Source organism: Acidobacteriota bacterium (genome assembly GCA_030697165.1).
In the GTDB taxonomy this organism is placed as follows: domain Bacteria; phylum Acidobacteriota; class Vicinamibacteria; order Vicinamibacterales; family UBA2999; genus 12-FULL-67-14b.
In genome coordinates this window covers 340,640-395,929 of the sequence record JAUYQQ010000004.1, presented here as the reverse complement: position 1 = coordinate 395,929, position 55,290 = coordinate 340,640, and the positions used below count along the sequence as shown (strand labels likewise).

The 55,290-nt window shown below is 65.7% G+C and carries 61 protein-coding genes and 1 pseudogene (2 of these 62 only partly in view); 51 read left to right on the top strand and 11 right to left on the bottom strand.

Features of this window, described 5'->3' with window-relative positions; translation table 11 throughout:
• The 4 genes from Q8T13_05835 to Q8T13_05820 all read left to right on the top strand — a co-directional run.
• Nucleotides 1-3,160, top strand: partial view of a PAS domain-containing protein gene (locus Q8T13_05835; GenBank protein ID MDP3717276.1) — the 3' portion only. Its footprint begins 401 nt before the window's first position; only the last 3,160 of its 3,561 coding nucleotides appear in the window; its start codon lies off the left edge, out of view; its stop codon occupies nt 3,158-3,160.
• Nucleotides 3,157-5,433, top strand: coding sequence for a PAS domain S-box protein (locus tag Q8T13_05830; GenBank protein MDP3717275.1), 2,277 nt, complete (start codon nt 3,157-3,159; stop codon nt 5,431-5,433). Before Q8T13_05835 ends, Q8T13_05830 begins: the two co-directional genes overlap by 4 nt.
• Nucleotides 5,430-6,905 (top strand): VCBS repeat-containing protein, encoded by a 1,476-nt coding sequence (locus Q8T13_05825; GenBank protein ID MDP3717274.1) that lies wholly within the window; start codon nt 5,430-5,432, stop codon nt 6,903-6,905. The genes Q8T13_05830 and Q8T13_05825 overlap by 4 nt, the downstream gene beginning before the upstream one ends.
• A gap of 177 nt (nt 6,906-7,082) precedes the next feature.
• Nucleotides 7,083-8,339 carry a Calx-beta domain-containing protein gene (locus Q8T13_05820; GenBank protein ID MDP3717273.1) on the top strand — a complete coding sequence of 419 codons (1,257 nt, stop codon included), beginning with the start codon at nt 7,083-7,085 and terminating at the stop codon, nt 8,337-8,339.
• Between the two features lie 123 nt (nt 8,340-8,462).
• On the opposite strand, the gene Q8T13_05815 is transcribed toward Q8T13_05820, so the two are convergent.
• The 5 genes from Q8T13_05815 to Q8T13_05795 all read right to left on the bottom strand — a co-directional run bounded on the left by Q8T13_05815 (nt 8,463) and on the right by Q8T13_05795 (nt 14,052).
• Complete coding sequence (locus Q8T13_05815) at nt 8,463-9,410, bottom strand: 3-hydroxyacyl-CoA dehydrogenase (protein ID MDP3717272.1); 948 nt, start codon at nt 9,408-9,410, stop codon at nt 8,463-8,465.
• Nucleotides 9,411-9,424: 14 nt separating this feature from the next.
• On the bottom strand, nt 9,425-10,318 hold the full coding sequence (locus Q8T13_05810; protein MDP3717271.1) for a sulfite exporter TauE/SafE family protein: 894 nt from the start codon (nt 10,316-10,318) through the stop codon (nt 9,425-9,427).
• Between the two features lie 82 nt (nt 10,319-10,400).
• Complete coding sequence (locus tag Q8T13_05805; protein MDP3717270.1) at nt 10,401-11,087, bottom strand: response regulator transcription factor; 687 nt, start codon at nt 11,085-11,087, stop codon at nt 10,401-10,403.
• Nucleotides 11,084-12,829 (bottom strand): HAMP domain-containing sensor histidine kinase, encoded by a 1,746-nt coding sequence (locus Q8T13_05800; GenBank protein ID MDP3717269.1) that lies wholly within the window; start codon nt 12,827-12,829, stop codon nt 11,084-11,086. Before Q8T13_05800 ends, Q8T13_05805 begins: the two co-directional genes overlap by 4 nt.
• A 56-nt stretch (nt 12,830-12,885) precedes the next feature.
• Entirely contained in the window at nt 12,886-14,052 is a 1,167-nt protein-coding gene (locus tag Q8T13_05795; GenBank protein MDP3717268.1) for a tetratricopeptide repeat protein, read from the bottom strand.
• Nucleotides 14,053-14,213: 161 nt separating this feature from the next.
• On the opposite strand from Q8T13_05795, the gene Q8T13_05790 reads away from it, so the two are divergent.
• Nucleotides 14,214-14,690, top strand: a complete 477-nt coding sequence (locus Q8T13_05790; protein ID MDP3717267.1) for a Rieske (2Fe-2S) protein — start codon at nt 14,214-14,216, stop codon at nt 14,688-14,690.
• A 2-nt stretch (nt 14,691-14,692) separates the two neighbouring features.
• On the top strand, nt 14,693-16,294 hold the full coding sequence (locus Q8T13_05785) for a cytochrome b N-terminal domain-containing protein (GenBank protein MDP3717266.1): 1,602 nt from the start codon (nt 14,693-14,695) through the stop codon (nt 16,292-16,294).
• Between the two features lie 39 nt (nt 16,295-16,333).
• Here the strand turns inward: Q8T13_05785 and Q8T13_05780 are convergent, their stop codons facing one another.
• On the bottom strand, nt 16,334-16,669 hold the full coding sequence (locus Q8T13_05780; protein MDP3717265.1) for a c-type cytochrome: 336 nt from the start codon (nt 16,667-16,669) through the stop codon (nt 16,334-16,336).
• A 411-nt stretch (nt 16,670-17,080) separates the two neighbouring features.
• On the opposite strand from Q8T13_05780, the gene rpsL reads away from it, so the two are divergent.
• The 36 genes and pseudogenes from rpsL to can all read left to right on the top strand — a co-directional run bounded on the left by rpsL (nt 17,081) and on the right by can (nt 37,520).
• The gene (gene rpsL, locus Q8T13_05775) at nt 17,081-17,455 is read left to right on the top strand and encodes a 30S ribosomal protein S12 (protein MDP3717264.1); all 375 of its coding nucleotides are present in this window, start codon (nt 17,081-17,083) and stop codon (nt 17,453-17,455) included.
• Between the two features lie 9 nt (nt 17,456-17,464).
• Complete coding sequence (gene rpsG / locus Q8T13_05770; protein MDP3717263.1) at nt 17,465-17,938, top strand: 30S ribosomal protein S7; 474 nt, start codon at nt 17,465-17,467, stop codon at nt 17,936-17,938.
• A 45-nt stretch (nt 17,939-17,983) separates the two neighbouring features.
• Complete coding sequence (gene fusA / locus Q8T13_05765; GenBank protein MDP3717262.1) at nt 17,984-20,092, top strand: elongation factor G; 2,109 nt, start codon at nt 17,984-17,986, stop codon at nt 20,090-20,092.
• 51 nt (nt 20,093-20,143) lie between these two features.
• Complete coding sequence (gene rpsJ / locus Q8T13_05760; GenBank protein MDP3717261.1) at nt 20,144-20,473, top strand: 30S ribosomal protein S10; 330 nt, start codon at nt 20,144-20,146, stop codon at nt 20,471-20,473.
• Between the two features lie 6 nt (nt 20,474-20,479).
• Nucleotides 20,480-21,166, top strand: a complete 687-nt coding sequence (gene rplC / locus Q8T13_05755; protein ID MDP3717260.1) for a 50S ribosomal protein L3 — start codon at nt 20,480-20,482, stop codon at nt 21,164-21,166.
• Nucleotides 21,167-21,215: 49 nt separating this feature from the next.
• A complete protein-coding gene (gene rplD, locus Q8T13_05750; GenBank protein ID MDP3717259.1) occupies nt 21,216-21,860 on the top strand; it encodes a 50S ribosomal protein L4 in 645 nt (214 codons plus the stop codon).
• Between the two features lie 18 nt (nt 21,861-21,878).
• A complete protein-coding gene (locus Q8T13_05745; GenBank protein MDP3717258.1) occupies nt 21,879-22,169 on the top strand; it encodes a 50S ribosomal protein L23 in 291 nt (96 codons plus the stop codon).
• A gap of 9 nt (nt 22,170-22,178) precedes the next feature.
• Nucleotides 22,179-23,003, top strand: a complete 825-nt coding sequence (rplB, locus tag Q8T13_05740) for a 50S ribosomal protein L2 (protein MDP3717257.1) — start codon at nt 22,179-22,181, stop codon at nt 23,001-23,003.
• A gap of 2 nt (nt 23,004-23,005) precedes the next feature.
• Entirely contained in the window at nt 23,006-23,326 is a 321-nt protein-coding gene (gene rpsS, locus Q8T13_05735; GenBank protein ID MDP3717256.1) for a 30S ribosomal protein S19, read from the top strand.
• Nucleotides 23,327-23,329: 3 nt separating this feature from the next.
• Nucleotides 23,330-23,785 carry a 50S ribosomal protein L22 gene (gene rplV / locus Q8T13_05730; protein MDP3717255.1) on the top strand — a complete coding sequence of 152 codons (456 nt, stop codon included), beginning with the start codon at nt 23,330-23,332 and terminating at the stop codon, nt 23,783-23,785.
• A gap of 12 nt (nt 23,786-23,797) precedes the next feature.
• Nucleotides 23,798-24,535: a 30S ribosomal protein S3 gene (gene rpsC, locus Q8T13_05725; protein ID MDP3717254.1), complete on the top strand. Its 738-nt coding sequence runs from the start codon at nt 23,798-23,800 to the stop codon at nt 24,533-24,535.
• 5 nt (nt 24,536-24,540) lie between these two features.
• On the top strand, nt 24,541-24,963 hold the full coding sequence (gene rplP, locus Q8T13_05720; protein ID MDP3717253.1) for a 50S ribosomal protein L16: 423 nt from the start codon (nt 24,541-24,543) through the stop codon (nt 24,961-24,963).
• Entirely contained in the window at nt 24,963-25,151 is a 189-nt protein-coding gene (gene rpmC / locus Q8T13_05715) for a 50S ribosomal protein L29 (GenBank protein MDP3717252.1), read from the top strand. Before rplP ends, rpmC begins: the two co-directional genes overlap by 1 nt.
• Before the next feature lie 2 nt (nt 25,152-25,153).
• Nucleotides 25,154-25,408: a 30S ribosomal protein S17 gene (rpsQ, locus tag Q8T13_05710; GenBank protein ID MDP3717251.1), complete on the top strand. Its 255-nt coding sequence runs from the start codon at nt 25,154-25,156 to the stop codon at nt 25,406-25,408.
• An 8-nt stretch (nt 25,409-25,416) separates the two neighbouring features.
• A complete protein-coding gene (gene rplN, locus Q8T13_05705) occupies nt 25,417-25,785 on the top strand; it encodes a 50S ribosomal protein L14 (protein MDP3717250.1) in 369 nt (122 codons plus the stop codon).
• Nucleotides 25,786-25,795: 10 nt separating this feature from the next.
• Nucleotides 25,796-26,113 carry a 50S ribosomal protein L24 gene (gene rplX, locus Q8T13_05700; GenBank protein MDP3717249.1) on the top strand — a complete coding sequence of 106 codons (318 nt, stop codon included), beginning with the start codon at nt 25,796-25,798 and terminating at the stop codon, nt 26,111-26,113.
• Entirely contained in the window at nt 26,110-26,694 is a 585-nt protein-coding gene (gene rplE / locus Q8T13_05695; GenBank protein ID MDP3717248.1) for a 50S ribosomal protein L5, read from the top strand. Before rplX ends, rplE begins: the two co-directional genes overlap by 4 nt.
• Nucleotides 26,694-26,879: a type Z 30S ribosomal protein S14 gene (locus Q8T13_05690; protein ID MDP3717247.1), complete on the top strand. Its 186-nt coding sequence runs from the start codon at nt 26,694-26,696 to the stop codon at nt 26,877-26,879. The genes rplE and Q8T13_05690 overlap by 1 nt, the downstream gene beginning before the upstream one ends.
• A 112-nt stretch (nt 26,880-26,991) precedes the next feature.
• Nucleotides 26,992-27,405 (top strand): 30S ribosomal protein S8, encoded by a 414-nt coding sequence (gene rpsH, locus Q8T13_05685; protein ID MDP3717246.1) that lies wholly within the window; start codon nt 26,992-26,994, stop codon nt 27,403-27,405.
• Nucleotides 27,406-27,422: 17 nt separating this feature from the next.
• Nucleotides 27,423-27,959, top strand: coding sequence for a 50S ribosomal protein L6 (gene rplF / locus Q8T13_05680; GenBank protein MDP3717245.1), 537 nt, complete (start codon nt 27,423-27,425; stop codon nt 27,957-27,959).
• Between the two features lie 2 nt (nt 27,960-27,961).
• Nucleotides 27,962-28,336, top strand: a complete 375-nt coding sequence (rplR, locus tag Q8T13_05675; protein MDP3717244.1) for a 50S ribosomal protein L18 — start codon at nt 27,962-27,964, stop codon at nt 28,334-28,336.
• Between the two features lie 13 nt (nt 28,337-28,349).
• Nucleotides 28,350-28,880 carry a 30S ribosomal protein S5 gene (gene rpsE / locus Q8T13_05670; GenBank protein ID MDP3717243.1) on the top strand — a complete coding sequence of 177 codons (531 nt, stop codon included), beginning with the start codon at nt 28,350-28,352 and terminating at the stop codon, nt 28,878-28,880.
• An 83-nt stretch (nt 28,881-28,963) separates the two neighbouring features.
• The gene (gene rpmD, locus Q8T13_05665; GenBank protein ID MDP3717242.1) at nt 28,964-29,170 is read left to right on the top strand and encodes a 50S ribosomal protein L30; all 207 of its coding nucleotides are present in this window, start codon (nt 28,964-28,966) and stop codon (nt 29,168-29,170) included.
• Between the two features lie 3 nt (nt 29,171-29,173).
• Entirely contained in the window at nt 29,174-29,650 is a 477-nt protein-coding gene (gene rplO / locus Q8T13_05660; protein MDP3717241.1) for a 50S ribosomal protein L15, read from the top strand.
• Nucleotides 29,651-29,676: 26 nt separating this feature from the next.
• Nucleotides 29,677-31,065: a preprotein translocase subunit SecY gene (gene secY, locus Q8T13_05655; GenBank protein ID MDP3717240.1), complete on the top strand. Its 1,389-nt coding sequence runs from the start codon at nt 29,677-29,679 to the stop codon at nt 31,063-31,065.
• Nucleotide 31,066: 1 nt separating this feature from the next.
• Nucleotides 31,067-31,837: an adenylate kinase gene (locus Q8T13_05650; protein MDP3717239.1), complete on the top strand. Its 771-nt coding sequence runs from the start codon at nt 31,067-31,069 to the stop codon at nt 31,835-31,837.
• On the top strand, nt 31,834-32,613 hold the full coding sequence (gene map, locus Q8T13_05645; GenBank protein MDP3717238.1) for a type I methionyl aminopeptidase: 780 nt from the start codon (nt 31,834-31,836) through the stop codon (nt 32,611-32,613). The genes Q8T13_05650 and map overlap by 4 nt, the downstream gene beginning before the upstream one ends.
• A 47-nt stretch (nt 32,614-32,660) precedes the next feature.
• Nucleotides 32,661-32,876: a translation initiation factor IF-1 gene (locus Q8T13_05640; protein MDP3717237.1), complete on the top strand. Its 216-nt coding sequence runs from the start codon at nt 32,661-32,663 to the stop codon at nt 32,874-32,876.
• Nucleotides 32,877-32,916: 40 nt separating this feature from the next.
• Nucleotides 32,917-33,030 (top strand): 50S ribosomal protein L36, encoded by a 114-nt coding sequence (gene rpmJ / locus Q8T13_05635; GenBank protein ID MDP3717236.1) that lies wholly within the window; start codon nt 32,917-32,919, stop codon nt 33,028-33,030.
• 3 nt (nt 33,031-33,033) lie between these two features.
• Nucleotides 33,034-33,408 (top strand): 30S ribosomal protein S13, encoded by a 375-nt coding sequence (gene rpsM, locus Q8T13_05630; GenBank protein MDP3717235.1) that lies wholly within the window; start codon nt 33,034-33,036, stop codon nt 33,406-33,408.
• A gap of 3 nt (nt 33,409-33,411) precedes the next feature.
• Nucleotides 33,412-33,840: a 30S ribosomal protein S11 gene (rpsK, locus tag Q8T13_05625; GenBank protein MDP3717234.1), complete on the top strand. Its 429-nt coding sequence runs from the start codon at nt 33,412-33,414 to the stop codon at nt 33,838-33,840.
• Between the two features lie 30 nt (nt 33,841-33,870).
• Nucleotides 33,871-34,500: a 30S ribosomal protein S4 gene (gene rpsD / locus Q8T13_05620; GenBank protein MDP3717233.1), complete on the top strand. Its 630-nt coding sequence runs from the start codon at nt 33,871-33,873 to the stop codon at nt 34,498-34,500.
• 145 nt (nt 34,501-34,645) lie between these two features.
• Nucleotides 34,646-35,623 (top strand): DNA-directed RNA polymerase subunit alpha, encoded by a 978-nt coding sequence (locus Q8T13_05615; GenBank protein ID MDP3717232.1) that lies wholly within the window; start codon nt 34,646-34,648, stop codon nt 35,621-35,623.
• 6 nt (nt 35,624-35,629) lie between these two features.
• Nucleotides 35,630-36,004: pseudogene (gene rplQ / locus Q8T13_05610) on the top strand (50S ribosomal protein L17).
• Nucleotides 36,005-36,273: 269 nt separating this feature from the next.
• On the top strand, nt 36,274-36,918 hold the full coding sequence (locus Q8T13_05605) for a class I SAM-dependent methyltransferase (protein ID MDP3717231.1): 645 nt from the start codon (nt 36,274-36,276) through the stop codon (nt 36,916-36,918).
• Nucleotides 36,919-36,929: 11 nt separating this feature from the next.
• Nucleotides 36,930-37,520, top strand: coding sequence for a carbonate dehydratase (gene can / locus Q8T13_05600; protein ID MDP3717230.1), 591 nt, complete (start codon nt 36,930-36,932; stop codon nt 37,518-37,520).
• A 3-nt stretch (nt 37,521-37,523) separates the two neighbouring features.
• Here the strand turns inward: can and fusA (Q8T13_05595) are convergent, their stop codons facing one another.
• The 5 genes from fusA (Q8T13_05595) to Q8T13_05575 form a co-directional block, all read right to left on the bottom strand.
• The gene (gene fusA / locus Q8T13_05595) at nt 37,524-39,617 is read right to left on the bottom strand and encodes an elongation factor G (protein MDP3717229.1); all 2,094 of its coding nucleotides are present in this window, start codon (nt 39,615-39,617) and stop codon (nt 37,524-37,526) included.
• 229 nt (nt 39,618-39,846) lie between these two features.
• A complete protein-coding gene (locus Q8T13_05590; GenBank protein ID MDP3717228.1) occupies nt 39,847-41,145 on the bottom strand; it encodes an ABC transporter permease in 1,299 nt (432 codons plus the stop codon).
• 3 nt (nt 41,146-41,148) lie between these two features.
• On the bottom strand, nt 41,149-42,372 hold the full coding sequence (locus tag Q8T13_05585; GenBank protein MDP3717227.1) for an ABC transporter permease: 1,224 nt from the start codon (nt 42,370-42,372) through the stop codon (nt 41,149-41,151).
• A gap of 32 nt (nt 42,373-42,404) precedes the next feature.
• Nucleotides 42,405-43,751, bottom strand: coding sequence for an efflux RND transporter periplasmic adaptor subunit (locus Q8T13_05580; protein ID MDP3717226.1), 1,347 nt, complete (start codon nt 43,749-43,751; stop codon nt 42,405-42,407).
• Nucleotides 43,752-43,760: 9 nt separating this feature from the next.
• Nucleotides 43,761-44,441, bottom strand: coding sequence for a YIP1 family protein (locus Q8T13_05575; GenBank protein MDP3717225.1), 681 nt, complete (start codon nt 44,439-44,441; stop codon nt 43,761-43,763).
• A 434-nt stretch (nt 44,442-44,875) separates the two neighbouring features.
• On the opposite strand from Q8T13_05575, the gene Q8T13_05570 reads away from it, so the two are divergent.
• The 9 genes from Q8T13_05570 to Q8T13_05530 form a co-directional block, all read left to right on the top strand.
• Nucleotides 44,876-45,547 carry a hypothetical protein gene (locus tag Q8T13_05570; GenBank protein ID MDP3717224.1) on the top strand — a complete coding sequence of 224 codons (672 nt, stop codon included), beginning with the start codon at nt 44,876-44,878 and terminating at the stop codon, nt 45,545-45,547.
• Nucleotides 45,548-45,663: 116 nt separating this feature from the next.
• The gene (pilB, locus tag Q8T13_05565) at nt 45,664-47,460 is read left to right on the top strand and encodes a type IV-A pilus assembly ATPase PilB (GenBank protein MDP3717223.1); all 1,797 of its coding nucleotides are present in this window, start codon (nt 45,664-45,666) and stop codon (nt 47,458-47,460) included.
• A gap of 3 nt (nt 47,461-47,463) precedes the next feature.
• On the top strand, nt 47,464-48,609 hold the full coding sequence (locus tag Q8T13_05560) for a type IV pilus twitching motility protein PilT (protein MDP3717222.1): 1,146 nt from the start codon (nt 47,464-47,466) through the stop codon (nt 48,607-48,609).
• A gap of 39 nt (nt 48,610-48,648) precedes the next feature.
• A complete protein-coding gene (locus Q8T13_05555; GenBank protein ID MDP3717221.1) occupies nt 48,649-49,863 on the top strand; it encodes a type II secretion system F family protein in 1,215 nt (404 codons plus the stop codon).
• A 4-nt stretch (nt 49,864-49,867) separates the two neighbouring features.
• The gene (locus Q8T13_05550) at nt 49,868-51,559 is read left to right on the top strand and encodes an ATP-binding protein (GenBank protein ID MDP3717220.1); all 1,692 of its coding nucleotides are present in this window, start codon (nt 49,868-49,870) and stop codon (nt 51,557-51,559) included.
• Entirely contained in the window at nt 51,556-53,022 is a 1,467-nt protein-coding gene (locus tag Q8T13_05545) for a sigma-54 dependent transcriptional regulator (GenBank protein MDP3717219.1), read from the top strand. Before Q8T13_05550 ends, Q8T13_05545 begins: the two co-directional genes overlap by 4 nt.
• 277 nt (nt 53,023-53,299) lie before the next feature.
• Nucleotides 53,300-53,839, top strand: a complete 540-nt coding sequence (locus Q8T13_05540; GenBank protein MDP3717218.1) for a prepilin-type N-terminal cleavage/methylation domain-containing protein — start codon at nt 53,300-53,302, stop codon at nt 53,837-53,839.
• A 75-nt stretch (nt 53,840-53,914) separates the two neighbouring features.
• Nucleotides 53,915-55,159, top strand: coding sequence for a vitamin K epoxide reductase family protein (locus tag Q8T13_05535; protein MDP3717217.1), 1,245 nt, complete (start codon nt 53,915-53,917; stop codon nt 55,157-55,159).
• A protein-coding gene (locus tag Q8T13_05530; protein MDP3717216.1) for an ABC transporter ATP-binding protein crosses the window boundary here: on the top strand, nt 55,156-55,290 show its 5' portion. The gene runs 831 nt beyond the window's last position; the window shows 135 of its 966 coding nt (coding positions 1-135); its start codon is at nt 55,156-55,158; its stop codon lies off the right edge, out of view. Before Q8T13_05535 ends, Q8T13_05530 begins: the two co-directional genes overlap by 4 nt.

Sequence of the window (55,290 nt, the reverse complement as noted above, 5' to 3'; positions counted from 1 at the left end):
CGTCGCTGGCCGCGCTGTCAGCGCGGTCCTCGCGCTGGTGGGTTTTGTTCTCGCAGTGTCCAACGTCCTCGGCGCGCCCCTTCTTACTGGGCTGGTGGTCGTCCCGGTGGCCCTGAACACCAGCATCGTCCTGCTGCTGGGGGGCTTGGCGCTGCTCCAACTTTCTGGACAGTCGCAGACGGCTGCGCCGACGCCGATTCGGCCGTTCGTCTGGATCTTCATCGGCATAGGTGTCATGAGCACGGCGGTTGGCTACGCCTACTACCGTGAGCTCGAGCGGGAACTCCGCGCCGAGGTCGAGCAGGAACTGACGGCGGTGGTCGAACTCATCAGGTCGGGCCTGAGCCAGTGGCGCAAGGAACGGCAGGGCGACGCGATGTCGTTGCGCCACAACGACCTCCTCATCAGCATGCTCCGCCAGGCAGAGGGGGGCCAGCTGCCAGACGGAACGCCGTCTGGCAGCTGGCTCCGTGAGTTCAATGCCTCGCTGCAGTACGACAGCATGTTGCTTTTCGATTCGGCCGGGACGCTGCGGCTGTCGTTGCCCAGACGTGACGGACGGCCATCGGCGGCGGTCGCCGAGCAGATTCAGCAGGTCCTGCGCAGCGGTGAGCCGCTATTGCAGGATTTTCACTTCGATGACGAAGGCCACGCGCACCTCGCCCTGCTTGTACCGCTCGCCGTCGGCGTCATGCCTGACCGGCCGGTTGGCCTATTGGCCCTCAGCATTAACCCGGAACCGTTTTTGTTCACGCTTATTCGCGACTGGCCGACCACGAGCTCGACGGCCGAGGCCGTGCTGGTGCGCCGGGATGGTGACGAGGTGGTGTTCCTGAGCGACCTCATCAGCCAGCGCAGGGCCCTCCGCGTCCGCATCCCGGTGACCGCGACCGACGTCATGGCGGTGAAGGCCTTGAGCGGCCAGACCGGCATGGTCGAGGGGGTGGACTATCGCGGCATGCCCAGCGTCGGCGTCGTTGGGGCGATTCCGGACACGCCGTGGCACCTGGCGGTGCGGATCAACCGGTCTGAATTGAGCGACCGGCTGTGGCGGCGGGTGCGGGTCGTCTCGGCGTTTGTGGCGTTGTTGATGTTCAGCGCAGGCTCAGGACTGGGCCTGATGTGGCGCAATCGGCGCGTGGCGTTTTATCGTGACCAGGCCGCCCTGGCCACGGCGCTAAAGACCACCTCGAGCCAGTTGCTCGGCATGCTGGGCAGCAGCCCGACCATCATCTACCGGCTCGCGCGGGTTGACGGGCGGCTGGTGCCCACCGAAGTCAGCGAGAATGTTCACCGCATCCTGGGCTTTTCGCCACAGGAGGTGCTGCACCCTCATTGGTGGGTCTCCAACCTGCATCCCGACGATCGGGTAGGCGCCCTGACCCGCATGGTGGCACTGGAGCGAGACGACGAGCTCACGCACGAGTACCGCTTCTTTCGCCAGGATGGCCGCGAGTTGTGGATCAGCGATGGCCTGAGAGTGGTGCGCCGCGACGCGCTCGGGATCGCCGAGGTCACCGGCGCCTGGAACGAGGTGACCGAGCGCCGCAAGGCCGAAGAGTTCCTGCGCGACAGCGAAGAGCGGTTGCGAATGGCGCTTACCGTGTCGAACCAGGGCACGTTCGACCTGAACGTCGAGAGCGGTGACGCGGTGGTCAGCCCCGAGTACGCCACCCAGATTGGCTATGCGCCAGGCGAGTTGGTGGAGACGAACGCGACGTGGCTGGCCCGCATTCATCCCGAGGACCGGCCGCGGGTTGAAAAGGCGCATCTCGACTACGTGAACGGGCGCACCGTCGACTACCGCGTGGAGTTCCGCCAGCGCACCAAACCAGGCGGCTGGCTGTGGACGCTCTCGGTCGGGCGGATTGTGGCATATACGCCCGAGGGCCGGCCCCTGCGCATGCTGGGCACCCACACCGACATCCATGCCCGCAAGATCGCCGAACTGCATTCGCGGCGCCTGGCCCAGATGTATGCGGCGCTCAGCCGCTGCAACGAGGCCATCGTCCGCAGCGTTGGTGAGGCGGAGTTGTTCCCGTTGATCTGCGAGGCCGCCGTGACCCACGGCGGCATGGCCATGGCCTGGGTCGGCATGGCCGACGAGGCCAGCGGCGTAGTCACGCCGGTGGCGTCATTCGGCACCGGGACCGAGTACCTCGATGACATCCCGGTCTTGACCTCGGCCGACATCCCGTTCGGCCGCGGGCCGACAGGGACGGCCATTCGCGAGAATCGGCCGATCTGGATCGAGAACTTCCAGGCCGATCCCTCGACCGGGCCCTGGCACGAGCGCGCGCAGCGATTCGGCTGGGCAGCGTCGGTGGGCCTGCCCCTGACCCGCGACGGCCGGGCGGTCGGCGCGCTGACGATCTATGCGCGGACGGCCGACGCCTTCGACCCCGAGGGGCGCGAGTTGCTGGTGCAGATGGCCACCGATATCAGCTTTGCGCTCGACACCTTCGGCCGCGACGCGCGGCGGATTGAGGCCGAAGCGGCGGTCAGGGCGTCATTGCACGAGAAAGAGGCGCTGCTGAAGGAAGTGCATCACCGCGTCAAGAACAACCTGCAGGTGATCACCAGCCTGCTGCGGCTCGAGGCCGGGCGGTCGTCGCAACCGAACGTCGTGGCGGTGCTGGCCGAAATGCAAAGCCGGGTGCTCTCGATGGCGCTTCTCCACGAAACGCTGTACCGCTCTGATAATCTGGCCCAGGTGGACCTGGCGGCTTACCTGCGGCAACTGGGCCAGCAGATCGTGCGGTCGTTGGCGCCGGCCGCGGGCATCACGTTGGAATTTGACGTCGAGCCGATTCGGATCGAGCTCGATCAAGCGGTACCGTGCGGGCTGATCGTCAACGAGTTGATGTCAAACGCGCTCAAGCATGCCTTTCCGGGCGGACGTCACGGCGACATCCGCCTCTCGGCGCGGCTGGTGGCCGGCGGACCGGCCATGCGGCTGTCGGTCGCCGACTCTGGTGCCGGGCTGCCCGCCGACTTCGACGAGGCGCGCAAGCGCTCTCTGGGCCTGCAACTGGTAACGGACCTGGCGCGACAGTTGAACGGAACACTGGACATGTCCTCCGGTAATGGAACAACATTCAGTCTCACGTTTATTCCGAAAAAACCTGCTGGCGTCCAGGACGGAGAGTCGACGTCATGACCAGTTCACGCATCCTCATCGTCGAGGACGAAAGCATCATCGCCCGCGACATCGAGAGCCAGTTGCTACGGCTGGGTCACGACGTGGTCGGCATTGCGATGTCGGTAGAAGGGGCGGTCGCCATGGCCGGTGCCACCCGGCCCCATCTCGTGTTGATGGACATCAACCTGCCCGGGCGCCTCGACGGCATCGACGCCGCCATCGCCATCCGCGAGCAGTTCTCGATTCCGAGCGTGTTCCTGACGGCCTATGCCACCGACGACATGGTCGAGCGGGCCACGCGTGCCGAGCCGCTCGGCTACCTGATCAAGCCGTTCGACGAACAGAGCTTGCGGACGACGATCGAAGTGGCGCTGCACAAGGACCACGCCGATCGCCGGCTGCGGGCCAGCGAAGCCCGGTACCGCGCGGTGGTCCAGTCCGCGAATGACGCCATCATTACCGTCGATTCAGCGGATCGCATTGTCGGGTGGAGCGCGGCGGCGGCCGGCCTGTTTGGCTACGCCGAGGCCGAGGCGCTTGGCCAGTCCGGCCAGATGCTGCTGGCGCCGGGGCAAGAAGATAGTCATGACCTGGCCATGAAGCGAGCGGGTCAGCTCGTCGGGGGCCTTGAACTCGAGCGCCTGAGCGAGCGGGTGGGACTGAGGAAAGACGGCTCCACGTTCACCATGGAACGGTCGCTGGCACGATGGGAGACCACCGAAGGTTGGTTCATCACCGCGTTCGTCCGCGATTGCAGCGCCCGCAAGCAGGCCGAAGCGTCGATGCGGCTGCAGAGCCTGGCGCTACATGCCACAGCGAACGCCATCATCATCACCGATCCAGACGGCGCCATCCAGTGGGTGAATCCGGCGTTCACGACCGTCACCGGCTTTACCGAGTCAGAGGCCGTCGGCAAGAACCCGCGCGACCTGGTTCGCTCGGGGGCGCATGAACCGGGTTTTTACGAGGAGATGTGGAAGACCCTGGTGTCGGGCCTGGTCTGGGAGGGCGAGATCACGAACCGCCGCAAGGATGGAACGTTGTACGTCGAGCACCAGACCATCACGCCGGTGCGCAACCACGACGGCGTCGTCACCAACTACATTGGCGTCAAGCGGGACATGACCGAGCAGAAGCGTCTTCAGGAGCAACTGGTGCAGGCGCAGAAACTGGAGAACATTGGCCGGCTGGCCGGAGGCGTCGCGCACGACTTCAACAACCTCCTGACGGTGATCAACGGCACTTCCGAGATGGCCCTCGCCGACCTGCCGGCGGGGGATCCCATGCGAATCGAATTCCAGCACATTCAGGAGGCCGGCGGCCGGGCCGCCAACCTGACGCGCCAACTGCTCGCCTTCAGCCGCAAGCAGGTGCTGGCGCCACAGGCCATCGACCTGGGCCTGCACGTTGAGCACACCGCCAAGATGTTAAAGCGGCTGATCGGCGAGGACATCACGCTGCAGGTCGAGTCGCAACCAGGCCTCGACACGGTGTTCGTCGACCCCGGACAGATGGAGCAGATCCTGCTCAACCTCGCGGTCAACGCGCGCGATTCCATGCCCCGGGGCGGGTCGTTGACCATCTCCACCCGTAATGCCTTGTTGGACGCCGAGTTTGCTGCGCGTCATCCCGGCATCTCGCCAGGGCATCATGTGGTCCTCGACGTTGTGGATACCGGAACCGGGATGACCCCGGACGTGCAGGCGCGGATTTTTGAACCGTTCTTCACGACCAAGGAACAGGGTCAGGGCACGGGTCTTGGCCTGGCGACTGTCTACGGCGTCGTCCAGCAGAGCGGCGGCAGCATCCTCGTCGAGTCGGCGCCAGGCCGCGGCACCAGATTCACGATCGCTCTGCGGAGGGCCGAGCCCGGCACTCACGCCGTCTTGGCCATGGCCACGAGCGGGCGCAGGGCAACGGGGACCGAGACCATCCTGATTGTGGATGATGACGATGGCTTGCGGATGATCATGGAGCGTATTCTGCGATCCGCCGGATACCAGGTGCTGGCGGCGCGTGATGGTAACGACGCGCTGGCCAAGGCGCAGGCGCACTCGGGCCCCCTGGGCGCGATGGTCACCGACGTGGTCATGCCGGGCATGAGCGGACCCGAATTGGCCCGGGTCCTGTGCGCGGTGCGCCCGGGCCTGAAAGTGCTGTACAGCTCGGGCTATACCGACGACGCGATGTTGCGGAAGGAGTTTTCGTCCGACTCCGCGCACTTCATCGCCAAGCCCTACACGGCGAGCGTGCTCACGGCGAAGCTTCGTGAGGTTCTTGACGCCGGATGATGGCACTCGCGCTGCTGGCGGCCCTGGCATGGGCCTTTCAGGCGGCCGGAGGGCCGCCCTCGTTTGAACGCGTCCAGCCTGACACGTTTGCCGCGCCGGGTGGCCAGGCCAATGCCTGGGCCGACGCCGATGGTGACGGCGACCTCGATTACTTCGTCGCCTTTCGCGGCCGACCCAATCGTTTCTATCGCAACGACAACGGCACCTTTCGGGATGTCGCCGCCGATGTCGGGCTGGCCGACGACCAGGAAACCCGCGCCGTCGCGTGGGGAGATTTCGACGCCGATGGCGATCCCGACCTGTTCATCGGGTTTGCCGATCCAGCCGTGCCGGCCAAGGTCTATCGCAACGATCAGGGTGGAACCCGGTTCACGAACGTGGCCTCAGCCCTCAACGTGAACCTCCGCGGGGTGACCCGCCAGCCGGCCTGGGTCGACTACGACGGGGATGGCGACCTCGATCTGTTCGTTGCGTTCAGGGACGTGGCCAACAAGCTCCTGCGTAACGACAACGGCCGCTTCGTCGATGTCACCGCCGCATCAGGCATCGGCGACACCCGCAAGACCGTGAGCGCCGTCTGGTGGGATTTCGACCGTGACGGTGATCTCGATCTGTTCACCGCCAACCAGGAGGGCGAGGCCAACGGCCTGTACCGGCAGAACCGCGGCACGTTCGAGGATGTCGCCGTGGCGCTGGGTGTGGCCGGCACGCCGCGGCCGGCGGCAGACGGCGGGGTCGGGCCGAGCGTGGCCGATTTCGATCTCGACGGCGACTTCGACCTGTTCGTGGCCAACTACGGCCCGAGCGCGCTCTATCGCAACGAGGCGGGGAAGTCCTTCACCGAGGTCGCGAAAGCCAGCGGCATCGACCTGGCCGGCCACGGCGTCACCTCGGCGTGGGGCGACCTCGACAACGATGGCCTTCCGGATTTGTACGTCGGCAACTTCCTCGGAGGCCAGCCGCTCTATCGCGACGCGTTGTTCATGAATCGTGGCCCGGCCTCCGCCGCCTGGGGCTTCGCCGAGTCCCTCCCGGACGTGATCCTGAAGAACGACGCCACGCACGGCGTGCAGTTCGTCGACTTTGATGGCGATGGCCGCCTCGACCTGTCGCTCACCAACAACGACTCCAATGGTGGCGGGCATCCGCTGCTGCGCAATATCGCGCCGTCGCGCGGCCGTGGGTTTTTCGTCGAGGTGACAGACCAGGCCGGCCGGCGCACGCTCGCCGGCAGCGAGGTGCGCGTCTTGCAGCCACGCACTCGACAACTGCTCGCGGCCGCGCTCGTCGATACCGGCAGCGGCTACTGCTCGCAGAACGCCATGCCGGTGCACCTTGGGGTACCGGCTACGTGGCCCGGCCGCGTCGATGTCGAAGTGACGATCGTCGCCGGCGGCCGCCGCCGCGTCGTCACCATCAAGGGCGTTGACCCCTCCGCGCATCAACGCCGTCCCCTCGCCATACAATTCTGACGTTCGCCCGGCAATTCTTGCACGGCCGCGTGCCAACGCTACGGGCTCCCAGTTTGCTAAGCCGCTGCGGACAAGTCACTTACGCCTGGGCGGCCCGCCGGGCCCTTCACGGTATCCCCCTTGCACCAACCCCTCCCGGTCAGGCCCTACCCCGGCCACTGATTGAGGAGAGACGGCATGTTGAGTGAGAAGACGTTCGGGTCAATCGTCCTGGTAGGCGCGCTGCTTGCGACGGCGGCGTGCGGCGACTCGTCGAAGTCGCTGAATCCGACCGCCCCGTCGGCCGTGGCGGCGGCGAGCCTCAACGTCGAGGCGACCGATGCGACCGCCGAGTCCGGCACTACCGCGGCCGGGGGTAATCCCGTGAAGCCAGTCAATCCCGGCAACGGCAACGGGAATCAGAACGGCAATGGGAGCGGCAACGACAAGGGTCCGTCGACCAGCACGCCGCCGGCCAACACGTCGCCCGGCGCGCCAACCGCTCCGGTCAATCCCGGAACCAGCAAAGTCGAACTCGAGGGGTCGATCTCCGCGATTGCGGGCACGGCGATCACCGTGAACAGCCGAACCGTCAACGTTCCCGTCACCGCTGTCATCCGTTTCGGCCAGCGCGCCGTGGCGTTCTCGGAGCTGAGCATCGGCGATCGGGTGCACGTCCGGGCCCGCATCGAGGGCGCGGTGCTCGAAGCAACCGAAGTGAAGCTCCAGAGCCCAGACGGCGGCAATGTCGACCGTGACGATGATAGTGACGAGGATGGTGGCACTGTGTGGGTGTCGGTCGTCGACGCCACGGCCGCCGAAACCGGCACCGACCAGGGCCGCTTCCGTCTTACCCGGGTTGCCAGTGCGGCGTTGCCGCTGACGTCACCTCTCGTGGTGACTCTGACGCTGACCGGCACGGCGACCAACGGCGTCGACTACACCAACGTGCCGCTCACCGCGACGTTCCTGGCCGGACAGGCCACGGTCGATGTCGTGGTGGCGCCGATTGCGGATGCGTTGGCCGAGGGGTCGGAAACGGTGATCCTGACGCTCTCGTCGGTGGCGCCCTTTGCGCTGGGTTCGCCGACGTCCGGTATCGTCACGATTGCCGACGCCGCCCCGGTGGTGTCGGTCGTTGCACTGGATGCGACCGCGTCGGAAACGGGACCCGACCTGGGGACGTTCCGCTTCTCGCGCACCGGCGCGCTGACCTCGTCGCTGACGGTGACCTACACGGTCACGGGCACGGCCGTGAACGGCACCGACTACCAGGCCATCCCGGTCACGGTCACGTTCCTTGCCGGGCAGGCGACCGCCGATGTGTTCGTGATTCCGATTGCCGACGGCATCACCGAAGCGGCCGAGACGGTGATTGTGACGCTCACCGACGGAGCGAGCTACGACCTGGGTGCGCCAGCGACGGCCACGGCGACGGTCACGATTATTGGCTAGAGCAGGAGAAGGGGTCTGCCTGCGGGGCAGACCCCTTCTTCAATGTGGCGTCCGCCTTTAGGCGGACCTTGCTATCCGGCTAACCGCCTCCGCCGAGGCTCCGGCGGGTCAAGAAGCCGGAGGCTACTTAGACGTCGTCGGGCGCGACAGCACGGCGTGGGCAATGCCGGTCAGCGAGCCCTGGCCGGTGAACAGCACCTTGCGATCCGAGCCATCCAGCTTCAGGCTGTAGACGCTGCCGCGCAGGTCGGTCAGGAACATCCGTCCGCCTTCGAGGTCGAGCGCGATCCCGATCGTTTCGTTGAAGCCGCCGGCCAGGATGGTGCGTTCGCGCGGGCTGTCGATGGAGGTGCGGTTGACGGTGTTGCCTTCGGGCGGGTTGCCGCGGTCGGTCCAATACAGGTGGCGCCGGGCGAGATCGAGTTCCAGATCGATCGGCTCGGGCAGCTGATCGAACAGCACCTCGATGTCGTTCCGATTGGCCGCGGTTTGCCCGCTCGGGATATTGAGGTTGGCGCGGCGGATGGTGCCCGCGACGGCGTTGTCACCGCCTTTCTGGGTCCAGTAGATCTTGCCGCCGGCCAGGTCGAGCGCCATGCCGACGCACCAGTTCCGCTGGTCCTTGCGCGCCTCGTCGCCGCGCCCGGTTTCGACCAGCGTCTCGAGCGCCGAGCCGTCGAGGTTGGCGCGCATCACGCGCATGCCCTCGCGATCGGACCAATACAGCTTGCCGTTCTTCTTGTCGAGCACCAGCTGTTTGGCCGTCCACGTGCCGCCGGTCTTCAGGATCGTCGTGACGTTCGAGCCATCCAGGTTCGACCGTTCAATCGAGCCATCGTCCGCCGCCACGTTGCCCATGTTGGTCCAGTAGATGTGGCCGGCCTCGACATCGACGGCAATGCCGTCGGGCGCGCCCTTGAGGCCGTCGATCACCACCTGGCGGTCGCTGCCGTCCGTCGCCGACGACACGATCTTGCCTCGCAGGTCGAGAAAGAAGATGCGGTCGTGCGACTGCGCGGCGAGCGGTGCCGTCAGCCCGAGCAGCAACAAGACGGCGGCAATTCGTGTCATGGCGGTGTCCCTCGTTACGCGGCCTTCTGCAGGGCGCGCTCTTTCGAAGCGGTGGTCAGCATGCCGATGGCCGTGTAGATCACCACCACCACGACGCCCCAGCGGACGTAATCGAGTGGCAGCGACTTGACGATGAAGGCGGCGATCAGTACCGCCAGTGGGCCGCCGATCATCAGCCCGATCGCGGCGCGCAGGTCGTAACTTTGCTTGCGGATGAACTGCAGGCTGCCGACCGGCATGAGGAACGCGCACGCGCCCATCATGATCGGGAAGGCCGCGGTCGGGTTCATGCCGAGCAGGCTGATCATGATCAGGCATGGTGCGTAATAGCCGATGCCCAGCATCATCAGCGCGCCGAGGAAGGCCGAGATGACGACGGCGATGCCCAGCTTGAGCCCAGAGACACCAAGGGCGACACCGGGCGCCGGACCGATGCCGGTCAGCGAAAACAGCATCAGCGTCGCGGCGCCGATCAGGGCGAAGCCCATGCCGATCTGCACCTGGCGGCGCGGCAGGCTGGCGACCACGCCCGCGCCCAGCCAGGCGCCGGCGGCGGCCGCGGCGATGATCGCCACCATGGTCACGAACTCCACCTCGACGATGGTGATGTAGATCACCGCCTGGACCGTCGTCGGCAGCACGTAGCCGACGTTCAGCGTGCCGGGGATCTTTTCATCGCGCACGACGTTCCAGAAGCGGAACATCGAGGTGGTCGTGGCATACGAGCCGATGCCGAGCGTGTCGAAGAAGTTGGCGATGAACGAGATGCCGAGCGTCCGCGGCTCGGGCGCGAGCGGCGCCGGGCCGGCCCCGGCGGCCCGCTGGCGCTGGAGGGTCGTATACCAGAACACAAGGTACATGACCCCGATCAGGATCATGCCCGCAAGCAAGATGGTCTTTGGTTCCATTGCGTCGGATTCTAACCTGTTCTTGTCGGTGACTAATCGGTGTTTAATCTGTGGCCCGGCCGATCGGTGTTTAATCGGTGGCCTAGCCGACGAACTTATATCCTGAGCCGTGAATCGTCAGGATGTGTTCGGGGGCGTGGGGTGACTTCTCGATCTTCTGCCGCAGCTTGGCGACGAAGTTGTCGATGGTGCGGGTGGTCGGGAATTCCTCGTAGCCCCACACCTCGTTCAGGATCTGCTCGCGGGTCACGACCTGGCCGGTGTGCAGGACGAAATAGCGCAACAGGTCGAACTCGCGGGCGGTGAACTCGATGCGGACCTTGCCGCGCCGCGCCTGATGCAGCTTGAAGTCGATCTCGATGTCGCCAATCCGCATGATCTCGGCCGCCGGCTTGACCACGCCCGCGCCCGAGCGCCGCAGCACGGCGCGGACGCGCGCCAGCAGTTCGGTGATCGAGAACGGCTTGGTGACGTAGTCGTCGGCGCCCAGTTCGAGGCCGAGCACCTTGTCGGTCTCGGCCGAGCGGGCGGTCAGCATCACGATCGGCGTCGCGACCGACCGGGCCCGCAGATCGCGGCACACGTCGAACCCGTTCTTCTTCGGCAGCATCACGTCGAGAATGACCAGGTCGGGTGAGAAGACCCCGGCCTTCAGCAGCCCCTCGTCGCCGTCGGCGGCCGTCTCGACCTCGTAGCCCTCGAGTTCGAGGTTGTCGCGCAGGCCGAGCCGCATTTGCGGCTCGTCTTCAATCACCAGGATCTTCTTCATCGTGTGGACTCTGCCAGAGTGGGGGCGAAGGCGTTCTCGCCGGGAATGGGGAAGTGCAGGGTGAAAGTGCTGCCCTGTTGGGGTTCGCTGGTGACGCGGACGTAGCCGCCGTGTCCGCGCATGGTGTGGTCGACAATCGCCAGGCCGAGCCCGGTGCCCTGGGGCCCACCGCCCAGTTCGCGCTGCACGCGGTAGAACTTGCGGAAGATGCGAGCCTGCTCGCGCCGTGAGATGCCGATGCCGTGGTCGGTGACGCTGACCTCGACGTGGTCGCCGGCGCGCCGCGCCGACACCTCCAGCTGCTTGGCGTCGCCGGAATACTTGATGGCATTGGCGAGCAGGTTCTCGATGGCCTGCTCGGTCGCGCCTTCGTCAGCGAGGACCCGGGGCAGCGCCGGGGCGATCTCGGTCTTGACCACGAAATTGCCCTGCGAAAACTGCGTGGCCATGCGAGCCAGCACCCGGCTCACGATTTCACCCAGGTCGGCCGGCTCCATGCGGTACGGCCGCAACCCGGCCTCCATGCGCGAGAAGTCGAGAATGTTCTCGATCAGCCGGGTCAGCTTCTTGGCCTCGCCGTTGATGATCTGGTAGTACTCCTGCGCCCGTTCCGGCGTGCGCACGCGGCCCAATTCGAGTGTCTCGGCAAACAGCTGGATCAGCGCGAGCGGCGTCTTGAGGTCGTGCGACACCGACGCGACGAAGTTCGACTTCAGCTCGGCGACCCGGACTTCCCGCGCCGCGGCGCCGGCGACCAGGAAGACGCCCAGACTCATGGCCACCGCCAACACCACCATCAACGCCATCTGCGGCCGCGTGCTGGCGCTGACGATTTCCGGGATCGATTCCGGCCCGTAGCCCGTGCGCAGGCCCCAGATCTCCCGTTGCTGTTCGAACGGCGCGGCGAACGCCAGCAGTTCCTTGTCGAAGAAGACCACCGGAAAACTGCGTTCGTCCACCGGCATGTCGTCGCTGCGCGAGGGGTCCGACTCGAAAATGCGGGTGCCGTCTTCCGCGAGCACCGCGGCCTCGAGCGAGGGGAAGCCCGCCGGTTGCTGGACGTTCGCGAGCCGATCGCGCAACAGGGCCGGGATGAACTCCGTCTTCAGGCGCTCGGCGTCGACCGCAAACGCCACCACGCTGGTCATGCGCTCGCGCGCGAACGACTCGAAGCGCATCTGCGCCTGCACGTAGTACTGGCGTCCGCCGATCTCTTCGGTGAAGGCGACAATCGCCATCCGCATCCTGACCAGTTCGTGGAGGCGGGGCAGCAGCTTGGCGCCAAACACGGTGTCTTCGCGGAAGCGGCTCTCGACCGTGCCGGCCGCCTGCGCGATCGACTGCTGGTCGTACGCCAGCCACTGGTCGCCGTGGGGCCCGCGTTCGGTCCAGACGAAGAACGCGGTCACGAACGGGCTCTCCAGCAGCGCCTCGTGCATGACCGGGTCGATGAACGCCAGGTCCAGCGGCTCGATGCGCGCCTGCGGCACACGCAGGATCACGTCGAAGTACGGGCGCTTGAGGGCGGTCTCCACCGTCTCGGTCAACGAGCTGGCCGTGTCGCTGCTCAACTGCCGCAGGATGATGGACGAGTTCTTCTCGATGTCGTTGAGCGAGCGGAACTGGAAGTAGAACAGCACCGCCATGGGGATGGCGACGACGATGGCCAGGCCGACGGCGAGGCGCATCCCGCGGTCGTGCAGCAAGTGCCACCCTGGACGTGGACTGGTTCCGTCATTCATATCGTCCTCATGGTCCGCCCAAAAAGGCGGACACTACATCAATGTGGCGTCCGGCTTCAGCCGGACCTGCGCAACTCGCCATCGAGCCAGGCCTGCACCGGTTGCCATCCGCTCAAGCCCGGCTGCTCGGTGACCAGGGCCCACAAAATCGCGCTCGTCTCGCCGAGCAGTTGCTGCCGGTACTCGCGCGGCAAACCCTCGGTGGCGCGCCGCAGGTCTCGCAGCGCGCCTTCGGCATCACCGGTCGCCACCTTGCACAGTGCCAGCCGCGACGCTTGCACCGCGTTCTTCTCCGGGTCGCGGGCCTGGCCTTCAGCATAGGCCGCGAGCGCGGCCTGGAACCGGCCCTGCAAAAACAGTGTATGCCCGAGATTGTAATGGCCAAAGGCCAGCGTTGGGGTGAGTTCAATCACTTGCCGGAACGCCGCCTCCGATTCCGCGAGTTTGCCCAGTTCGCGGCGGACGACCCCGACGTTGTTCAGCGCCTGCGGGCTGGCCGGCTCGAGCGCCAGGGCCCGCTCGAACGCGGTCAGGGCTTCCGCCGGGCGGTCCAGTTCGCCGAGCGTGGCGCCGAGGTTCGCCCAGGCCGGCGCGAAGCTCGGCAGTAGCGTCGCCGCGGCCTCGAAGGCCACGGCGGCCTGGGCCATATCGTCGCGCCGGAGCCAGAGCTTGCCGCATTCGTACCGTGCCGCCGCCCACCCTGGCGCCAGGGTGATTGCCTCGTCCAGATCGCGGGCTGCCGCGTCGAGGTCGTTCACCTCCATACAGACGCTCGCCGTTGCCACCAGGGCGGCGGGTGTCCGCCAGGCTGCGAGAGCCTGGACGCATAGTGCGAGGCGTTCTGCCGCATCGGTGACCCGAAACGCCCTGGGGAGAAGTGCGGTGGTGCTGTAGTGATGCGGTGCCGGGGTGCTGACGAGCAGGAGCCACGCGCCACCGGGATGGGGGGCCAGTTCGGCCGCCCAGGCAGCCTCGAGGTAGGCGCGCTGGGTGGTGACGAGCTCGGTGCCGCCGGTCTGCTCGTTGACGAACGCCTCGTCAAAGGCGTTGGCGCGAATCACCACGGGGCCGGCCGGCAGTTCGGCCGCCAGCGGGTAACGGAAGGGCCAATCCGCCGGCGAGGGCGCGGCGATCGCGCGGCCGTCGTGCTCGGACTGCCACTCCTCGATCCACTCCGCGGCGGCGCTCGGCGAGTCGGCGGTCGCGATCGACGGCGTAAGCACGCGCCAATTGTCACACGACCCGGTGGACGAAGACACCCCCGGATGACGAATGACAAGAGATGACGTCGCGGCCGTTCTCCTGCTCCGTATAATCCGCGCAAGCGTTCGGGCCGAATACCTGCTCGCGCCAGCAAGCCTTGCTCCCTTCCAGGGAGCGGATCATGGAGCCACCAATCAACGCCTCTGAAAATCGCCGCGGTTTCTTCATCCGCATCATCCAGACGGTGCACGCCGGCATCGGCGCGACACTGGCCTTCGTTGTCGGCGGCGCCATCGTCGCGCCCAGTTTCTCGCGGCGCGAGAAGTTGTGGCTCCCTGCGGGCACCGTGCCGAGACTGGTGGACGGCGTGCCGACGGCCGTGACGCTGAGGATCGCCCGTTCCGATGGCGCCAGCGAGACGGTCGACCGGCGCGTGGTGTATTTGGTCAAGAACGGCGAGTCACTGTATGCACTCGACTCGACGTGCACACACCTTGGATGCCGCACCAAGTTCAATCCCGACAGCGGGCACATCGAGTGCCCCTGCCATGGCGGGGTTTACGACACCGGTGGCAACGTCGTGTCGGGGCCGCCGCCCACGCCGCTGGCGCAAGTGCCGGTACGGGTCGAGCACGATCGCATCATGGTCCAGGTCTAGCCATGACCGGCCCGCTGCTCGACTGGCTTGATTCGCGCACCGGCTATCGCGCCTTGGTGCGGCGCGCGCTGTACGAGGAACTGCCGCGCGGGACCGGGTGGCCGTTTACCACCGGCAGCGTCGTCACGCTGCTCGTGGCCTGCCAGTTCATCACCGGCGTCGGCCTCACCATGTATTACGTGCCGGCCCCGTCGCTGGCCTACGACAGCGTGCGGTTCATCATGCGCGACCTGCCGCTGGGTGGGATGTTGCGCGGCCTGCATTACTGGGGCGCCAGCTTCCTGGTGGTGGCGGCGGTCATGCACATGATGCGCGTGTTCCTCACCGGTTCGTACAAGGCGCCGCGCGAAGTGACGTGGCTGAGCGGCCTGGTGATGCTGCTGGTCATCCTCGGCTTCTCGTTGAGCGGCTACTTGTTGCCGTGGGACCAGAAAGCCTACTGGGCGACCACGGTCACCATCAACGTCGCACGCAGCACGCCGCTGCTCGGAGAGTACATCGCCGACGTGCTGCGTGGCGGCGCCGAACTGGGCGCGCTTACGCTCGGCCGTTGGTACTCCGCGCACGTCTTCCTGCTGCCGGCGATCCTGGTCACGCTGATCGTGGCGCACATCGCGCTGATGCGGAAGCACGGCATCTCGGGTCCGATCGAGCCGGCGGCCGGTCCGGGCGAGGCGTTCTTTCCGTGGCATGTCATCCGCGACACGGTGATGATGGCCGCCGTCTTCGCGTCGTTGTTCACGGTTGCCGCGCTCGTGCCCGCGCCCCTGGATGCGATCGCCAACCCGTCGGACGCCGATTACATTCCGCGGCCCGAGTGGTACTTCCTGTCGCTGTTTCAACTGCTGAAGTACTTCCCCGGCCCGCTTGAGCCGGTAGCGACGATGGTGATTCCCGGCGCGGTGGTGGGGTTCCTGATGATGCTGCCGTTCATTGATCGCGCCGACGGCCGCCATCCGTTCCGCACGCCCCGCCGCGCGTTCACGACCACGATGGTGGCCATCGCCCTGGGGGTGCTCACGCTGACCGGCCTTGGCGTGGCCGATGGTCCGCCGCCCGACGACGACAAATGGGGCTTGCTGCCGATTGCCGGCTGGCAGATTGCCACTGACGAGGCGAGTCCGTGCGCGCGGTGCCACGCCCCGGGCGCGCCGGCGGCACCGCTCGCACAGACCCGGATTACGCGCGACGAGGAGTGGTTGCTGGCGCACATGGCCGATCCGGTGGCGCTCGCGCCGGGCGTGCGCTCGCCCCAGGAGCCGGCGCCGCGGCCAATGATGTCCCGGTTCAAGGCGCAGGCGGTGGTCTCGTACTTGCGGCGCGAGCATGCGGGACGCCCGCACCCGGTGGTTGACGAGGCCGGCCGATTGGCCGCGCTGACCTACGCCGAGACCTGCGTGGCGTGCCACAAGATCGCCGGTGACGGCGGCAGCATGGGGCCCGACCTGACGCAGGTCGGCGGGCGGCGGGAGGCCGCCGCCATCAAGGCAATCATCGAAGACGCGTCGCAGGTCTACGGCGAGACCGCGATGCCTCCGTTCAGGAACCGCTTGAGGCCCGAACAGATCGAAGCGCTGACCAACTACCTCGCCGCGCGAGAGTAACGCGACGGGGACAGACCGCTCGGCGCCGCCTGCTCGGGGTCAGTCCCCGCCGGGCGGCAGCTTGGGGGTGGATTCGCCCTGGTGGCAGGTAAAGCAGGTGACCCGGCCGAGCACCGATTCCCCGGGCTTGGGCTTGTAGTCGGGGAAGAACTGCTGGTTCAGGGCCTTGGTCATCTCGATCATGCGCCGCGCCGTAATCTTCACGGCGTTGTCGTCGCTCGCGAAGTTCCGGGGAACGTGGCAGGTGTTGCAACTGACGCCCAGCGCCTGGACCATGTGGTTCATCTCTTCCTGGAAGTCAGGGGCGAGCAGGCCGGTCAGGACCTTCACGGTCGGGCTGTCGACCACGGTCGGGGTGGGGGCCTGGGCGGTCAACCCCTGCGAAAAGATGAGAAATACTGTGATAGTGCAAGGGGCGGTCAAGTGGCGCATGGCGGAGAAAGTTAGCACGCTTGCGTGTTTTTGAAAGGCCGTGCTATATTCGTCAGGTTCTCGTGAGACTAGGACACCCTATCTAGTCTCAACCGTATCGTGACGCACCCGCGCAGCGCCCTATCGAAGGGACCGTTAACGGGGCCAGGCTTGCGAAAAGCCCGGTGAAAGCGTCCGCCGATACCGAAAACACCATGAAGTAGGGTTTTTCCGCCCAAGGTGCCAAGCCGCGTTTCTGACGCTGCTTTCAGGCCTCGGGCACCACAGCCGCCGGTAATCGGTGAATGTGGGCAGTTTTTGATTCGTTAGTGGCGCCGCGCGGAGCCGTCCGCTTGCGGTGCCTTTGGAGTGCTCGTGCCGACGATTAGTCAGCTGGTCCGCAAGGGACGCGAGAAGGTCGAGTGGAAGACGAAGAGCCCGGCGCTGCAGAACAGCCCGCAGAAGCGCGGCGTCTGTGTGCGCGTCTTCACGCAAACCCCGAAGAAGCCGAACTCGGCGCTTCGCAAGGTGGCGCGTGTCCGCCTGACCAACAAGATTGAAGTCACCACCTACATTCCGGGTGTCGGCCACAACCTGCAGGAGCACTCGCTGGTGCTGATCCGCGGCGGCCGTGTGAAAGACCTGCCGGGTGTGCGGTATCACGTGGTGCGCGGCACCCTCGACGCCGTGGGCGTGCAGGGCCGCAAGCAGGGTCGTTCGAAGTACGGCGCCAAGCGCCCGAAGTCCTAAGAGAGATTTATGCCGCGCAGACGAGTAATCGCGAAACGTGAGCTGTTGCCGGACGCCCTCTACGGGAGCCCGCTGGTCACCAAGTTCATCAACACGATCATGAGCGAGGGCAAGCGTTCGACCGCCGAGCGCATCCTCTACCAGAGCTTCGACCTGATCAAGGAACGGTCGGGCGATGATCCGCTCAAGATCTTCAAGAAGGCCGTGGACAACGTCAAGCCGGCGCTCGAAGTGAAGTCGCGCCGCGTCGGCGGCTCGAACTACCAGGTGCCGATCGAGGTCAACCCGAACCGCCGCCTGTCGCTCAGCATCCGCTGGCTGGTCGGCTTTGCCCGCTCGCGCGGCGACGGCAAGACCATGCAGGAAAAGCTCGCCAACGAGCTGCTCGACGCCGCCAACCTGCGCGGTGGCGCCGTCAAGAAGCGCGAAGACACGCACCGCATGGCGGAAGCGAACAAGGCGTTCGCGCACTACCGCTGGTAGCGCGTCACAGTTGCAATTATTGAACCGGAAGATCTGACCTAAATCATGGCTCGCTCAGCACCACTCGAACGCACGCGGAACATCGGCATCATGGCCCACATTGATGCCGGCAAGACCACGACGACTGAACGGATCCTGTTCTATACCGGCATCACGTACAAGATCGGCGAAGTGCACGAAGGCACCGCCGTCATGGACTGGATGGAGCAGGAGCAGGAACGCGGCATCACCATCACGTCGGCCGCGACGACCTGCTTCTGGAAGGAACACCGGATCAACATCATCGACACGCCCGGCCACGTCGACTTCACGGTTGAAGTCGAGCGCTCGCTGCGCGTCCTCGACGGTGCCGTCGCCGTGTTCGACGCCGTGTCGGGTGTCGAGCCGCAGTCGGAAACGGTGTGGCGCCAGGCCGACCGCTATCGCGTGCCGCGCATCTGCTTCGTCAACAAGATGGACCGCATCGGCGCGGACTTCAAGGAGACGCTGTCGCAGATTGGCTCGAAGCTGCAGGGCAACGCCGTCGCGATCCAGTTGCCGATTGGCGCCGAAGACAAGTTCCGCGGCGTGGTCGACCTGGTCCAGATGAAGGCGCTCGTCTACAAGGACGAGACCATGGGCGCCGACTACGACGTGATCGAGATTCCGGCCGACATGCTGGAAGAGGCCAAGGCCTATCACGAGAAGCTGGTCGAAAAGGCCAGCGAGGCCGACGACAAGCTGCTCGAGAAATACCTCGGCGGCGAGACGATTAGCCCCGACGAACTGAAGGCCGCCCTCCGCAAGCGTTGCATCTCGTCGGTGCGCGATGAAGAGGCGCCGTTCGTGCCGGTGATTTGCGGCACCGCCTTCAAGAACAAGGGCGTGCAGCCCATGCTCGACGCGGTGCTCGATTACCTGCCGTCGCCGCTCGACATTCCGCCGGTCACCGGCATCGACCCCGACTCGAAGGACGAGAACAAGATCGAGCGGTCGGCCGACGACAAGGAGCCGTTCTCGGCACTGGCGTTCAAGATCATGACCGACCCGTTCGTCGGCCAGCTGACCTTTTTCCGCGTCTACTCGGGCACGCTGACCTCGGGCTCCTCGGTGATCAACTCCACCAAGGGCCGCACCGAGCGCATTGGCCGGCTGCTGAAGATGCACGCCAACAAGCGTGAAGAGATCAAGGAAGTCAACGCCGGCGACATCGCCGCCGCCGTCGGCCTGAAGTCGGTCACCACCGGCGACACGTTGTGCGACGAGAAGAAGCCGATCATTCTCGAGAAGATGGTCTTCCCGGAGCCGGTCATCTCGCTTGCGGTCGAGCCGAAGACCAAGGCCGACCAGGAAAAGCTCGGCCAGGGCATGGCCAAGCTGATGGCCGAGGACCCGACCTTCCGCGTCAACACCGACGAGCAGACCGGCCAGGTCATCATCCGCGGCATGGGCGAACTGCACCTCGAAATCATCGTCGACCGCCTCAAGCGCGAGTTCGGCGTCGAGGCGAGCGTCGGCAAGCCGCAGGTCGCCTACAAGGAAACCCTCACCAAGCCGGCCGAAGGCCACGGCTTGTTCAAGCGCCAGACCGGCGGCCGCGGCCAGTTCGGCGACGCGTGGATTCGCCTGTTCCCGCTCGAGCCCGGTTCGGGCTACCAGTTCGAGAACATGACGGTCGGCGGCTCGGTGCCGCGCGAATTCGTCAAGCCGATCGACCAGGGCATCCAGGAAGCGCTCACGCGTGGCGTGCTCGCCGGCTACCCGATCGACGATGTCCGCATCGAGCTGTTCGATGGTTCGTACCACGACGTCGACTCGTCGGAAATGGCGTTCAAGATTGCCGGTTCGCTGGCGTTCCAGGACGCCGCCAAGAAGGCCGGCGCCGTGCTGATGGAACCGGTGATGCGCGTCGAAGTGGTCTGCCCGAAGGACAACCTCGGCGACGTGATGGGCGACCTGGCGTCGCGCCGCGGCCGCATCCAGTCGCAGGAAGACCGCGGCGGCACGCAGATCATCTCCGCCCGGGTGCCGCTGAGCGACATGTTCGGGTATGCCACCGACCTCCGGTCGCGCACGCAGGGGCGCGCCACCTATTCGATGTTCTTCGAGCGCTACGAGCAGGCGCCGCGCAACGTGAGCGAAGAAGTGATTGCGCGCGTGCAGGGCACGAAGTAAGCCACCGACTCGACACCGACTAGACACAGACGCGAGAGCAGAGAGCTAATTATGCTGGGCGACAAGATTCGAATTCGACTGAAGGCCTACGACGCGCGGGTGCTCGACCAGAGCACCGGCGAGATCGTGGAAACGGCCAAGCGCACCGGCGCGCGGCTGGCGGGTCCCATCCCGCTGCCGACCGAAATCAACAAGTGGACGGTGCTCCGTTCGCCGCACGTGGACAAGAAGTCGCGCGAGCAGTTCGAGGTCCGAACGCACAAGCGCCTGATCGATATCTTCGAGCCAACGCCGCAGACGGTTGACGCCCTCATGAAGCTGGATCTGCCGGCGGGTGTCGATGTTGAAATCAAGGCGTTCGGCAAGGAACACGGAAAGTAGGACCTGATGGTCACCGGAATCATCGGCAAGAAAGTCGGCATGACGCAGCTGTTCCTCGAGGACGGCACGCTCGAACCCGCCACGGTCATCCAGGCGGGTCCCTGCATCGTCGTGCAGAGCAAGAACGGCCAGACCGACGGCTACGACGCCGTGCAGATTGGCCTGGTCGAGAGCAACCCGATCCGCAACGCCAACAAGGCGCTGACCGGTCACCACAAGAAGGCCAACGTGCCGCCGACCCGCGTGCAGCGCGAGGTCAAGATCGCCAAGGGCGCCGAGGCGCCGAAGCCCGGCGACCAGGTGCTGGTCTCGATCTTCAACCAGGGCGAGCGGGTGGACGTGATTGGCACGAGCAAGGGGCACGGCTTCCAGGGCGTGGTGAAGCGTCACCACTTCCGCGGCGGCGATGCCACCCACGGCTCGATGTTCCATCGCGCCCCGGGTTCGATTGGCGCCTCGTCGTACCCCTCACGCGTCATGCCCGGCATGCGCGCGCACGGGCACATGGGCGTGGACCGCATCACCGTCCGCAACCTCAAGGTGCTGAAGATTGACCAGGAGAACCACCTGCTGCTCGTGAAGGGTGCGATTCCCGGCGCCAACGGCGGCTATGTGGTCATCCGCAAGGCCGTGGCCGCGAAGCCCGAGCCGCAGCCGCAGCTGCAAGAGAAGCCGAAAAAGGGCAAAAAGTAATTTTGCCAGGAGGGCGGCACTTTAGTGCTGCCTTCGGTGAGAAACAATCATGACGATTGATGTAGTGAACGCGGAAAACAAGAAGGTTGGCTCGGTCGAGCTCAAGGACGAAGTCTTTGGCGGCCGCGTCAAGACCGACCTCATCCACGAGTCGGTGGTGCGGTTGAACGCGGCGGAACGCCGTGGCACGCACAAGACCAAGAACCGTGCGAATGTCAGCGGCAGCGGCAAGAAGCCCTGGCGCCAGAAGGGCACCGGCCGTGCCCGGGTCGGCGAAATCCGCAACCCGCTGTGGCGTGGCGGCGGCACCGTGTTCGGCCCCCAGCCGCGCAGCTACGAGTACCAGCTGCCGAAGAAGGTCGAGAAGGGCGCGCTGCGCGCGGCCCTGATGGAGAAGCTGCAGTCGGGCAACGTGATCATCGTCGACGCGCTGACCGCCTCGGAAGTCAAGACCAAGGCCGCCGCCGGCGTGCTCAAGGCGATTGGCGTCACCGGCAAGGCGTTGTTGATCGATGCCCGCCTCGACGAGAACTTCGCGATGGCGGTGCGCAATCTCGCCCGCGTCACGCTGGTGCAGAGCAACCTGGTCACCGCTCGTGACGTGGCCAACACCCGCCAGGTCGTGATGACGACCGCGGCGATGGAAAAGCTGGAGGCGGCCCTGAGCGAGCGCGCGAGCGCCGCGCGCTCGTAAGCGAGTCGAAGGGTAATCATGAAACTTACTGAAGTCATCCGCCGCCCGCTCGTCACCGAGAAGACGACGCTGCTTCGTGACGATGGCAAGACCATCGTGTTCGAAGTGGCCAAGGACGCGAACAAGATCGACGTTCGGCGCGCTATCGAGAAGCTGTTGGGAACCAAGGTCGCCGCGGTGCGCACCTCGATCACCCGCGGCAAGCTGAAGCGCCAGGGCCGTTTTGTCGGCCGCCGTTCCGACTGGAAGAAGGCATACGTCACGCTGCGCGCGGGCGAAAAGATGCCGGACTTCCTCGAAGGCGCATAAGAGGACGATATGCCGATCCGTAAATACAAACCGACTACGCCGGGCCGTCGCCAAATGACGGTGCTCGTGTTCGACGAGATCACGACCGACAAGCCGCACGGGCCGCTGACCGAGAACCTGCACACCACGGGTGGCCGCAACAGCACGGGCGAGCAGACCATTTGGTGGCGCGGCGGCGGTCACAAGCGCCTCTACCGCATCATCGACTTCAAGCGCGACAAGACCGGCATTCCCGGCAAGGTCGCGACGATCGAGTACGACCCCAACCGGTCGGCCCGGATCGCCTTGATCAATTACGCCGACGGCGAGAAGCGCTACATCCTGCAGCCGATGGGGCTGAAGGTGGGTGACGCGATCATCGCCGGGCCGAACGTCGACATCCTGAATGGCAATTGCCTGCCGCTCAAGAACATCCCGCAGGGCACGATGGTCCACAACGTGGAGCTCAAGCCCGGCAAGGGCGGCCAGATGGCGCGCAGCGCCGGGGCCAGCGTGCAGGTGGTGGCCAAGGAAGGCGACTACGTCTCGGTGAAGATGCCGTCGGGTGAAATCCGCAAGATTTACCAGGACTGCCTGGCGACGATCGGCCAGGTTGGCAACATCGATCACGAGAACGTTTCGATCGGCAAGGCCGGCCGCAGCCGCTGGATGGGCAAGCGCCCGCACGTGCGTGGCGTGGCCATGAACCCGGTCGATCACCCGCTCGGTGGTGGTGAAGGCAAGACCTCGGGTGGCCGTCACCCGGTGACGCCGTGGGGCGTGCCGACCAAGGGTTACAAGACGCGCCGGCCGCAGCCGAGCGACAAGTTCATCGTTCAACGCCGCAGTAAATAATTATGAGCCGCTCACTCAAAAAAGGCCCGTTCGTCGACACGCACCTGCTCGAAAAGGTCGAGGCGATGAACCGCGCCAGCGAAAAGAAGGTCGTCAAGACCTGGTCGCGCCGCTCCACCGTGGTTCCCGAAATGGTCGGGCACACGCTGGCGGTGCACAACGGCAAGAAGTTCGTGCCGGTGTATCTCACCGAGAACATGGTCGGCCACAAGCTCGGCGAGTTCTCGCCGACCCGCGTGTTCAAGGGGCACTCGGCTCGCACCGACAAGTCGTCGTCGCCGGCTCCTGGCGGCGCGCCGTCGGCACCAGCAGGGAAGGGCTAAGCCATGGTTCGCGCAGAGGCCACAGCCAAGTACATCCGCACCTCGGCCCAGAAGGCCGGGCTGGTGCTCGATTTGATCCGCGGCAAGGACGTGAACATGGCGCTGTCGGCGCTGCAGTTCAGCCGCAAGTCGGTGGCGCGCGACGTGGCCAAGGTGCTGCGGTCGGCGGTCGCCAACGCCCAGCAGCAGGAAGCGTTCGGCGGCGATGTCGCCCGGCTATTCGTCTCGAGCTGCTGCGCCAATAACGGCCCCTCGCAAAAGCGCGTGCGTCCCGCCCCGATGGGCCGGGCGTTCCGGATTGTGAAGCGGACCACCCACCTCACGGTGGCAGTGACCGAGCGCGCGCAGGTGATCAAAGCGGTAGGCGCCGAGGGTTCGGCCAAGCCGGCAGCCAAGAAGAGCACGGCGGCCAAGGCGTCAAAGCGCGGCAAGGCATCGCAGCCTGCCGCTGCAGAGTAAGAGGGGATCGCTGTGGGTCAGAAAGTTCACCCTTACGGGTTTCGGATCGGGTTCAACAAGACCTGGAAGTCGCGCTGGTTCGCGACCAAGGACTACGCCAATCTTCTGCATGAAGACCTGGCGCTGAAGAAAGATCTCAAGAAGCGGTTCCAGCATGCCGGCGTGGCGATGATCGAAATCGAGCGCGCGGCCCGCAACCTGAAGATCAACATCCACACCTCGCGGCCGGGCATCATCATCGGCCGCAAGGGGCAGGAAGTCGACAAGCTGAAGCAGGAGATCCAGAAGCGGACCAACCGCGAGGTCTTCATCAACATCCAGGAGATCCAGAAGCCGGAACTGGATGCCCAGCTGGTGGGCGAGTCGGTGGCGATGCAGCTCGAGAAGCGCGTCGCATTCCGCCGCGCCATGCGCAAGGCGGTCGAGTCGGCGCTGCGCTTCGGCGCGCGCGGCATCAAGGTGCGGGTGTCGGGCCGCCTGAACGGCGCGGAAATCGCCCGCTCGGAATGGTACCTGCACGGCCAGCTGCCGCTGCAGACGCTGCGCGCGGATATCGACTACGGGTTCGCGGAAGCCAACACCACCTACGGCAAGATTGGCGTCAAGGTGTGGCTCTACAAGGGCGAGCGGCTGACGCCGCGGACCAGCCGCGAAGAGGAATTTGGCACGGGTGGCGGCGGTGGCCGTGACCGTGATCGCGACCGTGGCCCGCGTCGTCCCCAGGGCGACCGTCCCGGAGCACGAGGCTAACGATCATGTTGATGCCGAAGAAGGTCAAGTACCGGAAGCAGCAGCGCGGCCGCATGCGCGGCAAGGCGTGGCGCGGCTCCGACGTGTCGTTCGGCGACTTCGGGCTGAAGGCCCTGGAGCCGTGCTGGCTGACGGACCGCCAGATCGAGGCGGCCCGCGTCGCGATGACCCGGTTCGTCAAGCGCGGCGGCAAGGTGTGGGTGCGGGTGTTCCCCGACAAGCCGATCACCAAGAAGCCGCAGGAAACCCGCATGGGTAAGGGCAAGGGCGCGCCCGAGGGCTGGGTCTGCGTGATCAAGCCGGGCCGCATCCTGTTCGAGATGAACGGCGTGCCGGCGGCCGAAGCCCGCCGCGCGTTCGAACTGGCCGGCGCGAAGCTGCCGATCATGACCAAGTTCGCGACGCGGTTTGCCGAGGAGAAAGCGTGATGAAGACCGCTGAACTGAGAGACATGGACGTTGAGTCACTGCGCGCCAAGACGCAGGAGATCGACGATCAGTTGTTCCGCATGCGGATCCAGAAGTCGATGGGCCAGCTGGAGGCCCCCGGCAAGATGAAGACGGTGCGCCGCGAGCGCGCCCGCATCCTGACGATTCTGAAAGAGAAGGCGAAATAGCCATGGCGGGCAAAGCGGAAGTCCAGGGCGTGGTGGTCAGCGACAAGATGCAGAAGAGCTGCATTGTCGCCACCGAACGGCGCGTGCAGCACGGCCTCTACGGCAAGATGCAGAAGCGCACGTCGCGATTCGTCGCGCACGATGAGAACAACGAAGCGAAGCTCGGTGACACCGTGGTGATCGCCGAGTCGCGGCCGCTCAGCAAGCGCAAGCGCTGGGCGCTGGTGCGGGTCGTCGAGAAGGCCACGCAGGTTTAGGAGACGCCATGATCCAGATGCGATCGATCCTCGACGTCGCCGACAACTCCGGCGCGCGCAAGATCTCGGTGATCAACCCGATCGGCGGGTCGACCGGGCGCTATGCCTACCTTGGCGACATCGTCACCGCCAATGTCAAGGAAGCGGCCCCGGAAGGCACCGTCAAGAAGGGCCAGGTCGTCAAGGCCGTGGTGGTGCGGGTCCGCAAGGAACAGCGCCGCAAGGACGGCAGCTACATCCGCTTCGACCGCAACGCGGCGGTGCTGATTAACGACGCGGGCGAGCCGATTGGCACCCGCGTGTTCGGGCCGGTGGCCCGCGAACTGCGCGAGCGCCGGTTCATGAAGATCGTCTCGCTCGCGCCCGAGGTCCTGTAACACCATGGCAATGTCGATTCGTAAAAACGACCAGGTCGTCGTCCGGGCCGGCAAGGATCGCGGCAAGCGCGGCCGCGTGCTGTCGGTCCTGCCCGAGAAGAACCGGGTGATCGTCGAGGGCGTCAACCTGATCAAGCGGCACACGCGCCCGAACCCCCAGAAGAACATCAAGGGCGGGATCGTCGAGCGCGAGGCCGCGATTCATGCCAGCAACGTGATGCTGGTCGACCCGGATACCAACGAGCCGACGCGCATCGGCAGCAAGACGCTGCCCGATGGCACGCGCGTGCGTATCGGCCGCAAGAGCGGCGCGGTGGTGGACAAATGAGCAAGGCGAAGGCAGCAACCAGCGAGACGACCCTCCGGCTGCGCGACAAGTACCGCGCCGACGTGATTCCCGCGCTCCAGAAGGAGTTCGGCTACAAGAACGTGATGGCGGTGCCCAAGGTCACCAAGGTGGTGGTCAACATGGGCCTCGGCGAGGCGACCCAGAACGCCAAGGTCGTCGACACCGGCGCCGAAGAGCTCGGCAAGATCACCGGCCAGAAGGCCGCCGTGCGCAAGGCGAAGAAGTCGATCGCCCAGTTCAAGGTGCGCCAGGGCCAGCCGATCGGCGCCATGGTCACCCTGCGCGGCGACCGGATGTACGAGTTCCTCGACCGGCTGATCAGCATCGCGTTGCCGCGCGTCCGCGACTTCCGCGGCGTGTCGCCGAAGGGCTTCGACGGCCGCGGCAACTACACGCTCGGCCTCAAGGACCAGTTGATCTTCCTCGAGATCGACTATCTCAAGGTGGACAAGGGCCGCGGCATGAACGTGAGCGTGGTCACGACCGCCAAGACCGACGAAGAAGCCCGCAAGCTGCTGCAGCTGATGGGCATGCCGTTCCGGAACGCAGGGAGCAACTAGTGGCGACAAGCGCGAAGAAAGCACGCGAATTAAAGACCCTGAAGTTCAAGGTGCGTCACCGCAACCGCTGCCGCCGGTGCGGCCGGTCGCGCGCCTACATGCGCAAGTTCGCGCTGTGCCGTTTGTGTTTCCGCGAGCTCGCCCTGACCGGGGACGTGGCTGGCGTGACCAAGAGCAGCTGGTAGGGAAACTCATTAACCGCCGGTGCCTCAGGTGCCTAAAGTGCCTGATGTGCCTAAGGGTTGGTGTTTGAGCCGAAGGCACGAGCCGACGGCTGAAGGCGAGTAGCAGAGAGTTATGACAGATCCGATTGCCGACATGCTGACAAGGATCCGCAACGCCGTCACGGCGCGCCACGCGCGCGTCGAGATGCCGGCTTCCAAGCTGAAGTCCGAGATTGCGCGGATCCTGCAGGACGAGGGGTATATCTCGGGGTTCAAGATGGTGGAGACGCCGGCTGAACGTCCGGGCAAGGCGCCGCGCCAGCAGATGCGGATGTTCCTGAAGTACGGACCCGGCGGCGAGAAGGCGATTTCGGGCATCTCGCGCGTCAGCCGTCCGGGCCGCCGCGTCTATGCCGGGAGCGGCGAGGTGCCGTCGGTGCTCGGCGGGCTCGGCGTGACCATCCTGACGACCTCGCGCGGAGTGATGACGGGCCGCGCCGCCAGGCAGGCTGGCGTCGGTGGCGAAATCCTCTGCAACGTTTGGTAAGGGGAAACGGTTAAGCCATGTCACGAATTGGAAAGAAACCGATCACGATCCCGAAAGGGGTGACCATCAAGGTCGACGGCGCGGCCGTTGACGTGAAGGGCCCCAAGGGACAGCTCACGCAGCCGCTGCCGCCCGGCGTTACCGCCGCGGTGGAAGACGGCAGCCTCGTCACGAAGAAGATCTCGGACGACAAGCAGCTCGACAAGTTCCACGGCCTGGCGCGCAGCCTGGTCAACAACGCCGTGCTCGGCGTGACCGACGGCTGGAAGCGCGAGCTCGACATCGTCGGCGTCGGCTACCGCGCGGAGATGAAGGGCCAGCAGGTGCATCTCGCCCTGGGCTATTCGCATCCGGTGGTGTTCGACATCCCGAAGGGGATCGACGTGGTCATCGAGAAGCAGACGCACATCACCGTGACGGGCGTCGATCGGCAGCTGGTCGGCCAGGTGGCCGCCAACCTGCGTCGCCTGCGCAAGCCCGACCCGTATCAGCAGAAGGGCGTGCGTTACACCGGTGAAGTGTTGAAGAAGAAGGCCGGAAAGACCGGAGCGTAGTTATGCAGATCAAAACCAAGGAAGACCGCCGCGACCGGATCAAGTTCCGGATTCGCAAGAAAATGGCCGGCACGTCCGAGAAGCCGCGCCTGAGCGTGTTTCGCAGCGTGTCGCACATCTACGTGCAGGTGATCGACGACCGCACCGGCCAGACCGTGGCCTCGGCGTCGAGCATCGATGCCGTGGTGAAGGGGCAGATGCCGAAGGGCGTCGCCGGCGGCAACCTCAAGGGCGCCGAGTTGGTGGGCACCGCGATCGCCGAGCGGCTGAAGGAAAAGGGCATCACCAAGGTGGTGTTCGATCGGAACGGGTTCCTGTACCACGGGCGCGTGCGCGCCGTGGCCGAGGCCGCCCGTACCGCGGGCCTCGAGTTTTAGGCGGGTGGCATAAATGATTCGGACACGCGAAAAGATTGACCCGGCGCAGCTCGACCTCAAGGACACGGTGGTTTCCATTAACCGCGTGACCAAGGTCGTCAAGGGCGGCAAGAACCTGAGCTTCAGCGCGCTGGTCGTGGTCGGCGACGCCCACGGTGTGGTGGGCTACGGCGTCGGCAAGGCCAAGGAAGTGCCCTCGGCGATCAAGAAGGGCATCGAGGCGGCGAAGAAGAACCTGATCCGCGTCCCGGTGCAGGGCACCACGGTGCCGCACCCGATCGTCGGGCGCTATGGCGCCGGCCGTGTGCTGCTCAAGCCCGCGCCGGATGGCACGGGCATCATCGCCGGCGCCGCGGTGCGCGCGGTGGTGGAGTCGGCGGGCGTGACCAACGTGCTGACCAAGTCGCTCGGCTCGGCCAACCCCCACAACGTGGTGCGGGCGGCGTTCACGGCGCTCAAGGAATTGAAGGATCCGGGCAAGCTGATGCGGCTGCGCGGCAAGGACACGCTCGAAGAGCTGGCCGGCGGCCGGGCCTCGAATTAGCCACCGATCGGACAGCCACCGATTGGGCACCGATTAGACAGCCACCGATTAGGCACCGATTAGCACGGATGGAATGACGACAAATGGCTAAGGCGAAGCAAACCAAGCAGGCGGCGAAGACCGTCACGATCAAGCTCACCAAGAGCCCGATCGGCTTTAACAAGAACCAGGCGACGGTGGTCCAGAGCATCGGCCTGCGGAAGATCAATCACTCGGTGACGCTGGCGGACACGCCGGAGACCCGCGGGATGATTTTCAAGGTCCGTCACCTCGTGACGGTGAGCGAGTAACTTATGAGTCTCGATAAGCTGAAGCCGGCCGAACGGTCGAAGTTCAAGAAGAAGCGGGTCGGGCGCGGTCCCGGGTCGGGCCTGGGCAAGACCTCGGGCCGTGGCCACAAGGGCGCGCAGTCGCGTTCGGGCTACTCGTTCAAGCGCGGCTTCGAAGGCGGCCAGATGCCGCTGCACCGCCGGGTGCCGAAGCGCGGCTTCACCAACATCTTCCGCACCGAGTACGACGTGGTCAACCTGGACCAGCTCGAGGCGGCGTTCGACCAGGGCGCGACCGTGACCGTCGAGACCCTGCGCGAGCATGGCCTGGTCGGCAGCCGCAAGTCGCTCGTCAAGATCCTCGGCCGCGGGGAACTGACCAAGGCGCTGACGGTGCACGCTCACAAGTTCAGCGGAAAGGCCGCCGAGAAGGTGGCCGCCGCCGGTGGCCGCGCCGAGGCGATTCCGGATGGCTCGGCCGTCGTCGCTGACAAAGCTTAGCAATCAGTAAGTAACTGAGGGCTGTTGTGCTGGATACACTGAAGAATCTGTTTGCCGTCGCGGACCTCCGCAACCGGGTGCTGTTTACGCTCGGCATGCTGGCGGTGTACCGCGTGGGCAACTTTATCCCGACGCCCGGAGTCAATTCCGAGGCGCTGCGGATCATGTCCGAGCAGGCGCAGAACACCATGTTCGGCCTCTACGACATGTTTACCGGCGGCAGCCTGTCGCGCGTCACCATCTTCGCGCTCGGCGTGATGCCGTACATCAGTTCGTCGATCATCCTGCAGCTGCTGACGGTGGTGTGGCCGTACCTCGAGCGGCTGTCGAAGGAAGGCGAGCTCGGGCGGCGCAAGATCACCCAGTACACGCGGTACCTCACGCTGGTGCTGGCGATGGTCCAGTCGCTCGGCATCGCGATCTTCCTGGAGCGCCAGACCGAAATTGCCGGCGGCCTGCCGCTGGTCTACGAGCCGGGCTGGGCCTTCCGCTTCGGCTGCGTCCTGACGCTGACCACCGGCACCATGTTCATCATGTGGCTGGGCGAGCAGATTACCGAGCGCGGCATCGGCAACGGCATGTCGCTGATCATCTTCGCCGGCATCGTCGTCAACTTCCCGCGCGCCGTGGTCGGCACCATCGAGCAGATGCAGACCGGCCAGATCGGGCTGATCACGATGGCGTTCCTGGTGCTGCTGATGGTCGGCGTGATTGCCGCGATCATCTACGTCGAGCGCGGCCAGCGGCGGATCACGGTGCAGTACGCCAAGCGGGTGGTCGGGCGGCGCCAGTACGGCGGCTCGAGCACCCACATTCCGCTCAAGGTCAACACCGGCGGCGTGATCCCGGTGATCTTCGCCAGCTCGATCCTGACGTTCCCGACGATGATGTCGGGGCTGGCGACCCCGGGCGGCTGGGCCGACGCGGCGATTCGGCAGATCAATTACGGGATGCCGCTCTACAACCTGCTCTACGTGTTGAGCATCATCTTCTTCGCGTATTTCTACACCGCCATCATCTTCAACCCGGATGACGTGTCGGAGAACATGCGCAAGTACGGCGGCTTCGTGCCCGGCATTCGACCCGGCAAGCGGACCGCGGAGTACATCGACACGATTCTCGCGCGCATCACGATTGTCGGCGCGGTCTACCTGGCGATGGTCGCGATCATCCCGGAGTGGCTGATGACCGGCTTCAAGGTGGCGCCGATTCCGTTCATCGGCGAGTCGCTCGACGCGATCCTGCCGCGGTTCGTCACCAACGGCCTCGGCGTGACGTTCTTCTTCGGCGGAACGTCGCTCCTGATCGTGGTCGGCGTGGCCATGGACACCGTGAACCAGATCGAGTCGCAGCTGATCATGCGGCATTACGACGGGTTCATGAAGAAGACGCGAATCCGGGGACGGCGCGGCTAACGTGGCGTTGAACCTCGTGATGCTTGGCCCGCCGGGAGCGGGTAAGGGCACGCAGGCAGAGCGGTTTGCCCGCGAACATGGGATTCCCAAGGTGTCGACCGGGGACATCCTGCGCGAAGCGGTGCACAGCGATTCGGAGTTGGGCCGCGCCGTGAAAGCGGTGATGGAACGCGGCGAGCTGGTCGGCGACGACCTGATCATCGGCATCGTCCGCGAGCGGCTGATGCTTCCGGACGCGCAGGCCGGGTTCGTGCTCGACGGCTTTCCGCGCACCGCCACGCAGGCCGGTGCGCTGGATGAGATTACGGCGGCGCGGGGACCGGTGATTTGCGTCGAGATCCAGGTGCCGGACGAAGAGCTGGTGCGGCGGGTCCGCGGCCGGCGGGTCTGTGACGATTGCGGCGCCAACGCCGACGCGTTCGAGACCAAGGCCGACACGCTGTCGGACCTGTGCCAGAACACCGAACGGTGCCGGAGTATCGGCCCGAAGTGGGTGGCGCGTTCGGACGACTCGGAAGCGGTGGTGCGGGAACGGTTGAAGATCTACTGGCGCGATACGCGCCCGATGATCGAGTACTACAGCGCGCGGCCGACGTTCCGCGTGATCGACGGGCTGCAATCGCCCGAGCAGGTGCGCGAGGCGCTGGTCGGCGCGGTGGCCTCGGCACTGGGCCTGTCGGCGGCGCAGTTGCCGAGCATGGTGGCCCAGAAGCTGGGCGGCGAAGACGTCTCGCCCCGGGGCGCACGGCCGAAGAACGGGGCGCAGGCGTGATTGTCTGCCGATCGGCGGCGGAGATCGAGAAGCTGGCGCGCGTGAACGCCCTCGTGGCGCGCGTGCTGAAGGAACTGTCGGCGGCGGTGCGGCCGGGCGTGACCACCGCTGACCTCGATGCGATCGCGGAACAGCGGTTGCGCGAAGCGGGCGCCGAGCCGGCCTTCAAGGGGTATCACGGATACCCGGCGACGATTTGCGCGTCGGTGAACGAAGAAGTCGTGCACGGCATTCCATCGCCGCGCGCCCTGGTCGAAGGGGACATCATCTCCATCGACATGGGCGCCAAGCTCGACGGGTTTTACGGCGACTCGGCGGTGACGGTGCCGGTTGGCGCGGTCAGCGCGGAAGCGCAGCGGCTGCTTGATGTCACCAGGACGGCGCTCGATCGCGCGGTGGCGGCGGTCAAGGCCGGCGCCCGGGTCTCGGATATTGGCGCCGCGGTGCAGTCATACGTCGAGGCGCAGGGGTTTTCGGTGGTCCGCGAGTTCGTGGGCCACGGCATCGGAACGTCGCTCCACGAGGAGCCGCAGATTCCGAATTACGGGACCGCCGGACGCGGTCCGCGGCTGGCGGAAGGCATGGCGCTCGCGATCGAGCCCATGGTGAACGCGGGCAAGCCCGCGGTGAAGGTGCTTGGAGACGGCTGGACGGCGGTCACGAAAGACAAGGCCCTGTCCGCGCACTTCGAGCACACGGTGGTCGTCACCGAACACGGGTGCCGGGTGCTGACGTTGCCGCCCGACGCGGCGTTCGAGGACCGCGCTTCGGCGTAGACGGGCGTGAGTCCTGAGCGAGCGAACGTGTGAGCGACCGTGAACACGTGAGCGAGTCGAAGGATAACACCGCTGACGGCGTGGTGATGGAACTGCTGCCCAGCCAGCTCGTGCGAGTGGAGCTGGCGGGACGGCACCAGGTGACGGCGCACCTGGCCAGCCCGGTCGGACGCAATTACGTCCGCGTGCTGGTAGGGGATCGGGTGAGGGTCGCGCTCATGAGCAACGACCCAGGCCGCGGACGGATAGTCGAGAAGTTGTAGTGCCAGGAGGGCGGTCCTTTAGGGCCGCCGGAGAAGCGCGATGAAAGTAAGAGCCTCGGTAAAGAAGATTTGCGTTAAGTGCAAGATTGTCCGCCGCCAAGGGGTGGTCCGGGTGATCTGCGCGAACCAAAAGCACAAGCAGCGGCAAGGATAAGACATGGCGCGTATTTCAGGTGTCGATCTCCCGCGCACGAAGCGCATTGAGATTGGTCTCACGTATATCTTCGGCATCGGCCGTCACCGCGCGAACGTCGTGCTGGCGGCCGCCGAGGTCGATCCGAGCGTCCGGGTGAAGGACCTCACCGAAGACGACGTCCGCAAGATCACTCGCGTCCTCGAAGACCAGGGCGGCGTGGAAGGCGACCTCCGCAAGGAGATCTCCTTGAACATCAAGCGGCTGATCGAGATCGGCAGCTATCGTGGCGGCCGTCACCGCCGCAACCTGCCGTTGCGCGGGCAGCGGACCAAGACCAACGCGCGCACGCGGAAGGGCCCGCGCAAGGGCGCCGTGGCAAAGAAGAAGACGGTTTAAATCATGGCCAAAGCAGAGAATCCCGGCGGCGCGGAAGCCCCGACCAAGAAGAAAAAGGCGTTCAAGAAGCGCGGCGAGAAGCGCATTGTCCACCACGGCTTCGTGCACGTGCAGGCGTCGTTCAACAACACGCTGATCACGATCACCGACGCCGAGGGCGCGGTGGTGTCGTGGTCGAGCGCCGGTGCGATTGGCTTCAAGGGCTCGCGCAAGGGCACGCCGTTCGCGGCGACCCAGGCCGCGCTCAGCGCCACCAACGCCGCCAAGACCTTCGGCATGCGCTCGTGCGACGTGCTGGTCAAGGGCCCCGGCTCCGGCCGCGAGTCGGCGATCCGCGCGCTGCAGACGGCGGGCCTCGAAGTGCGATCGATCCGCGACGTCACGCCGATCCCGCACAACGGCTGCCGGCCGCCCAAGCGCCGTCGCGTCTGATTACTGCTACTGGATACTGGATACTGATTTATGGCTCGATATAACGGACCCGTTTGCCGCCTGTGCCGCCGTGAGGGCATGAAGCTGTTCCTCAAGGGCGAGCGCTGCTACACCGAGAAGTGCGCGATCGAAAAGCGCAACATGCCCCCGGGCCAGCACGGCCGCCTGCGCAAGGCGAAGATGGTCGGCTACGCCGTCCAGTTGCGCGAGAAGCAGAAGGTCAAGCGCATTTACGGCGTGCTCGAAGACCAGTTCCGCGGCTACTTCGCCCAGGCCGACCGCACCCGCGGCGGCATCACCGGCGAAACGCTGTTGCAGCTGCTCGAGCGCCGTCTCGACAACGTGGTCTACCGCATGGGCCTGGGCACCTCGCGCGCCCAGGCGCGCCAGCTGGTTCGCCACGGCCACTTCCTGGTCAACGGCAAGAAGGTCGACATTCCGTCGTACTCGCTGAAGGCCGGCGACACCGTGCAGGTCCGCGAGGGCAGCCGCGCCAACACGACCATCATCCACGCCACCGAAGAAGTGAAGGGCCGGGGCGTTCCCGAGTGGCTCTCGCTCGAGGGCGAGATGGGCGGCAAGGTTGTCAGCATGCCGACCCGCGAACAGATCAACCTGCCCGTGCAGGAACAGCTCATCGTCGAGCTCTACAGCAAGTAATCGTTCGGAGGGCGACGGCTTCAGCCGTCGCCTATTCGCAAGCCGCGCTCCAGCAGCTTTTCAGGCCTGCAGCGAGCGAGCGTGGTCATTACCCGCAGGCCTGGTGGCCAAGACTGTTGGCCCGTAGCGAAAAGGAAGAGATCCCATGTTGTGGAAAGGTTTTCAGCGCCCCAAGCGCCTCGAGTTCGAACGCGAGACGCTGACCGATCGGTTCGGCCGCTTCTACGCGCAGCCCTTCGAGCGCGGCTTCGGCACCACTGTCGGCAACGCCCTGCGCCGCGTGCTGCTGTCGTCGATCGAGGGTTCGGCCATCACCGCCGTGCAGATTGACGGCGTGCTCCACGAGTTCTCGCCGATCAAGGGCGTGGTCGAGGACGCGACCGACATCATCCTCAACCTGAAGCAGCTGCCGCTGACCTGTCACGTCGACTACACCAAGACGCTGACGCTGCGGAAGGACAAGCCGGGCCCGGTCCGCGCCTCGGACATCGAAGCCGACGCCGACATCGAAATCCTGGAACCGGATGCCGTGATTGCGACCATCGCCGAGGGCGGCAAGCTGCACATGCAGCTGCGCGTCAAGCGCGGCCGCGGCTACGTCTCGGCCGACCGCAACTTCGACGAGGATCTCGGCATTGGCTGGATCCCGATCGACTCGGTCCACTCGCCGGTCAAGAAAGTGAACTACCTGGTCGAGGGCGCGCGCATCGGCCAGACCACCGACTACGACAAGCTCACCATCGAAGTGTGGACCAACGGCTCGGTCACGCCGCGCGACGCCGTGTCGCTGTCGGCCAAGCTGATCCGCGACCACCTGAACATCTTCGTCAGCCTCGATGAGGCCGATGACGAATCGTCGGAAGCGGGCGCGGAAACGCCGCGCGTCGGCGTCACCAACGAGCATCTCGACAAGAGCGTCGAAGAGCTCGAACTGTCGGTGCGGTCGTACAACTGCCTCAAGAACGCCAACATCCGGACCATCCGCGAGCTGGTGGGCAAGACCGAAACCGAGATGCTGAAGACCAAGAATTTTGGGCGCAAGTCGCTCAACGAGATCAAGGAGATCCTGACGTCGATGGGGTTGAGCCTCGGCATGAAGCTCGACTCGGCGGCGGCGGAATAAACAGTCATGCGTCACCAGAATGCACATCGCAAGCTCGGCCGGGACACGGCGCACCGCACGGCGCTGCTCCGTAACCAGGCCGAGGCCCTGCTTCGCCACGAGCGGATTGAAACCACCGTTCCGAAGGCGAAGGAGTTGCGCCCCTACGTGGAACGGCTGATCACGATTGCCAAGCGCGGCGTCAAGGCGAACGACCCCAAGGGTGTGTCGCTGTCGGCGCGCCGCCTGGTGATGCGTGACGTCCTCAACGAAACCGTGGTCACCAAGCTGTTCGACGTGCTGGCGCCCCGGTTCATGGATCGCCCGGGTGGCTACACCCGCATCCTCAAGCTCGGTCACCGCCGCGGCGACGCAGCGGAGATCGCGCAGATCGAACTGCTCGGCAGCGAGTTCGACCCCAAGAAGGCCGAAGCCGAGAAGAAGGCGGCCGAAGAGGCCGCGGCGGCCGGTGAACAGCCGAAGTCGCAGAAGAGCGTGGGCGAGCGCCTCAAGGCCGCGGCCAAGAGCATCGGCGGCGGCCAGAAGAACAAGGGCGACGGCGGGCCCAAGACGAAGGCGAGCAAGCCGGCTCGTGGCAAGAAGCAGACCTCGACGCCCCGCAAGGCCGGCGGCGCCTAACCGAGTCCGACCAAGACGCCGGGTTGAATTTCGTGACCAATACCGCGAAATTCAACCCGGCGTCCTTACGTACGGAATTCGGCGACATCGACATCTACGTCTTCGACCAGCTGCTGCGCGGCCGCATTGCCCCGGGCATGCGGGTGTTCGACGCCGGCTGCGGCGGCGGGCGCAACCTGGTCTACCTCCTGCGCCAGGGTTTCGAGGTGTTCGGCAACGACGCCAGCGCCGAGGCCATTGCGAAGGTGCGGGTCCTGGCAAGTACTGTGGCGTCCGGCTTCAACCGGACCGATGCTGGCGCGGACTTCCGCCACGAGGCCATCGAAGACACCTCGTTCGAGGACGCCTCGGCTGATGTCGTGATTGCCAGCGCCGTGCTGCATTTCGCCCGGGACGATGCCCACTTCGCGGCCATGGTTCATGCCCTGTGGCGGGTGCTCAAGCCGGGTGGGCTGTTCTTCGCACGGCTGGCGTCCACCATCGGGGTGGCCGACCAGGTGCGCCCCCTTGGTAATAACCGCTACCGCTTGCCGGACGGCTCCAACCGCTACCTCGTCGACGCAGATACCATCCTCGACTGGACCGCCCGCCTGGGCGGCGACCTGCTCGACCCCATCAAGACCACCGTCGTCCACGACCAACGGTCGATGACGACGTGGGTGGCGAGACGACGGTAAACTGGGGGCCGATGCCGACGACGCTGCTTGCCAAGAACCGCGCCTGGGCCGCCGATCGGGTCAAGTCAGACCCCGGGTTTTTCGCCCGGCTTGCCGGCCAGCAGGCTCCAAAATTCTTGTGGATCGGCTGCTCGGACAGCCGGGTGCCGGCTAACGAAATCGTCGGCCTGGATCCTGGCGAGTTGTTCGTGCACCGCAACGTCGCCAACGTCGTCGTCCACACCGACGTCAATTGCCTGTCGGTGCTGCAGTATGCGGTCGACATGTTAAAAGTCAGGCACGTCATCGTTTGCGGCCACTACGGCTGCGGCGGGGTTCGCGCTGCCCTCGACGGCACCGCGCACGGGCTGATCGACAACTGGCTGCAGCACGTCCAGGACGTGCAGCATGCGCACCAGGCCGAGTTGCTGGGCCTGGCCGACGTCGACGCGCGTATCAACCGCCTGGCCGAGCTCAACGTGATGGAGCAGGTGCGCAACATCGCCCGCACCACCATCGTCCAGGACGCGTGGCGCCGCGACCAGCCGCTCGAGTTGCACGGCTGGATCTACGGCCTGCAGGATGGCCTGATTCACGACCTGGGCGTGTCGCTCAAGGCGTAACCCTTACGAAGGCTCCTCCGCGACGTGGTGTCCGGCCGCCTTGGCCGTGGCCACGATCTTCTGCTGCATCACTGCCGGCACCTCGTCGTAGTGCGAATACTCCATGTGGTACGAGCCCCGGCCGCCGGTCACCGACGTCAGGTGCTGCTCGTAGGTCAGCATCTCCGACATCGGCACCTGCGCCTTGATCACGGTGGTCAGGCCCTTGGCTTCCATACCGGAAATGCGCCCCCGCCGGCCGTTCAGGTCGCCCATCAGGTCGCCGGCGTGATCGCCGGGCGCGTAGATCTCCACGTTCATCACCGGCTCGAGCAGCACCGGATGCGCCTTCGACATGGCGTCCTTGAACGCCAGCCAGCCGGCGGTCTTGAACGACAGCTCGTTCGAGTCGACGTCGTGGTACGAGCCGTCGTAGAGGACGACGCGGAAGTCGACCACTGGGTAGCCGGCGAGATAGCCGCGCAGCCGTGATTCCTGGATCCCTTTCTCCACGGCCGGGATGAACTGCCTCGGGATCGAGCCGCCGAACGTCTCGTTGACGAACTCGAACTCGCTGCCGCGCGGCAGCGGCTCCATGCGGATCTTGCAGTCGCCGAACTGGCCGTGGCCGCCGGTCTGCTTCTTGTGCCGGCCGTGCGCTTCGACCCGGGCGGTGATGGTCTCGCGATAGGGAATGCGGGGCGGTTTCAGGACGACATCGACGCCGAAGCGCCGCTTCAGTTTCGCGACCGTCACTTCAATATGCAACTGTCCCTGGCCGGCGAGCAGCAGTTCGTGCGTTTGCGGATCGCGCTGGTAGCGGATGGTGCCGTCTTCCTCTTCGAGCCGGTGCATGGCGGTGCTGATCTTGTCTTCGTCACCGCGGCTCTTCGGTTCAATGGCATACGACAACACCGGCTCGGGGAAGTGCATGGGCGCGAAGGTGATGCCGGCGGCCTTGTCGGCCAACGTGTCGTTGGTGCGCGTCTCCTTGAGCTTGGCCACCGCGCCCAGGTCGCCGGCCTTCAGTTCCGGCACGTTGGTGGCGGTCTTGCCCTGCATGACGATCAGGTGGCCCAGCCGCTCGGGCTTGTCCTGCGTGGCGTTGGTGACGCTCGAATCGGCCTTCAGCACGCCCTGGTAGACGCGGAACATCGTGATGCGGCCGGCGAACTGGTCGGCCACCGTCTTCCACACGAAGGCGGCGTACGGCGCCTTCTCGTCGGCCGCACGCGAGACGGGCTCGCCGCCGGCCAGCGCCGTAAACGGCCGTTCGGCCGGCGATGGCAGGTATGCGAGCACCGCGTCCAGCAACGGCTGCACGCCCATGTTCTGCAGGCCCGAGGTGCACACCAGCGGGAAGACCTTCGCTGCGCGCGTGGCGGTGGCCAGGCCCTTCAGCAACTGTTCCTGCGTCAGCGTGCCGGCATCGAAGAACGCTTCCATCAGCGACTCGTCGGCTTCGGCCACCATCTCGATCAAGGCATCGCGGGCGCTCGCAGCGGCGTCAGCGAGGGCAGCCGGCACGGCGCCTTCGGTCATCTTGCCGGAGCCGTCGGTGGCAAAGGTGTAGGCCTTCATCGACACAAGGTCGATCACGCCGCTGAACGCCCTCTCTTCGCCAATCGGCAACTGGATGGGAATGATGGTGCGGCCGAGCGACTGGCGAACCGACTCGAGCGTGCGTTCGAGCGAAGCGCGGTCACGATCGATGCGGTTGACGACGACCAGGCGCGGCAGCGCCAGTTCCTCGGCCACCGCCCACGCCTTCTCGGTCTGCACCTCGACGCCGGCGACCCCATCGACCACCACCAGCGCGGCGTCGGCCACGTGCAGCGCGGCGCGCGCATCGGCAAAGAAGTTGCCGAAGCCGGGCGTGTCAATCAGGTTGATCTTGGTCTTGTTCCACTCGGCGTAGGCGAGGCTGGCCGAGAGCGTGTGCTTGCGGGCGATTTCTTCTTCGTCGTAGTCGGTGGTGGTCGTCCCATCGTCGACCAGGCCGAGGCGGTTGATCATTCCGGTGTCGAACAACAGGGCCGAGACCAGTTGTGTCTTACCAGACCCGCCGTGCCCCACCACGGCCACGTTACGGATGCTGGCAGCGTCGTAGACCTTCATAGGAGGTACCCTCCCGGGCGGTAAACGCCCGATAAAGGCATCATATGCCTCTTGCCGGGAGAGGGATCAAGGTCTGTCGGGAGGGCACTGCTTGTCGGGAGGGCACCTCTTGTCGGGAGGGCACCTCTTATCGGGGGAGTCGGGGCAGTCCCGACGGGATCTTCGCCATTCCCGACGAGTTTCCGGTAACTCCCGGCAAGTCGTGGCCTGCTCCCGTCAGCGAGAGGCGTTATTCGTAGCGCAGGGCTTCGATCGGGTCGAGGCGCGAGGCGCGCCAGGCCGGGATCATGCCGGAAATGATGCCCACCGAGGCCGAGAAGCCGAGGCCGAGGGCGAAACTCCAGAGCGGCAGGGAGACCGGGAACCCCGAAATCAGGTTGACGGTGAGGCCGATGGCGCTGCCCATGATCACCCCGAGAATGCCGCCGATGCTGGTCAGGACCACGGCTTCGATCAGGAATTGCACCAGGATCTCGAACTTGCGGGCGCCGATCGCCTTGCGCACGCCGATCTCGCGGGTGCGCTCGGTCACCGAAATGGTCATGATCGCCATCACCCCGATGCCGCCCACCATCAAGGCAATCGACGAGATCACGACCAGCGACAACAGGATCGCGGCCGAGATTTGATCCCACACCGCGAGGATGGCGTCTGAGGTGACCAGGTCGAAATCATTGGGCTTGTCGAGCGTCAGGCCGTGCCGGATGCGCATGATGGTCTCGACTTCGCGCATCGCATCGTCGCGCGAGACGCCTTCCTTGGGCAGCACCGCGATCATGATCGGCATGCCGAAGTTCCCGCGCGGGATGCGTTCGTGGCCAAACTGCTTGCGGAACGCGGTGTACGGCACGATTGCGAAGTCGTCGGCGCCGCCAAACCCGCCGGGTGCCGGCCGCTTGCCGACCACGCCAAGCACGGTGTACTCGACGTTGCCGATGCGCACCGACTTGCCAATCGGGTCGAGGCCGCGCTTCTCGAACAACGCCTCGTAGGGCCCGTAGCCGATCACCGCCACCGCCCGTCCGCGCAGCACTTCCTGTTCGGTGAACGAGCGCCCGGCGTGCATGTCGGCGAAGTTGATCTCGACGTACTTTTCGGTGGTGCCCAGGATCCCGAGCGGGCGGGTGCGCTCGCCGCGATAGAACACCCGTTCGTTCGGCGACGGGCCCGGACCGGCGCCGAGCCACAGGTCGGTCATGCCGACCGTGGTGCCGAGGCGCTCGATCGCCTCCTTGTCGGCCAAAGTCAGGTTCGGACGCCGCATCAGCTCCATGAACGACGCGCCGGACGAGAAGCTGAGGCCGCCGAACTTCTGCACGAAGATGGTGTTGGGACCGAGCGAGTTGATCGAGTCGCGCAGCGACGAGTCGAAGCCGCGGATGAGCGACGTCATGCCGACAATTGAGGTCACCCCGATGACCACGCCCAGCACCGTGAGCGCCGACCGCATTTTGTTGGCGCGCAGCGTCCCCATGGCCATCTCGGCCGTCTCGCGCAGCAGCGCGACTTGTTTGGTAAGGGCGGACATGGCTTATTCCCGGCGCAAGGCTTCGATGGGATCCAGGGACGCGGCGCGGCGGGCTGGGTAATAGCCGAACACCAGGCCGACCAGCGCCGTAATGGTGACGCCGAGTGCCACCGACCACAGTTCGACCGCGGACGGCACCGGGGTGAGCGCCGAGATGATGGTCGAGAACAACGCGCCGAGCGCGATGCCGACGATGCCGCCGACGATCGACAAAGTGATCGACTCGGTCAGCACCTGCGACATGATGTCGCGGCGCTTGGCGCCGAGCGCCTTGCGCAGGCCGATCTCGCGGGTCCGCTCACTTACCACCATCAGCATGATGTTCATGATCACGATGCCGCCGACCAGCAGCGACAACCCGACAATGCCCACCAGCAACACCGCGATGCCGGCGGTGGCCTGCTGGAAGATGCCCAGCACTGAGTCGGAGGCGACGATGCCGAAGTTGTCGGGCTCGGCCGGTTTCAGGCCGCGCTCGACCCGCAGCGCGACCCGCGTCTCGTCCTTGGCAATCCCGGCCAAGGTCGCGTCGCGCGGCTTGATCATGATCTGCAGCGACTGCCGTGCCCCAAACAGCTTCTGGAACGACCCGAGCGGGATGACCACGAACTCGTCGAGCGACTGGCCGAAGGCGGCGCCTTTCTTCTTGCTGACGCCGACCACCCTGAAGGGGACACCGGCAATCCGGATCGTCTTGTCGAGCGGGTCGGCGGCGCCGAACAGCCGGTCAGCCACGCCCCAGCCAATGAGTGCGACCTGCCGCTTGCGGTTCACTTCGGTGGGGGTCACCATGCGCCCGCGCTCGGCGTCGAAGGTGGTGAAGTCAAGATACTCGGCGCTGACCCCCTGCACCTGGACCGATTCCAGCTCCTCGTCCCGGTAGGCGACCCGCGTCGCAGTCTGCGCCTGGGCCATCACCGACTGCACCGCCTCGCCGAAGCGCTTGATCGCGGTGGCATCCTTCAGCGTGACCTGCGGGTTGTTGCGCATCCGCTCGAACTCGTCCTCGTTCTGCGTGATGCCCATGCGCTGGACGGTGAACGAGTCGGCCCCGAGGTCCGAGACGATGGCGTCGGTCACCGCCAGGTTGACACCCGTGATCAGCGCCACCACCGTGATGATCGACGACACCGCCACGATGTTGCCGAGCAGCGTCAGGAGCGACCTGAGCTTGTTGGCCCAGATCGAATCGAGCGCGAGGACGATTGACTCGTAGAGCTGCGACACGGTATTTCCGGCTACTGGCGACTGGCTACTGGCTACTTTGGCTTCGGTGGCGCCGCGGTCCTGACCAGATCGCCCTCGTAGAGCGTGCGGACCGACTCGAACGGCCCGGTCAGCACCTGGTCGCCCTCCTTCAGACCCGACAGCACTTCCAGGTAGCGCTCGCCGGCAATGCCGAGCCCGACCTTCACGAACGTCGCCTTGCCGTCGCGGATCAGGAACACGCCCTCCACCTCTTCGCGCTTCTGGCCGGGCTGCAGCTCACGGGCCGCCGTCGGCGCCGGGGTAGCCGCCTGGCCGAACCGGAAGCCCGGTTTCGCCGGACGCGGTTCAGGGACCACGTTGCCCTGGGCGTCGTAGACCAGCTCGCGCACGGTCAGCGACTGGATCGGCACGGCCAGCGCCTGCTGGCGGGTCGCGGTGGTGATCTCCGCCGTGCAGGTGAACCCCGGCCGCACGTCCGGAATCTGGCCGTCGATGGTGACGACCACCTTGAAGTTGGTGGCGGTGCGGGTGGTGCCGGCGCCCGCCGCCTGGATCGGGCTGTTGCCAATCTCCGTCACCGTGCCGGTGAAGACCTGATTAGGAATGGCGTCGATCGTGACCTTGGCCTTCTGGCCCATCTGCACCAGTGGAATGTCGGTTTCGTCGACTTCCACTTCGGCCTCGATCACCGACATGTCGGCAACCGTCAGCAGCACCGTGCCGGCGTTGTTCATGGTGCCGACCATCACGTTCTCGCCCTCTTCGATGTTGCGGCGGGTGACGATGCCATCGAAGGGCGCTTCGAACCGCACCTGCGCCAGGGTGTGGCGGCTGGCCGACAGGCCAGCGCGCTGCTGGTTGAGCATGGTCTCGCGGTTCTTGATTTCCTGTTCGCGCGCCTTCATGTCGCTTTCGCGCATCTCGACGTCGGTCTCGGCCCGCTCCAGCGATTCGCGCGTCGTGAGCCCGGCCGCCGACAGCTCCTGCTGCCGCTTGAGCGAAGCGCGGGCATTGTCGAGCGCCGCGCGCGAGCTTTGCAGCGAGGCCTTCGACTGTTCGAGGCCGGTGATCGCGCCCTGCACGGCCGCCTCGTCGCGGCGCACCGAGGCTTCGAGGTTGACCGGGTCGATCTGCAGCAGGAACTGGCCCGCCCTGACGCGGTCGCCTTCCTTGACCCCCAGGTTGGTGACCCGGCCCATCGTCTGGGCGCTGATGTTCACCGTCTTCTTGGGTTCGATCTTGCCGGAGGCCGAGACCAGCGCTTCAAGATCGCGCTTCTGGATGCTTTCGGCGGTGACCAGCACGCCGGGATCGCCACGCCGGGCGAAGAAGGCGCTGGCGCCGCCACCGATGATCAACAGCGCGATTACGACGAGAAGCCACTTCCTGCGAAACACGTGTCCCCCTTACTGAGCCCCAAGTACCGCGAACGTGACGGCGACGATCGCCGCCACTCCTACATACGCCATCAGCAGGCGCCCCACGTAGCGCCCGACCGGCCGGCCGGTGGCGGCCGCCAGGCCCACGGCCAGCAGCCACAGCCACCACAGCCCGAACACGTCAATCGACCCGAGCCACCGGGCCGCCACGCTGCCTTCGTCAAGCATCGGCATGAGGCCCGCGAGGTTGGTGGGGCTGGTCAGCGATTCCCGTACGTAATGCAGCGGCGTCGTAATCACCTGCTGCACCGCCAAGACGACGGTGGCATGCACCGTCACGGCCAGGGCCGTCACGTACCGCACCCTGGCCCCGTCCAACCTCGCCAGGGCCACGAGCCCGACGGCGACCAGCAGCGTCATTTCCGGCGTCAACAGTAAACGCCCGCCGCTCGTCCAATACACCAGCCACGGAGGCTTCGCCTGGAGCGCCCCATACGCGGCATCGTCCACACGGCCGCCGAGCGCCTCGATCACGCGGACGCGTTCGTCCACCAGCGCCTGCTTGCCCACCGCGGTCGAGAGCAGGGCAAATGCGCACACGGCCACCACGGCGAGCACGAACACCCACGCGAGCGCAAAGCTCGGGCGGGCGACCACGTCGTTCATGGTCTGGCGCGGGTGCCAAAGCACGCCGAACACACGCCGCATGTAGCCGATCCTTCGGTGTTTGATACGAATCTCGACGCCCATTGGTTTCCTTGACAGCCTTCCAAACTGCTGAATACGATGGACTTGCCACGCCGAAGCGCTTTGCGCAGGCGGGCGGTCGCGCCCATCCCTTCCGAAATCCGGTCGTTTTGCAGGCTCAAAAACAGCATTTCATGCCATCAAACACCTTCAACCGGTCGCTCTTTGCCGTGGTTTTGTCCCTGGCACTGTCCACTCTGGCCGAAGCTCAATCCTCTGTCGGGGTTCGGGCGAACGGTATGGGCGGGGCGTTTGTGGGCGTCGCCGATGACGGTACAGCAGTTTATTGGAACCCGGCTGGCCTGGCTACAGGGGCCCTGGCGAGCGTTAATCTGGAGTTTGGCGAGTTCAAGCCCGACGGCCCCGGGGCGCGGGACGGCCTGAATCACGGGCTGGTGGCCATTTCGCTTCCGCCAGTGGGCCTGGCCTACTACCGGCAGGGGGTTTTTGGCGAGCGTCCCCCAGGGCCTGCAGTGACGGGCGACCAAGGCCGAGAAGAAGTGCGGCGCAGTGTGCACGCGTTCACGACCTCGACATTTGCCATCAGCCTGCTGCAGTCGCTGACGGAATACGTAGTGGTGTCGGCGACGCCCAAGTTCGTATGGGGTGGTGAATCGTTCACGGTTGATGTCGACGCCAGCGCGATGCTTGCCATCACGCAGTTTCGCCTGGGGGTCACGGCCCGCAACCTGACGACGCCGTCCTTTGCACTGGACGACTCCGGCGCCGAGGAGGCGGAGTTGGCCACCGAGGTGCGGGTGGGTGGCGGATGGGGCTCGGGCTGGCCGGGGCATTCGCGGGTCGTGGTCGCGGTCGATGGCGACGTGGTGACGCGCGCGACGCCGAGCGGCGAGCGCCGCGACCTGGCGGCGGGTGTGGAGACGTGGTGGCTCGCGCGGCGTCTTGGCGTGCGGGGCGGCCTGCGTGGCAGCACGGTCGGCGAGGCGCGCGGCGTAATGACGGCCGGGGCATCATGGATGTTCTCGGGGATGTACCTCGAGGGCTACTGGGCCGGTGGCGACGCCGGCGAGCGGTCGTGGGGCCTGGGGTTGCGGTATTCGTTTTGAGGAGTGGTCCGGCTAAAGCCGGACGCCACATTGGGATGGTCCGGCTAAAGCCGGACGCCACAGTTCGATGTAGCGTCCGCCTTTAGGCGGACATCGGGGGGAATCAAAAGCTAGTCATGGCGGTCAGGATTGGTGAACTGCTTCTCAAAGAGAAGCGCATCACGGCGATCCAACTTCAGGAAGCCCTGAACTACCAGAAGACGAACGGGGGGAAGCTCGGCGCCAACCTCGTGAAGATGGGCTTCGTGAAGGATGAGGAAATCACCGCGCTGCTGTCGAAGCAGTACGGCGTGCCCTCGATTGCCCTGAACCAATTCGAGATCGACCCGGCGGTGATCAAGCTGGTGCCCGCCGAGACCGCCCGCAAGTACCAGATCGTCCCGCTCAGCCGCGCCGGCGCGACGCTGACGATCGCGATGACCGACCCCACCAACGTCTTCGCCATGGACGACGTGAAGTTCATGACCGGCTACAACGTCGAGCCGGTGGTCGCGTCGGAAACGGCGGTGCTCGACTCGATCGACAAGTACTACGGCGTCGGCGGCCCGGCGCAGACCCAGTCCTCGCGCGGCGGCGCCACCGCGACCGCGGCACCCCAGGACACCGGCGAGAGCGCGCTCGACATGGCGACCCGGTCGCTGACCGAGATGCCGACCATGCTCGCCGACGTCGCCGGCGACGTCGAGGTCATGGACGACCTCGAAGAGATCAGCGCCGAGATGCTCGCCCGCCAGGGCGAAGAGGCGCCGGTCATCAAGCTGGTCAACGTCATCCTGATGTCGGCCATCTCCAAGGGCGCCAGCGACATTCACATCGAGCCGTACGAGAAGGAATACCGCGTCCGCTACCGCATGGACGGCATTCTCTACAACATCATGGCGCCGCCGCTGAAGATGCGCGATGCGATCACCTCGCGCATCAAGATCATGGCCAAGCTCGACATCGCCGAGAAGCGCCTGCCGCAGGACGGCCGCATCAAGATTCGCTTCAGCGACAACGGCCAGGCCAAGGACATCGACTTCCGCGTCTCGTGCCTGCCGACCCTGTTCGGCGAGAAGATCGTCATGCGCCTGCTCGACAAGGGCAAGCTGATGCTCGACATGACCAAGCTCGGCTTCGAGCCCGAGTCGCTGGCCAAGCTCGAGGCGCAGATCGCCAAGCCGTGGGGCATGTGCCTGGTGACGGGCCCGACCGGCAGCGGCAAGACCAACACGCTGTACTCGTCGATCGCCAAGCTCAATACCCCCGAAACCAACATCATGACGGCGGAAGACCCGGTCGAGTTCAACCTGATCGGCGTCAACCAGGTGCAGGTGCGCGAGTCGATCGGCCTCAACTTCGCGGCCGCGCTGCGCAGCTTCCTGCGCCAGGACCCCAACATCATCCTGGTCGGCGAAATCCGCGACTTCGAGACCGCCGAGATTGCCGTCAAGGCCGCGCTCACCGGCCACATGGTGCTGTCGACGCTGCACACCAACGACGCCCCCAGCACCATCAACCGCCTGATGAACATGGGCATCGAGCCGTTCCTGGTGGCGAGCTCGCTCAACCTGGTCTGCGCCCAGCGCCTGGTGCGCCGCGTCTGCGTCAACTGCAAGATCGAGGACGAAGTGCCGCCGGCGGCGATGGAGCAGGTCGGCTTCTCGCGCGAGGATGCGGCAACGGTCAAGCCCAAGAAGGGGACTGGCTGCGACAAGTGCCTGAAGACCGGCTACAAGGGCCGCGTCGGCCTCTACGAGGTGATGGAGATTACCGACGAACTTCGCGAGTTGATCCTGGTTGGCGCCTCGTCGCTCGAAATTCGCCGCAAGGCCATTGAAGAAGGCATGATCACGCTGCGTGGCAGCGGCCTGCGCAAGATCAAAGACGGTGTGACGACCATGGAAGAAGTGTTACGAGAGACGGTGAAATAACTTATGGCTACCCTCCCTGACTTGTTGAAGAAGACCGTTGAGATTTCCGGCTCGGACCTGCACCTGTCGATCGGCTCGCCGCCCCAGGTCCGGGTGCACGGCGAACTGCAGAAGCTCGATCATCCGGAGCTGACGGCGTCCGACACCAAAGCGCTGGCCTATGCGGTGCTGACCGACGCGCAGAAGAAGCGCTTCGAGGAGATGCTCGAGCTCGACTTCTCGTTCGGCATTCGCGGCGTGGCCCGTTTCCGCTGCAACATGTTCAACCAGAAGGGCGCCGTGGGCGCGGTCTATCGGCAGATCCCCGAGAAGATCCGGACCTTCGAGGAGCTGGGCCTGCCGGCGGTGCTGGCCAAAATGGCCGAACGTCCGCGCGGCCTGGTGCTCGTGACCGGGCCGACCGGCAGCGGCAAGTCGACCACGCTGGCCGCGATGATCGACAAGATCAACAACGAGCGGCACGGCCACATCCTGACCGTCGAAGATCCGATCGAGTACCTGCACCAGCACAAGAACTGCCTGATCAACCAGCGCGAACTGCACAGCGATACCCAGAGCTTCACCAACGCGCTGCGCGCCGCCCTGCGCGAGGACCCCGACGTCGTGCTGATCGGCGAAATGCGCGACCTGGAAACTGTCGAATCGGCGCTGCGTATCGCCGAGACCGGCCACCTCACGTTCGGCACGCTGCACACCAATTCGGCGGCCTCGACCATCAACCGCATCATCGACGTGTTCCCCTCGCACCAGCAGTCGCAGATTCGCACCCAGCTGTCGCTGGTGGTCGAGGGCATCGTCTGCCAGGCGCTGCTGCCGAGGGCCGACGGCAAGGGCCGGGCGGTGTCGCTCGAGATCCTGGTGCCGACTCCGGGCATCCGCAACCTGATTCGCGAGGACAAGGTCCACCAGATTTACTCGGCGATGCAGACCGGCCAGGAAAAACTGGGCATGCAGACCATGAACCAGTCGCTGGCCACGTTGTATTTCCGCCGCATCATCACCCTGGATACGGCGATCAACGCCTCGTCCAACCGCGAAGAACTGCAGGAGATGATCAACCGCGGGGCCGGCGTCGTGGCCGGGGCCGGCATGGGGCGCCCGGGGGGGCCGGGCGCCGGTCCGCGGCCGCCGGTGCGGCCGGGGTCGTAAGGGAAGTAGAATCTCTGTGCCTTCCCGCGGAGATTGAACATGGCGACTTTTGCATTCTCAGGACGCAACCGGAGCGGCGAGGCCGTGTCGGGCGAACGCGTGGGCGACACCATGGACGCCGTGGTGTCGGCGCTGCGCCGGGAGCAGATCCAGGTCACCCGCATCCAGCCGGCCCAGGCCAAGGCCCAGGCCAAGGTGGTCAAGACCCTGAAGGCGCGCAGCGTGCCGGCCAAGAACCTGGCCGTGTTCACGCGCCAGTTCTCGGTGATGATCGACGCCGGCCTGCCGCTGGTGCAGTGTCTCGACATTCTCGGCAACCAGGAAGAGCACGCCTATTTCTCGCAGGTGATCCTGGCCACCCGCTCCGACGTCGAAGGCGGCATGTCGCTGGCCGAGGCCATGAAGCGGCATCCGCGGGTGTTCGACGCGCTGTTCTGCAACATGATTGCCGCCGGCGAAGCGGGCGGTATTCTCGACACCATCCTGAAGCGCCTTGCGGTCTACATTGAGAAGGCGGTCAAGCTCAAGGGCCAGGTGCAGTCGGCGATGATCTACCCGATCGCCGTGATCGTGATTGCCGGCGTGGTGATTGGCGTCATTCTGTGGAAGGTGATCCCGACCTTCGCGACGCTGTTTGCCGGCCTCGGCGCGACCCTGCCGCTGCCGACCCGCATCGTCATTGCCCTCAGCGAAAACCTGATCCGGTTCATGCCGGTGCTGTTCGTGACGTTCTTCGCCGGCGGCTGGGGCTTCCGCACCTACTACGCGACTCCGAAGGGGCGGCGGGTGATCGACCAGATTTCGCTCAAGCTGCCGATTCTCGGCCCGATCCTGCGCAAGATCGCGGTCGCCCGGTTCTGCCGGACGCTGTCGACGCTGATGGCGTCGGGCGTGCCGATCCTGGACGGCCTCGACATCACCGCCCGCACCTCGGGCAACGCCATTATCGAAGACGCCATCCAGGTGACCCGCAAGAGCATCGAGCGCGGCGAAACGATCTCGGCGCCGCTCAAGGAGACGGGCGTGTTTCCCGGCATGGTGTGCCAGATGATCAGCGTCGGCGAGGCGACCGGTGCGCTCGACACCATGCTCGGCAAGATCGCCGACTTCTACGAGGAGGAAGTCGACGTCGCGGTCGAGGGCCTGCTGACGCTGCTCGAGCCGTTGATGATTGCGCTGCTCGGCGGCGCGGTCGGCGGCATCGTGATCGCGATGTACATGCCGATCTTCGACCTGATCAGCCAGCTGACCTAGGTCGATGAAGGAGCGGACCCTCCGGCAGCGGCTGGCGGCCCACATTGCCGTCCGCCTGGTGGTGGCGACCGTGCTGCTCGGATTGGCCCTGGTGGTGCAACTGCGCACCCCAGGCGCCTGGGCGATCAACCCGTTCTTCTTCCTGATCGGCCTCACCTACGCGGTGAGCCTCGGCTTCATCGGCTCGTTGCGGTTCGTCGACCGCTGGCCGTGGCTCACCGACGTGCACTTCGCCATCGACGCGGTGATCATCTCGGCTGCGATCATGCTGAGCGGCGGGGTCGAGAGCCTGTTCACCATCCTCTACATGCTGCCGATCGTGGCGGCGGCGTCGGTGCAGTTTCGCCGCGGCGGGCTGCAGTTGGCGACCCTCAGCAGCATCCTGTTCTTCGGGCTGGTGCTGATGCAGTATCTCTACACCGCCAACAGTCTCGACGTGCCGTTCACGCTGCCGGTGACCACCCTGCCGCCGGTCAACGTCGCGCAGTATACGGTGGCGCTCAACTGCTTCGGCTTCTTCGCCGTGGCGGTGCTGAGCGGGTCGCTGGCCGAACGGGCGCGGAAGGGCGAAGCCCGGCTCGAGCAGGCGACTGAGGAAATTGCCGACCTGCAGGCGTTCAACCAGTACGTGCTCGATAACCTGGTGAGCGGGCTGGCGACCGCCGACAGCCGCGGCCGGCTGCTGACCTTCAACCGCTCGGCCATGCTGATCACCGGCCGCACCGGCGCCCTGCCGCTCGGCGAGCCGGCGGCCACCGTCCTGCAACTGCCGGAGCCGTTTGCCGCCACGATCGCGCAGGACCTGTCGCGGGTGCGCAGCAAGCGCACCGACTACCAGTTCCGCCGCACCGACGGCCAGGTGATTGACCTCGGCGTGAGCGCCGCGGCGCTGCCGCTGCCCGACGGCACGCGCGGCTATCTCTACACCTTCCAGGACGTCACCGACGCCAAGCGTTTCGAGCACGGCGCCCGGCTGCAGCAGCGGCTGGCCGCCGTCGGCGAAATGGCCGCCGGCATCGCCCACGAGATTCGCAATCCGCTGGCCTCGATGTCGGGCTCGATGCAGATGCTGAAACAGGAGCTCCCGCTGTCGACCGACCAGGCGCAGTTGATGGACATCGTCTTGCGCGAGTCGGAGCGGTTGAACCAGACCATCAAGTCGTTCCTCGCCTACGCCCGGCCGCAGCGGTTCCAGGTCCAGCGGCTCGACCTTCGCCAGATGGTGCAGGAAACCGCCATGCTGCTGCGCAACAGCACCGAAGTGGCGGAGCGGCATACCATCGACGTCCGCTTGCCCGACCAGCCGGTGCTGATCGACGCCGACGAGGGCCAGGTCCGCCAGATTATCTGGAACCTGGCCACCAACGGCCTGCGCGCCATGCCCGGCCACGGGGCGCTGACGCTCAGCGCGGCTGAAGAAGCCGCCGGGGATCACCGGCAGTCGGTGCTGCTGGTGGAAGACGAGGGTGTCGGCATTGCGCCCGAAGACGTCGAGGCGATCTTCCAGCCCTTCCGCGGGTCGTTCGGCAAGGGCACCGGCCTCGGCCTCGCCATCGTGCACCGGATCGTCACCGACTACGGCGGGCAGATCGTCGTGCGCTCGCGTCCCGGCGGCGGCACCGCCTTCCGGGTCACGTTCCCGGCGGCGCGGCCGGCCGGGACGGCGCAGCCGCAGCTGGAAGGGCAGGTTTTGTGAGCCAGGGATCGGGGACCAGGAATCAGGGATCGGGGATCAGGGATCAGGGATCGGGGATCAGGGATCAGGGGGCCGACAAGCCGCGCATCCTGATCGTGGACGACGAGCAGTCGATGCGCGAGATGACGCGCCAACTGTTCGCCAAGGTTGGGTACGACGTCCTGTTGGCGGGAGACGGCGTGTCTGCGCTTGAGGTGCTGGCGCAGGAGTTTATCGACGTCGTGCTCACCGACATCCGCATGCCCCGGCTCGATGGCGTGCAGTTGCTCCAGGCCATTCGCAATCTTGCGCCCGATGTGGTTGTGGTGATGATGACCGCGCATTGGACCCAGGACTCGGCCGAATGGAAGGAGGCGGAGAAACTCGGCGCCAAGTACCTCTTCGAAAAGCCGTTCCAGGACGTGAATCTGGTGACGCTCCAGGTCGGCCATTTGCTCAAGAGCCGCCGCCAGGGCCACGAGCTGACCGTTCTGCGCAAGACCAACGCCGAGCTCGGGTTCGCCGGCATCATCGGCCGCAGCCCGGTGATGCTCGAGGTGTTCCGGCTGGTCGAGACGGTCTGCCGTACCAACAGCACGGTGTTGATCTCGGGCGAGTCGGGCACCGGCAAGGAACTGGTGGCGCGCGCCCTTCATGCGCAGTCGCTGCGCGGTGGGAAGCCGTTCGTGGCGGTCAACTGCGGCGCCATGCCCGAGGCCCTGCTCGAATCCGAGCTCTTTGGCCATGTACGGGGGGCATTCACCAGTGCTGATCGTGACAAGAAGGGCCTGTTCGAAGTTGCCGAAGGCGGCACCGTGTTCTTGGATGAGATCGGTGAGATGACGCCGCCGATGCAGGTGAAGTTGCTGCGCGTGCTCCAGGAGCGAAGGTTTCGTCGGGTCGGCGGCACTGACGAGGCGCCCGCTGACATTCGGGTGATTGCGGCGAGCAATCGTGACTTGACCAAGCGGGTGTGGGACGGGCAATTCCGTGAAGACTTGTTCTATCGACTGAACGTGATTCCGCTCAAGATGCCTGCGCTCCGAGAGCGGGTTGATGACATACCGCTCATCGCCGAGCACTTCCTCAGGAAATACACGCGCGAGATGAACAAGGCCATCGAGGGCTTTTCGGCAGACGCAATCGCAGCGCTGCGAGCCTACGCGTGGCCGGGCAACGTGCGAGAGCTTGAGAATGTCGTGGAACGGTCCGTGGCCCTCGAGTCGGAGCGTCGAGTCGAGCTGGCGACGTTGCCGGCGAATTTGCGCGATGGGAAGGCCACAGCAGCCCGCCCTGGCCACATTGCGGCCCATCCTGAAGATGGCCTGGGCTTCAACCTCGAGCGCCACCTCCAGGACATTGAGCGGTCGCACCTCGAACGCGCGCTTGAACGCTCGGGCGGCGTGCAGACGCGCGCGGCGGATGTCCTGGGCCTGAGCTTTCGGCAGTTCCGCTACCTGGCCAAGAAGTACGGCCTCAAATGATGCGCCTCCGCCTCCGCCTCCCCGGCCGGTGACAGAAACTGGCAGGGGCTCCTGACAGGAATTGTCATAAATGCCTTGCCTCCCGGGCCTAAACCGATTCCGAGATAGCCCGATAAGACTACTGATAACAAGCACTTAGGGAAATGAGCGCCGGTTATGGTCCTGTTGGCATAGCGGTTGCTCTAGTAAGGGACGAACGACGCCGCCTCCGGGTGAGCGGCGTTGAGACTGACGAACAACTTACGGCAACCTGGGCAAGATTTTGGGAGAGACCATCATGCGTATTCGTAGCAACAAGGGCTTCACGCTCATCGAACTTCTGATCGTCGTCGCGATTATCGGCATCATCGCGGCCATCGCCGTCCCCGGCCTGCTCCGCGCCCGCATGTCGGGTAACGAAGCGTCGGCCATTGGTTCGCTCCGCGCGATCAACAGCTCCCAGCAGGCCTATTCATCGAGCTGCGGCAACGGCTTCTACGCGATGGACCTCGTGGTTCTGGGCGAACCGCCGAGCGGCGGCGGCACGCCCTTCATCAGCCCCGACCTGATCGGCGCGGCCCCGATCACGAAGAGCGGCTACGAAATCACGATGGCCGGTGAAGCGCCGGCGACGGCGCCGACGATTGCTCCCTGCAACGGTGTCGTTGGGGACCTGGGTGCCGGCTACTACGCGTATGCCGACCCGGCCAACGAGGGCTCCACCGGAACGCGTTACTTCTGGACCAACACCCTGGGCACGATCTACACCTTCGCGTCCACCCTCTCCGGCGAGACCGCGGTTGACGCGGCCCCCGGCACCGGCACCGTTCTGCAGTAGCAGCACGACCGAAACGTCACCACGAAGGGTGCGGCCCGTGCCGCACCCTTCGTCTGTACAGGTAGAATCTCCGGCATGTCCCTCGCGTCCGCGCCCTCAGGCACGCCGGCCAAGACCGGGTGGTTCGCCGGCTTCGCCCTTCTCGGGTTGGTGGCATCCTCGGCCTCGGCCATCGTGCACTATCAGCTCATTAACGATCCGGCCTATGCCAGCTTCTGCGACGTAAACGCGACGTTCAGTTGCACGGAAGCCTATTCGAGCCGATACGGCGCAGTCGGTGGCGTACCCGTGGCGGTCTTCGGCGTGATCTTCTTTGTGTTCGTTCTCGGGCTGGTGGCGCTTTGTTCGGCATCGCCGGCCGCCGCCGGCAACCTGCCCGGCTACATCTTTGCTTCGTCCACCATCGGCCTCGCCGTGGTGCTCTATCTCGCGTATGCCTCGTTCGTCATCCTCAAGGCCGTGTGCGTGCTCTGCGTGGGCACGTATGCCGCCGTCATCGGGCTGTTCCTGCTGTCGGGATCGGCCACCAGGTATCCCATGACCAGCCTCCCGAACCGTGTCCTTGGAGATCTGCGATTGCTGCTTCGGACGCCGTCGGCGTTGGCGGCCGCGGTTGCGTTTGTGATTGCGGCCGGAGCCGCGGTTGCGTGGTTTCCCGGCCAGTCGGTCGCCACCGTCTCGGCCGACGCGGGCGCCGCCGCCGAGCAGGCGCCTGCTGCCGCCAGCCTGACTGCCGCCCAGATCACCCAGTTCGAGGAATACCTGGCGCAGCAGCCGCGCGTGCCGATGGTGGTGCCGGCCGAAGGCGCGGCCGTGGTCGTGGTGAAGTTCAACGACTACCAGTGCCCGCCGTGCCGCCAGACCTTCATGGAGTACAAGCCGGTGTTCGCGAAGTGGGCGAAAGAGCAGCCCGGGAAGGTCCGCTACGTGACGCGCGACTATGCGATCGAGCGCGAGTGCAATGCGTTCGTCAACCAGGACCTGCACCCCGCGTCATGCGAAGCGGCCGTCGCCGTGCGGCTGGCCCGCGAGAAGGGCAAGGCCGACGCGATGGAAGAGTGGCTCTTCGCCAACCAGCCGTCGCTGTCGCCGGCCAGTGTCAAGTCCGCGGTCCAGACGGTTGCCGGCGTCACCGACTTCGACGCGCGCTACGCGGCGACGCTGGAACTCGTGAAGGCCGACGTGGCGCAGGGCTCCGCCTTGAAGGTCACGGGCACGCCCACCTTCTTCATGAACGGCATGCGCTTGCCCGGCCTGCGGGCCGAGTATTTCGACGCGGCCATTGCGTGGGAACTGCGGCGGGTCACCAGCGGGAAATGATGGCGCCAGCGATTGAGACCGAGGGGCTGACCAAGGATTTCACCGTCGGCTTCTGGCGCCCCCGGCCCTACCGCGCGCTCGATCGCCTCACGCTCACCGTGGCTGCCGGGGAAGTGTTCGGGTTTCTCGGC

What these genes read in the sequence shown, in the direction of transcription:
- Q8T13_05830 (MDP3717275.1), top strand. Translation starts at nt 3,157, where the DNA reads ATGACCAGTTCACGCATCCTCATCGTCGAGGACGAAAGCATCATCGCC.
- Q8T13_05825 (MDP3717274.1), top strand. Translation starts at nt 5,430, where the DNA reads ATGATGGCACTCGCGCTGCTGGCGGCCCTGGCATGGGCCTTTCAGGCG.
- Q8T13_05820 (MDP3717273.1), top strand. Translation starts at nt 7,083, where the DNA reads ATGTTGAGTGAGAAGACGTTCGGGTCAATCGTCCTGGTAGGCGCGCTG.
- Q8T13_05815 (MDP3717272.1), bottom strand. Translation starts at nt 9,410, where the DNA reads ATGACACGAATTGCCGCCGTCTTGTTGCTGCTCGGGCTGACGGCACCG.
- Q8T13_05810 (MDP3717271.1), bottom strand. Translation starts at nt 10,318, where the DNA reads ATGGAACCAAAGACCATCTTGCTTGCGGGCATGATCCTGATCGGGGTC.
- Q8T13_05805 (MDP3717270.1), bottom strand. Translation starts at nt 11,087, where the DNA reads ATGAAGAAGATCCTGGTGATTGAAGACGAGCCGCAAATGCGGCTCGGC.
- Q8T13_05800 (MDP3717269.1), bottom strand. Translation starts at nt 12,829, where the DNA reads ATGAATGACGGAACCAGTCCACGTCCAGGGTGGCACTTGCTGCACGAC.
- Q8T13_05790 (MDP3717267.1), top strand. Translation starts at nt 14,214, where the DNA reads ATGGAGCCACCAATCAACGCCTCTGAAAATCGCCGCGGTTTCTTCATC.
- Q8T13_05785 (MDP3717266.1), top strand. Translation starts at nt 14,693, where the DNA reads ATGACCGGCCCGCTGCTCGACTGGCTTGATTCGCGCACCGGCTATCGC.
- rpsG (MDP3717263.1), top strand. Translation starts at nt 17,465, where the DNA reads ATGCCGCGCAGACGAGTAATCGCGAAACGTGAGCTGTTGCCGGACGCC.
- fusA (MDP3717262.1), top strand. Translation starts at nt 17,984, where the DNA reads ATGGCTCGCTCAGCACCACTCGAACGCACGCGGAACATCGGCATCATG.
- rpsJ (MDP3717261.1), top strand. Translation starts at nt 20,144, where the DNA reads ATGCTGGGCGACAAGATTCGAATTCGACTGAAGGCCTACGACGCGCGG.
- rplC (MDP3717260.1), top strand. Translation starts at nt 20,480, where the DNA reads ATGGTCACCGGAATCATCGGCAAGAAAGTCGGCATGACGCAGCTGTTC.
- rplD (MDP3717259.1), top strand. Translation starts at nt 21,216, where the DNA reads ATGACGATTGATGTAGTGAACGCGGAAAACAAGAAGGTTGGCTCGGTC.
- Q8T13_05745 (MDP3717258.1), top strand. Translation starts at nt 21,879, where the DNA reads ATGAAACTTACTGAAGTCATCCGCCGCCCGCTCGTCACCGAGAAGACG.
- rplB (MDP3717257.1), top strand. Translation starts at nt 22,179, where the DNA reads ATGCCGATCCGTAAATACAAACCGACTACGCCGGGCCGTCGCCAAATG.
- rpsS (MDP3717256.1), top strand. Translation starts at nt 23,006, where the DNA reads ATGAGCCGCTCACTCAAAAAAGGCCCGTTCGTCGACACGCACCTGCTC.
- rplV (MDP3717255.1), top strand. Translation starts at nt 23,330, where the DNA reads ATGGTTCGCGCAGAGGCCACAGCCAAGTACATCCGCACCTCGGCCCAG.
- rplP (MDP3717253.1), top strand. Translation starts at nt 24,541, where the DNA reads ATGTTGATGCCGAAGAAGGTCAAGTACCGGAAGCAGCAGCGCGGCCGC.
- rpmC (MDP3717252.1), top strand. Translation starts at nt 24,963, where the DNA reads ATGAAGACCGCTGAACTGAGAGACATGGACGTTGAGTCACTGCGCGCC.
- rpsQ (MDP3717251.1), top strand. Translation starts at nt 25,154, where the DNA reads ATGGCGGGCAAAGCGGAAGTCCAGGGCGTGGTGGTCAGCGACAAGATG.
- rplN (MDP3717250.1), top strand. Translation starts at nt 25,417, where the DNA reads ATGATCCAGATGCGATCGATCCTCGACGTCGCCGACAACTCCGGCGCG.
- rplX (MDP3717249.1), top strand. Translation starts at nt 25,796, where the DNA reads ATGTCGATTCGTAAAAACGACCAGGTCGTCGTCCGGGCCGGCAAGGAT.
- rplE (MDP3717248.1), top strand. Translation starts at nt 26,110, where the DNA reads ATGAGCAAGGCGAAGGCAGCAACCAGCGAGACGACCCTCCGGCTGCGC.
- rpsH (MDP3717246.1), top strand. Translation starts at nt 26,992, where the DNA reads ATGACAGATCCGATTGCCGACATGCTGACAAGGATCCGCAACGCCGTC.
- rplF (MDP3717245.1), top strand. Translation starts at nt 27,423, where the DNA reads ATGTCACGAATTGGAAAGAAACCGATCACGATCCCGAAAGGGGTGACC.
- rplR (MDP3717244.1), top strand. Translation starts at nt 27,962, where the DNA reads ATGCAGATCAAAACCAAGGAAGACCGCCGCGACCGGATCAAGTTCCGG.
- rpsE (MDP3717243.1), top strand. Translation starts at nt 28,350, where the DNA reads ATGATTCGGACACGCGAAAAGATTGACCCGGCGCAGCTCGACCTCAAG.
- rpmD (MDP3717242.1), top strand. Translation starts at nt 28,964, where the DNA reads ATGGCTAAGGCGAAGCAAACCAAGCAGGCGGCGAAGACCGTCACGATC.
- rplO (MDP3717241.1), top strand. Translation starts at nt 29,174, where the DNA reads ATGAGTCTCGATAAGCTGAAGCCGGCCGAACGGTCGAAGTTCAAGAAG.
- rpmJ (MDP3717236.1), top strand. Translation starts at nt 32,917, where the DNA reads ATGAAAGTAAGAGCCTCGGTAAAGAAGATTTGCGTTAAGTGCAAGATT.
- rpsM (MDP3717235.1), top strand. Translation starts at nt 33,034, where the DNA reads ATGGCGCGTATTTCAGGTGTCGATCTCCCGCGCACGAAGCGCATTGAG.
- rpsK (MDP3717234.1), top strand. Translation starts at nt 33,412, where the DNA reads ATGGCCAAAGCAGAGAATCCCGGCGGCGCGGAAGCCCCGACCAAGAAG.
- rpsD (MDP3717233.1), top strand. Translation starts at nt 33,871, where the DNA reads ATGGCTCGATATAACGGACCCGTTTGCCGCCTGTGCCGCCGTGAGGGC.
- Q8T13_05615 (MDP3717232.1), top strand. Translation starts at nt 34,646, where the DNA reads ATGTTGTGGAAAGGTTTTCAGCGCCCCAAGCGCCTCGAGTTCGAACGC.
- can (MDP3717230.1), top strand. Translation starts at nt 36,930, where the DNA reads ATGCCGACGACGCTGCTTGCCAAGAACCGCGCCTGGGCCGCCGATCGG.
- fusA (MDP3717229.1), bottom strand. Translation starts at nt 39,617, where the DNA reads ATGAAGGTCTACGACGCTGCCAGCATCCGTAACGTGGCCGTGGTGGGG.
- Q8T13_05590 (MDP3717228.1), bottom strand. Translation starts at nt 41,145, where the DNA reads ATGTCCGCCCTTACCAAACAAGTCGCGCTGCTGCGCGAGACGGCCGAG.
- Q8T13_05575 (MDP3717225.1), bottom strand. Translation starts at nt 44,441, where the DNA reads ATGCGGCGTGTGTTCGGCGTGCTTTGGCACCCGCGCCAGACCATGAAC.
- pilB (MDP3717223.1), top strand. Translation starts at nt 45,664, where the DNA reads ATGGCGGTCAGGATTGGTGAACTGCTTCTCAAAGAGAAGCGCATCACG.
- Q8T13_05560 (MDP3717222.1), top strand. Translation starts at nt 47,464, where the DNA reads ATGGCTACCCTCCCTGACTTGTTGAAGAAGACCGTTGAGATTTCCGGC.
- Q8T13_05555 (MDP3717221.1), top strand. Translation starts at nt 48,649, where the DNA reads ATGGCGACTTTTGCATTCTCAGGACGCAACCGGAGCGGCGAGGCCGTG.
- Q8T13_05550 (MDP3717220.1), top strand. Translation starts at nt 49,868, where the DNA reads ATGAAGGAGCGGACCCTCCGGCAGCGGCTGGCGGCCCACATTGCCGTC.
- Q8T13_05540 (MDP3717218.1), top strand. Translation starts at nt 53,300, where the DNA reads ATGCGTATTCGTAGCAACAAGGGCTTCACGCTCATCGAACTTCTGATC.
- Q8T13_05535 (MDP3717217.1), top strand. Translation starts at nt 53,915, where the DNA reads ATGTCCCTCGCGTCCGCGCCCTCAGGCACGCCGGCCAAGACCGGGTGG.